This is a genomic window from Sulfurimonas sp. RIFOXYD2_FULL_34_21 (genome assembly GCF_001830805.1).
Classification (GTDB): Bacteria; Campylobacterota; Campylobacteria; order Campylobacterales; family Sulfurimonadaceae; genus Sulfurimonas.
The window spans coordinates 115344-173014 of sequence record NZ_MICH01000011.1 but is presented as its reverse complement, the minus strand read 5'-3'; the positions used below and the strand labels follow the sequence as shown (position 1 = coordinate 173014).

General features: G+C 35.6%; 55 protein-coding genes and 1 tRNA gene (2 of these 56 cut by a window edge). 24 read left to right on the top strand and 32 right to left on the bottom strand.

The window, feature by feature from the left end; all coding sequences use genetic code 11:
• The 4 genes in view from A2530_RS08455 to A2530_RS08440 are tightly spaced (at most 11 nt apart) and all read right to left on the bottom strand, a layout consistent with a single transcriptional unit that may run on beyond the window.
• On the bottom strand, positions 1-263 hold the 5' end (the start) of the coding sequence (locus tag A2530_RS08455; RefSeq protein ID WP_294883171.1) for a hypothetical protein. The gene continues 265 nt to the left of window position 1, outside the view; only the first 263 of its 528 coding nucleotides appear in the window; the start codon lies at positions 261-263; its stop codon lies off the left edge, out of view.
• Positions 260-712, bottom strand: coding sequence for a GNAT family N-acetyltransferase (locus A2530_RS08450; protein ID WP_294883173.1), 453 nt, complete (start codon positions 710-712; stop codon positions 260-262). The genes A2530_RS08455 and A2530_RS08450 overlap by 4 nt, the downstream gene beginning before the upstream one ends.
• A gap of 4 nt (positions 713-716) precedes the next feature.
• Positions 717-1553 (bottom strand): methylated-DNA--[protein]-cysteine S-methyltransferase, encoded by an 837-nt coding sequence (locus tag A2530_RS08445; RefSeq protein ID WP_294883175.1) that lies wholly within the window; start codon positions 1551-1553, stop codon positions 717-719.
• Between the two features lie 11 nt (positions 1554-1564).
• Positions 1565-2827: a serine hydroxymethyltransferase gene (locus A2530_RS08440; protein ID WP_294883176.1), complete on the bottom strand. Its 1263-nt coding sequence runs from the start codon at positions 2825-2827 to the stop codon at positions 1565-1567.
• Between the two features lie 201 nt (positions 2828-3028).
• Here A2530_RS08440 and A2530_RS08435 point away from each other — a divergent pair, with 201 nt between their 5' ends.
• Entirely contained in the window at positions 3029-4033 is a 1005-nt protein-coding gene (locus A2530_RS08435) for a hypothetical protein (RefSeq protein WP_294883178.1), read from the top strand.
• A 10-nt stretch (positions 4034-4043) separates the two neighbouring features.
• Here the strand turns inward: A2530_RS08435 and A2530_RS08430 are convergent, their stop codons facing one another.
• Entirely contained in the window at positions 4044-6842 is a 2799-nt protein-coding gene (locus A2530_RS08430; RefSeq protein ID WP_294883180.1) for an SUV3 C-terminal domain-containing protein, read from the bottom strand.
• Between the two features lie 148 nt (positions 6843-6990).
• Here A2530_RS08430 and A2530_RS08425 point away from each other — a divergent pair, with 148 nt between their 5' ends.
• A complete protein-coding gene (locus A2530_RS08425) occupies positions 6991-7824 on the top strand; it encodes an ATP-binding protein (RefSeq protein WP_294883182.1) in 834 nt (277 codons plus the stop codon).
• On the opposite strand, the gene A2530_RS08420 is transcribed toward A2530_RS08425, so the two are convergent.
• On the bottom strand, positions 7821-8117 hold the full coding sequence (locus tag A2530_RS08420) for an STAS-like domain-containing protein (RefSeq protein WP_294883184.1): 297 nt from the start codon (positions 8115-8117) through the stop codon (positions 7821-7823). The two genes, A2530_RS08425 and A2530_RS08420, sit on opposite strands and share 4 nt — an antisense overlap.
• Positions 8118-8512: 395 nt before the next feature.
• On the opposite strand from A2530_RS08420, the gene A2530_RS08415 reads away from it, so the two are divergent.
• Entirely contained in the window at positions 8513-8647 is a 135-nt protein-coding gene (locus tag A2530_RS08415) for a hypothetical protein (RefSeq protein ID WP_294883187.1), read from the top strand.
• Between the two features lie 43 nt (positions 8648-8690).
• Here the strand turns inward: A2530_RS08415 and A2530_RS08410 are convergent, their stop codons facing one another.
• Positions 8691-9554 (bottom strand): hypothetical protein, encoded by an 864-nt coding sequence (locus A2530_RS08410; RefSeq protein ID WP_294883189.1) that lies wholly within the window; start codon positions 9552-9554, stop codon positions 8691-8693.
• A 145-nt stretch (positions 9555-9699) separates the two neighbouring features.
• Between A2530_RS08410 and pta the strand changes: the two genes are divergently transcribed.
• The 12 genes from pta to A2530_RS08350 all read left to right on the top strand — a co-directional run bounded on the left by pta (position 9700) and on the right by A2530_RS08350 (position 23109).
• Positions 9700-11781, top strand: a complete 2082-nt coding sequence (gene pta, locus A2530_RS08405; RefSeq protein WP_294883191.1) for a phosphate acetyltransferase — start codon at positions 9700-9702, stop codon at positions 11779-11781.
• A complete protein-coding gene (locus A2530_RS08400) occupies positions 11781-12947 on the top strand; it encodes an acetate/propionate family kinase (protein ID WP_294883193.1) in 1167 nt (388 codons plus the stop codon). Before pta ends, A2530_RS08400 begins: the two co-directional genes overlap by 1 nt.
• 49 nt (positions 12948-12996) lie before the next feature.
• On the top strand, positions 12997-15375 hold the full coding sequence (gene ppsA, locus A2530_RS08395) for a pyruvate, water dikinase (protein WP_294883195.1): 2379 nt from the start codon (positions 12997-12999) through the stop codon (positions 15373-15375).
• Positions 15376-15396: 21 nt separating this feature from the next.
• Entirely contained in the window at positions 15397-15663 is a 267-nt protein-coding gene (locus A2530_RS08390; protein WP_294883198.1) for a hypothetical protein, read from the top strand.
• 135 nt (positions 15664-15798) lie between these two features.
• Positions 15799-17076 (top strand): hypothetical protein, encoded by a 1278-nt coding sequence (locus tag A2530_RS08385; protein WP_294883200.1) that lies wholly within the window; start codon positions 15799-15801, stop codon positions 17074-17076.
• Between the two features lie 108 nt (positions 17077-17184).
• Positions 17185-18063, top strand: coding sequence for a zinc ABC transporter substrate-binding protein (locus A2530_RS08380; protein ID WP_294883202.1), 879 nt, complete (start codon positions 17185-17187; stop codon positions 18061-18063).
• On the top strand, positions 18060-18803 hold the full coding sequence (locus A2530_RS08375; protein WP_294883204.1) for a metal ABC transporter permease: 744 nt from the start codon (positions 18060-18062) through the stop codon (positions 18801-18803). The genes A2530_RS08380 and A2530_RS08375 overlap by 4 nt, the downstream gene beginning before the upstream one ends.
• A gap of 84 nt (positions 18804-18887) precedes the next feature.
• On the top strand, positions 18888-20810 hold the full coding sequence (locus A2530_RS08370) for a DUF1538 domain-containing protein (protein WP_294883207.1): 1923 nt from the start codon (positions 18888-18890) through the stop codon (positions 20808-20810).
• Positions 20811-20856: 46 nt separating this feature from the next.
• The gene (locus tag A2530_RS08365) at positions 20857-21168 is read left to right on the top strand and encodes a hypothetical protein (RefSeq protein WP_294883210.1); all 312 of its coding nucleotides are present in this window, start codon (positions 20857-20859) and stop codon (positions 21166-21168) included.
• Positions 21161-21505 carry a DUF309 domain-containing protein gene (locus tag A2530_RS08360; RefSeq protein WP_294883212.1) on the top strand — a complete coding sequence of 115 codons (345 nt, stop codon included), beginning with the start codon at positions 21161-21163 and terminating at the stop codon, positions 21503-21505. Before A2530_RS08365 ends, A2530_RS08360 begins: the two co-directional genes overlap by 8 nt.
• Positions 21502-22254, top strand: coding sequence for a DUF481 domain-containing protein (locus A2530_RS08355; RefSeq protein ID WP_294883215.1), 753 nt, complete (start codon positions 21502-21504; stop codon positions 22252-22254). Before A2530_RS08360 ends, A2530_RS08355 begins: the two co-directional genes overlap by 4 nt.
• A 39-nt stretch (positions 22255-22293) precedes the next feature.
• Entirely contained in the window at positions 22294-23109 is an 816-nt protein-coding gene (locus tag A2530_RS08350; RefSeq protein ID WP_294883218.1) for a mechanosensitive ion channel domain-containing protein, read from the top strand.
• Here A2530_RS08350 and A2530_RS08345 read toward each other — a convergent pair.
• On the bottom strand, positions 23104-24213 hold the full coding sequence (locus A2530_RS08345) for an MFS transporter (RefSeq protein ID WP_294883221.1): 1110 nt from the start codon (positions 24211-24213) through the stop codon (positions 23104-23106). The two genes, A2530_RS08350 and A2530_RS08345, sit on opposite strands and share 6 nt — an antisense overlap.
• A gap of 96 nt (positions 24214-24309) precedes the next feature.
• Between A2530_RS08345 and A2530_RS08340 the strand changes: the two genes are divergently transcribed.
• The 6 genes from A2530_RS08340 to A2530_RS08315 all read left to right on the top strand — a co-directional run bounded on the left by A2530_RS08340 (position 24310) and on the right by A2530_RS08315 (position 31493).
• Entirely contained in the window at positions 24310-24798 is a 489-nt protein-coding gene (locus A2530_RS08340; protein ID WP_294883223.1) for a PAS domain-containing protein, read from the top strand.
• Positions 24767-26089, top strand: coding sequence for a methyl-accepting chemotaxis protein (locus tag A2530_RS08335; RefSeq protein ID WP_294883226.1), 1323 nt, complete (start codon positions 24767-24769; stop codon positions 26087-26089). The genes A2530_RS08340 and A2530_RS08335 overlap by 32 nt, the downstream gene beginning before the upstream one ends.
• A 156-nt stretch (positions 26090-26245) precedes the next feature.
• On the top strand, positions 26246-27748 hold the full coding sequence (locus tag A2530_RS08330) for a DUF4080 domain-containing protein (RefSeq protein ID WP_294883228.1): 1503 nt from the start codon (positions 26246-26248) through the stop codon (positions 27746-27748).
• 29 nt (positions 27749-27777) lie between these two features.
• Positions 27778-28398 carry a transglutaminase-like cysteine peptidase gene (locus A2530_RS08325; protein WP_294883230.1) on the top strand — a complete coding sequence of 207 codons (621 nt, stop codon included), beginning with the start codon at positions 27778-27780 and terminating at the stop codon, positions 28396-28398.
• Positions 28395-30320 (top strand): LapD/MoxY N-terminal periplasmic domain-containing protein, encoded by a 1926-nt coding sequence (locus A2530_RS08320; protein ID WP_294883232.1) that lies wholly within the window; start codon positions 28395-28397, stop codon positions 30318-30320. Before A2530_RS08325 ends, A2530_RS08320 begins: the two co-directional genes overlap by 4 nt.
• Positions 30321-30377: 57 nt before the next feature.
• On the top strand, positions 30378-31493 hold the full coding sequence (locus A2530_RS08315; RefSeq protein WP_294883235.1) for a methyl-accepting chemotaxis protein: 1116 nt from the start codon (positions 30378-30380) through the stop codon (positions 31491-31493).
• A 9-nt stretch (positions 31494-31502) separates the two neighbouring features.
• On the opposite strand, the gene A2530_RS08310 is transcribed toward A2530_RS08315, so the two are convergent.
• The 14 genes from A2530_RS08310 to A2530_RS08245 form a co-directional block, all read right to left on the bottom strand.
• Positions 31503-31961 carry a hypothetical protein gene (locus tag A2530_RS08310; RefSeq protein WP_294883237.1) on the bottom strand — a complete coding sequence of 153 codons (459 nt, stop codon included), beginning with the start codon at positions 31959-31961 and terminating at the stop codon, positions 31503-31505.
• A gap of 126 nt (positions 31962-32087) precedes the next feature.
• A tRNA-Ser gene (locus tag A2530_RS08305) sits at positions 32088-32176 on the bottom strand.
• A 56-nt stretch (positions 32177-32232) separates the two neighbouring features.
• Positions 32233-32898: a DNA-binding protein gene (locus A2530_RS08300; RefSeq protein ID WP_294883239.1), complete on the bottom strand. Its 666-nt coding sequence runs from the start codon at positions 32896-32898 to the stop codon at positions 32233-32235.
• 11 nt (positions 32899-32909) lie between these two features.
• Positions 32910-33407, bottom strand: coding sequence for a YajQ family cyclic di-GMP-binding protein (locus A2530_RS08295; RefSeq protein WP_294883241.1), 498 nt, complete (start codon positions 33405-33407; stop codon positions 32910-32912).
• Between the two features lie 63 nt (positions 33408-33470).
• The gene (locus A2530_RS08290) at positions 33471-34154 is read right to left on the bottom strand and encodes a 2Fe-2S iron-sulfur cluster-binding protein (protein ID WP_294883244.1); all 684 of its coding nucleotides are present in this window, start codon (positions 34152-34154) and stop codon (positions 33471-33473) included.
• The gene (locus tag A2530_RS08285; protein ID WP_294883246.1) at positions 34144-35751 is read right to left on the bottom strand and encodes an FAD-binding protein; all 1608 of its coding nucleotides are present in this window, start codon (positions 35749-35751) and stop codon (positions 34144-34146) included. Before A2530_RS08285 ends, A2530_RS08290 begins: the two co-directional genes overlap by 11 nt.
• Positions 35744-38338 (bottom strand): ABC transporter substrate-binding protein, encoded by a 2595-nt coding sequence (locus tag A2530_RS08280; RefSeq protein WP_294883248.1) that lies wholly within the window; start codon positions 38336-38338, stop codon positions 35744-35746. The genes A2530_RS08285 and A2530_RS08280 overlap by 8 nt, the downstream gene beginning before the upstream one ends.
• Positions 38339-38358: 20 nt before the next feature.
• The gene (locus A2530_RS08275; RefSeq protein WP_294883250.1) at positions 38359-38715 is read right to left on the bottom strand and encodes a DedA family protein; all 357 of its coding nucleotides are present in this window, start codon (positions 38713-38715) and stop codon (positions 38359-38361) included.
• Positions 38716-38768: 53 nt separating this feature from the next.
• Entirely contained in the window at positions 38769-39695 is a 927-nt protein-coding gene (locus A2530_RS08270; RefSeq protein ID WP_294883252.1) for a D-2-hydroxyacid dehydrogenase, read from the bottom strand.
• 15 nt (positions 39696-39710) lie between these two features.
• Complete coding sequence (gene purT, locus A2530_RS08265; RefSeq protein WP_294883254.1) at positions 39711-40874, bottom strand: formate-dependent phosphoribosylglycinamide formyltransferase; 1164 nt, start codon at positions 40872-40874, stop codon at positions 39711-39713.
• A gap of 52 nt (positions 40875-40926) precedes the next feature.
• Positions 40927-43095: a flagellar hook protein FlgE gene (gene flgE / locus A2530_RS08260; protein WP_294883256.1), complete on the bottom strand. Its 2169-nt coding sequence runs from the start codon at positions 43093-43095 to the stop codon at positions 40927-40929.
• A gap of 198 nt (positions 43096-43293) precedes the next feature.
• Complete coding sequence (locus tag A2530_RS08255; protein ID WP_294883258.1) at positions 43294-44550, bottom strand: flagellar hook protein FlgE; 1257 nt, start codon at positions 44548-44550, stop codon at positions 43294-43296.
• Positions 44551-44561: 11 nt separating this feature from the next.
• Positions 44562-45227 carry a FlgD immunoglobulin-like domain containing protein gene (locus A2530_RS08250; RefSeq protein ID WP_294883260.1) on the bottom strand — a complete coding sequence of 222 codons (666 nt, stop codon included), beginning with the start codon at positions 45225-45227 and terminating at the stop codon, positions 44562-44564.
• A gap of 10 nt (positions 45228-45237) precedes the next feature.
• Entirely contained in the window at positions 45238-46728 is a 1491-nt protein-coding gene (locus A2530_RS08245) for a flagellar hook-length control protein FliK (RefSeq protein WP_294883262.1), read from the bottom strand.
• Positions 46729-46815: 87 nt separating this feature from the next.
• Between A2530_RS08245 and A2530_RS08240 the strand changes: the two genes are divergently transcribed.
• A complete protein-coding gene (locus A2530_RS08240) occupies positions 46816-47067 on the top strand; it encodes a hypothetical protein (protein WP_294883264.1) in 252 nt (83 codons plus the stop codon).
• On the opposite strand, the gene A2530_RS08235 is transcribed toward A2530_RS08240, so the two are convergent.
• The 3 genes from A2530_RS08235 to A2530_RS08225 are packed head-to-tail and all read right to left on the bottom strand — an operon-like array spanning position 47054 to position 49831.
• Entirely contained in the window at positions 47054-47470 is a 417-nt protein-coding gene (locus tag A2530_RS08235) for a hypothetical protein (RefSeq protein WP_294883266.1), read from the bottom strand. The genes A2530_RS08240 and A2530_RS08235 overlap by 14 nt on opposite strands.
• Before the next feature lie 59 nt (positions 47471-47529).
• Entirely contained in the window at positions 47530-48507 is a 978-nt protein-coding gene (locus A2530_RS08230; protein ID WP_294883267.1) for an argininosuccinate synthase domain-containing protein, read from the bottom strand.
• A 43-nt stretch (positions 48508-48550) separates the two neighbouring features.
• Positions 48551-49831: a DEAD/DEAH box helicase gene (locus A2530_RS08225; RefSeq protein ID WP_294883269.1), complete on the bottom strand. Its 1281-nt coding sequence runs from the start codon at positions 49829-49831 to the stop codon at positions 48551-48553.
• Positions 49832-49928: 97 nt separating this feature from the next.
• Between A2530_RS08225 and A2530_RS08220 the strand changes: the two genes are divergently transcribed.
• Positions 49929-50831 (top strand): hypothetical protein, encoded by a 903-nt coding sequence (locus tag A2530_RS08220; RefSeq protein WP_294883271.1) that lies wholly within the window; start codon positions 49929-49931, stop codon positions 50829-50831.
• A 10-nt stretch (positions 50832-50841) separates the two neighbouring features.
• Here the strand turns inward: A2530_RS08220 and dnaG are convergent, their stop codons facing one another.
• The 4 genes from dnaG to A2530_RS08200 form a co-directional block, all read right to left on the bottom strand.
• On the bottom strand, positions 50842-52494 hold the full coding sequence (gene dnaG, locus A2530_RS08215) for a DNA primase (protein ID WP_294883273.1): 1653 nt from the start codon (positions 52492-52494) through the stop codon (positions 50842-50844).
• A gap of 112 nt (positions 52495-52606) precedes the next feature.
• Positions 52607-52735 carry a hypothetical protein gene (locus A2530_RS08210; RefSeq protein WP_294883275.1) on the bottom strand — a complete coding sequence of 43 codons (129 nt, stop codon included), beginning with the start codon at positions 52733-52735 and terminating at the stop codon, positions 52607-52609.
• A 140-nt stretch (positions 52736-52875) separates the two neighbouring features.
• Positions 52876-53202, bottom strand: coding sequence for a nitrogen fixation protein NifQ (locus tag A2530_RS08205; RefSeq protein ID WP_294883277.1), 327 nt, complete (start codon positions 53200-53202; stop codon positions 52876-52878).
• A 75-nt stretch (positions 53203-53277) separates the two neighbouring features.
• Positions 53278-53826 (bottom strand): redoxin family protein, encoded by a 549-nt coding sequence (locus tag A2530_RS08200; protein WP_294883279.1) that lies wholly within the window; start codon positions 53824-53826, stop codon positions 53278-53280.
• Positions 53827-53962: 136 nt separating this feature from the next.
• Here A2530_RS08200 and A2530_RS08195 point away from each other — a divergent pair, with 136 nt between their 5' ends.
• On the top strand, positions 53963-55588 hold the full coding sequence (locus A2530_RS08195; protein ID WP_294883281.1) for a sigma 54-interacting transcriptional regulator: 1626 nt from the start codon (positions 53963-53965) through the stop codon (positions 55586-55588).
• 38 nt (positions 55589-55626) lie between these two features.
• Here A2530_RS08195 and nifT read toward each other — a convergent pair whose 3' ends face one another.
• The 3 genes in view from nifT to A2530_RS08180 are tightly spaced (each overlapping or abutting the next) and all read right to left on the bottom strand, a layout consistent with a single transcriptional unit that may run on beyond the window.
• The gene (nifT, locus tag A2530_RS08190) at positions 55627-55848 is read right to left on the bottom strand and encodes a putative nitrogen fixation protein NifT (protein WP_294883283.1); all 222 of its coding nucleotides are present in this window, start codon (positions 55846-55848) and stop codon (positions 55627-55629) included.
• Positions 55848-57512: an L-aspartate oxidase gene (locus A2530_RS08185; protein ID WP_294883285.1), complete on the bottom strand. Its 1665-nt coding sequence runs from the start codon at positions 57510-57512 to the stop codon at positions 55848-55850. The genes nifT and A2530_RS08185 overlap by 1 nt, the downstream gene beginning before the upstream one ends.
• Positions 57502-57671, bottom strand: the end of a protein-coding gene (locus A2530_RS08180) for an aldo/keto reductase (RefSeq protein WP_294883287.1). Its footprint extends 955 nt past the window's final position; the window shows 170 of its 1125 coding nt (coding positions 956-1125); the start codon falls outside the window, past its right edge; it ends in the stop codon at positions 57502-57504. Before A2530_RS08180 ends, A2530_RS08185 begins: the two co-directional genes overlap by 11 nt.

The window sequence follows — 57671 nt, the reverse complement described above, 5'->3', positions numbered from 1 at the left end:
TCTTCTGGGTTCATCTCCACGCTTAGTATAAGGTCGCTTAGCTCTATGTCATGCTCTTTTAAAAACTCTTTTTGTTTTTGCACGTCACCCTTTAGACTCTCCTCGCCGAACACCTCAGGAAGCAGTCTCCAAAAGAAGTTCTTTGCCCTGCCGTAGAAGAACTCGGCATCGTTACATGTAACATCGGGATTGAACGTTCCAATGATAAGTATCTTTTTGCCTTGTAGCGGAAACAGGTCTAAAAATTTGTGTTTGAGTATCATTTGTCCATGACTTTTCTAAAGGGCATCATAGTTGATTTTACAAAACCATATTTTTCATAAAACTCATGGGCTTTGAAGTTGTCGCTATCGCTTAAGAGTGTAACACGCATACACCCTTTTGCTTTTATGCACTTTAACGCAAACTCCATCAGCGTTGAGCCGATATCCTGCCCTCTATGTCGCTCATCTACAATCATATCTTCCAAAATGGCTACTTTTGCTCCCAAAGCCGTTGATACGGTATATAAAATATTGACCATTGCGACTATTTTGTCGCCTTTTTGAGCAACGAAAATCTCTCCTATGTTCTCATCCGAGATGATTTTTCTTAAACCTCTCTCTTGCACCGCCTCATCGGGTATAAATTCCGCTTCTTGCGTAAAAAGTTTATTTAAAAGTCTGCCTAACTCTTTTACATCTTCCATCTTTGCGACTCTGCAAGTTATCATAAAATCACTCCTTGTTTTGAATCGATTCACAAGCGATGAGTATCTTTTTTCTCTCTATGCCCCATCTATAGCCGCTCATGGCTCCGCTTTTTGCGATGACTCTGTGGCATGGGATAAGATAGCCTATGTGATTTTTGCCAATGGCGGAGGCGACTGCTCTGGCGGCTTTTGGTTTTTCGAGGTAGTTTGCTATATCTTGGTAAGTGGCAACTACGCCGTTTGGAAGGTTTAAGAGTGCTTTCCAAACATTTACTTGAAGATTTGTTCCCTTTACAAAAAGAGAGTATTTTTTGTTTTTTATAAAGATATTTTCTAAGTATTCACGTGCCGCTTTTTCATCAAAATGTAGATTTGCATTTTCCCAGAGTTCGTTAAATCTTTTAAAAATCTCATTTTTATTCTCATCTATAAAGCCCAGATAACAAACTCCCTTATCAGTAAAACCGATAAGTGCCTCACCAAAAGGAGTCTGCCCATAACCGTAAGTTATAAGAACATCTTTTCCTTTTTCTCTCCACTCTTTAGGAGTTACACCTATTAGATTTACGAAAAGTTCATGAAGTCTGCTGCTGCTTGAGAGCCCTATATCCAAACTGCTATCAAGAATCGATTTGGACTCTTTTATATGCTCTTTTGCATAGTTTAGAGTAACGGAGTGCAAAAACTGTTTTGGCGTAACTCCCACATACTCTTTGAAAACTCTTATAAAATGAAATTTACTCATACCGATATTTTTAGCAATCTCATCGATTGACGGATGCTCTTTGAAATTTTCATCAATGTACTTGATGGCTTTTTCAATCTGTTTGTAGTTATCGTGCAGGAGTGAAATTTCATCCATTTTTAGCTCTTTTAAAAAGTTGATTTGTTATAAATCACAAAGCCCTTTGCTAACTCTTCTAACTCTTTGTTTATTTTTACATGTAGCTCTGTATCGTTTATATTATCCAAAACATCGCAGATTTTGTTTGCGATAAGTTCAAACTCTGCTTCTTTCATACCTCTAGCCGTTAATGCCGGGCTTCCTATGCGGATACCGCTTGTTATAAAAGGGCTTCTTGTGTCGTTTGGAACACCGTTTTTATTTACCGTGATTCCCGCTCTCTCTAGCGCTGCATCTGCATCTTTACCTGAGAAATCTTTGTCTAAAAACGACACTAACACTAAATGGTTATCCGTTCCGCCTGAGACCAAATCATAGCCTCTTTTTGTTAAAACAACTTCAAGCACTTTTGCATTTGCCTTTACTTGTTTTGCATACTCTCTCCATGATGGGTCTAATATCTCTTTAAACGCAACAGCTTTTGCCGCGATGACATGTACAAGCGGACCACCTTGAATACCCGGGAAAATAGCAGAATTTATCTTCTTTGCTATCTCTTCATCATCTGTCATTATCATACCGCCTCTTGGACCTCTTAGAGTCTTATGAGTAGTTGTTGTTACTACATGAGCGTGAGGAAATGGACTCATATGCTCGTTCGCTGCAACTAAACCAGCCACATGAGCGATATCTGCAAAAAGAAAAGCTCCAACAGCATCAGCAATTTCACGGAATTTTTTAAAGTCTATCTCTCTAGCATAAGCACTAGCCCCACAAACGATAATCTTTGGCTGAACCGCTTTTGCGATTTCTAAGATTTTATCATAGTCCATTCTTCCGTCTGCCTCAACACCATAAGTAAAACTTGAGTAGTTTTGCCCTGAAAAGCTAGGTTTGCTACCATGTGTCAAGTGTCCGCCATGACTTAAATCCATACCTAAGAGTTTGTCACCTGCTTTTAGAAGTGCCGCATATACCGCAGCGTTTGCCTGACTTCCTGAGTGTGGTTGAACATTTGCAAACTTACAACCAAATATCTCACAAGCTCTATCAATCGCCAACTGCTCAACAGCATCGGCATACTCACATCCGCCGTAATATCTCTTATATGGATAACCCTCGGCGTATTTGTTAGTAAAAACCGAACCCATAGCTTCCATAACTGCTGGACTTGTAAAGTTTTCACTGGCAATCATCTCTAAGTGGCTAGTCTGCCTCTTTAACTCGCCTTCTATGATAGAAAATACCTCATTGTCCGCTTGCTCTAAGTTTTTATTAGATATAAAACTCATTTTAGTACCTCCACTATTATTTTATTTTTAAAATAATATCTCATGCAAAGATATTTAACAATCCAAAAATTGCTATCTTTAAACTAATAATTTATTTAATAGTATCTCCCCAACCCATTTAACAATCATGTTAACTAATAGCATATTTTTTCGGAACCGTTTTTGCTTGTTATTTATCATTGAAACTACAAAGGAGCATTTATGGAAACTTCTACTGCTTATCAAAGCTACTTAAGCGTAATGCAAAACTACCAAACAACTCAAGGGCGTAAGGATTATCAAGCTCCTTTTGCCGAGAGCTTTGAGTTAATTTATGCAAAAGCCGAGGAGCAGGATATAAATCTATCAAACGCCAAAAACTTTTTGGAGTCACTTTCTCAGAGTGAACTAAGAACACTTCAAAAATATTCAGGTCTTGCAGATTCTATCAACGTAAATTCGCTCTCTGCCGAAGGTGCATACAATCTGCTGATGCACGACAATGAGCAGTATGATTTTAACGACAACGGCACTGCGGAAGTGGGAATCGGCAAACACTTTTTAGCCGTACCTAAAAATATGCCAGCAGACGTTCAAGAAGCGTATGTTTCCGCCGTGAACTCTCTTAGCGATAAAGACAAGCTTATGGCTATGACGCTGACATTTGATTCTGCACATCTTGACGCGGTTATAAACAACAAGCCTTATACCCCTACAAATATGGACTACGATTACTTGAAGAGCAGAGTCGATAACATGTTAAATCCAAAAAACGGAGGATATACATCTGTTGAAGCAAAAGAGAGCATAACTGCATTTTGGAACGCTTTTGATGCCGCTTATACGGGAGACAAAACTCAAAGTTCAAATAAGTCTGATGAAGAAAATAGCAGCGTTGCAAAATTTTTAGAAGATTTGCTTACAAAAGGAGCCGCAAAATTTTTGTCCGACATGAACCAAGAGAAAATAGACAAAATGCTAGAGGAGTACAAACAAAAGCTAATAGAAGAGATGGGCGATTCTCCTGAGGCTATGGAAAAAATCGCAAAAATGTTAGAGGATTTCAAGAAAAAGCTAATAGAAGATATGAAAGAGAAGATGGAAGATGAGCTAAAAAACAGTAAAAATGTCAGCTCGGTAAAAATCGACACTTTTATAATGACTATGCTAAACAATACAAAAAATGAGAAAAACTCTTCACCGCTTAAAGAGTTGCTAAAAACATAAGCAACTCTAACTACTGTTTTCTATACCCGCCTTTTCTGATACCGCGTCCCGCATAATTCTTTTTAAAACAAGACTGGCAAATACCGTAGGGCGAGTTTGTCGGCAGAGGTGCGGAACACATTCTGCATCTTGTAGCTAGCTGACTTTGTTGAAGCGAATTCTCTATAAACTTATTTAAAACTCCTCTTGAAGCCCTTGCTCTGTTTGCATCGATAAAATAGTCGCTAAATCTGTAACTAAGCCACAAATAGAGCGAAATCTCTTTTACCATATCCTCCGCACGCAGAAGCTCGTCGGTAGTCTGCGCATAGCTTCCATGTAGCGGCGGAGTCATGTATGGAATTGGCATCTTTTTTTCTAGTGCCGATAGATAACTCTCATAAGCCGCAACAATATATGGCGATTTTAGCGTAAGCGGTGCACATGCGAGATGATATTTAGTAGCAATATCCAAATCATATTGGTCAACCAACAAAGAAGCTTCTAACATGTCCTCAAGATTTGTTGCCACAAAAGGACCGTCAAACTCCATATTTTTAACAAAAAACTTTAAAATCTCATGCAGTGACTTCTCTTCAAGAATATTACCGACAAGCTTTATATGGTCAAGATTTGCCATTACTTTAAACGGCATAGTTATTGTTTTTGCTTCTTTATGAAAATTCTTTTTTACTATCTTTAAAACATCGCCGCTCAAAGCTCCGACATATCCTTTTTCATGAAGCCCGTATCTTCCGGCACGTCCTGAAATCTGATGAACTTCGCTAGGCAGAAGTTCTCTATCGTTTACTCCGTCAAACTTCTCTGCTTTTGAAAACAGTATAGTTTTTATTGGAAGATTCATCCCCATTGCGATAGCGTCCGTTGCTATTAAAAGCTGCGTCTCTCCCACACGAAACCGTCTAGCCTCTTCTCGCCTGACTTCGGGAGAGAGATTTCCGTAAACAACGCTGATACTGAAGTATTTTGAAAAATTCTGCTTTAGTTTTAGGACATCTTTTCTGCTAAAAGCGATTATCGCCGTACTCTCCTCTACATCTTTTTCATGTACGGGAGATTCCAGAAGCGTTAGCGGATTTTTCCTCTCAAACTCGATTATCTCAAGCTCTTCGCCGAGATACTTTGCAAGTGCAACTATCGCCTCTTTTGAGTTTGGCGAACCCGTCATTACAATCTCTTTTGCAGGTGCGCCGATTATAGCATTTGCCCATGCCCAACCGCGGTCGCGGTCGTCTATCATCTGTACCTCATCTATAACACAGACATCGACATCCACGTCAAAATTTACCATCTCGATAGTCGAGCTTATGTGCGTTGCATCCTCGTCTAGTATCTGCTCTTCGCCCGTTATCAAAGATGCGTCAATACCGCTTTCTCGTAAATCTTCATACCCTTCCAAAGCCAAAAGTCTAAGCGGTGCTAAATAGTAACCCGTGTCGGCAGTTTTTAGTTTTTGCATAGCCTGATATGTTTTACCGCTGTTTGTAGGTCCTATGTGAAGAGTGAGCTTTCTTCTCATGTCACGTGCAAGAGGAAAAAGGTTTTTAAAGTCTCTAATAGTACCTGCTAGAAGCTCATATCTCTGCTTTTTGGCTATCTCGTCATGAATACTGTGAACAAACCGCTTGACGCACTTTCTTGCAACTTTTGCAGATATATGCAGTGATGTCGGCAAAAGTTCAAATAACACTCCGTAAACCTTTAGGTACAACGCCTCGTCACTTAAATGAAGCAGTGTTGCATACGAGCCGCACTCATCTACAAGCAGTTTCAAGTCGAGTAAAAACTGCTCTTCATGCTCTTTTTTTGATTCAGTTATAACTTCGCTAAAATCAAGCTCGTTAGCCTTCCATATATCATGTAACAGCGAGTTAAGCTCTACATGTAACTCCAGTGTATAGTTTTGGGTTCTGTTTATATAGGGAAACTCAAACTTCTCTTCCAAGCTTATTACAAGCTCCTCCTCGTGAAGCTCGATTTCAACATCTTTAAGTACGCTCTTTACAATCCTGCTTATAACTTCCTCTTTGATAAAAGGGTATAAAACCTTTGTCTTTGGCGGCGAAGCACGGAGTGCATTTACAATCTCTTTTTGGGTTAAGTAAGGATGAGGGTCTGTCAAATCTTTTATAAACTTCTCTATCTCTTTTTGTTTTTTTGCTACGACTCTCTCTTTTTCTTCGTATATCTCTTTTATAAGCGTCTCTTCATCGCTGTTTTGAAGATAGTCATACTCATATATTTTTGTATTTAGCGTTAGTATCTTGTGAAAACTCTGTCCGTAAAGAACATAGTGAAGCGATGCGTTAAACTCCAAAGAGTCGTCTATGTCAAAGATTCCCTCAACTCTCTTTTGAATACGCTCTTTTTTTAGAGCATAGCGAATATGGTTGAGTTTGGACTCCATCTTCTCAATGGTAATTTTTTTACTTCTAACGTCTGCGAATGCTTTATGAAGCAGCGTCGCTTCTTCATGGCTTACATGTAACTCGTCGATAAGAGTATTTATCTTATCTTCTCTGTCTAAATTCGGCTCTTTTGGAGTCGTTGACTTATATATCTTGCCCTCATTTGCAAAAAAGTGCAGTATATCTGAGCGAAATCCGCTATCCGCCTCACTCCACAACATTCTTGCCATCTTTATAAGCATATCTCTACTCTGGTCGATATCGTATATGCCAAGCGTCGTAAAAAGCTCACTAAGTGTCTGAGAGCTTACTCTCTCGATGCCGACGTCAAACGGGTCGTCATCAAAATATTTTCTAATTTTTTGGTTTATTTTGCTATTTTTTTTGTTTTTCTTTGCCATGCAAAATTGTAGCTAAATATGATTTACATATCTGTATTTTAATTTGCACTGATTTTAGCTAAAATAGTTGTTTTCAATATAAACAAAATATAATATAATTCAAAAATATAAGTTTACTATTGTTTTAAACACTAAGGAGAATTTATAAATGAAAAATATATACATGTCAAATATTGAAGATTATCTCTACATGTTTAATTCTAAAAATGATAATTTTAGTGCTATTAACTGGGTGGAGCCTATTTTTATCACAATGATTAGAGCTTATCAGAATGATGAACAAATCAATATTTTTACAGACTCAGACTATTTAAAAAATATGATTGAAAAAGATTACAAGTTTAATAAAACATACAGCCCTATTGAAAAAGTACAAAATAGAAACGGTCTTGACAAAATATCAACCCACTTGACAGAAATAATGCTTAAAAACTTTACTGAACTGTCCCCTGCCGATACAAGAGATTTAAAAAACTATCTGCAATATCTCTTTATAGAACTTATGAACAATGTGGCAGACCACGCTCACTCTAGCGTTGGCGGATACGTAATGGCTCAATACTATCCTAGAAATAAAAAAATACAATTTGCAGTAGCAGACAGAGGTATTGGTTTTCTCAGTAATTTAAAATTAAAATTTTATATAAACACTGAAGAAGAAGCAATTATTAAAGCTTTGGAAAAAGGAGTCACCGCAACCAAGCAAACAATGTATGGACATGAGAAAAACGCAGGTTTTGGCTTATATGCGATGTTTGAAATCTTAAAAATGACGGGAGGAAGATTTGTAATAATTTCAAATAACACTTTAATAAGATACCAAAATGACTCTTTCCAATCTAAAAAACTAGAGAATCCGTGGAATGGCGCTGTAGTAGCATTTGAATTTGACGAAGCAAACATAAACTATGATATGGATTACTTTAAAAGAAATTTTTTATGGAGTGAAATTATAAATGACGAAGATGAGGACTATTTTTAAGCAGACCTCTCTTTAGAGTATTTTATAACAAAATTTATAGTATCTTTTATACCTTGTGTTTCATTAACTAGTCTTACTTTACCTCTAATATACTCAATACCAAAAGCCCTAATAAAAATCCCAAAAAACTCATCTATAAAAGATTGTGTAACCTGCTCAATCCCTACAAAATCAAGTGTTACACTATTGCCTTTATCAAGCTCTTTTTTCATAAGCTTTCTTATAGTTTCTCCGGCACCTCTTGAGCCTACAAACTCAAAACCACCGGTTTCTTTTTTTATATTGATTACCATATGGTGCCTCCTTTTTAAAATACGAAAGTTTATCCAAACTTTTTAAATATCCATAAATCTAAAATAATTTTATTCTTCAGATTACTTACTTTAATATACTTTGTTACTTCCAAAACACAAGCCTTAAAAGCCTATTGTATCGCAAGTTCTCTTATTTTTTATATTTTGTTACTTCCATTTTACTGGATATACTACTTCCTTTTTTACACTTTATTTGAACTTATTTTAGCCGACATAGTTACTTTTAATTTATATGAAACTATAAAAAAACTTAAACCAAAACTTAAACAAAGTATCTACATGTAAATACATAAAAGAGTTAAAAGTTAAATCGGATAAAATTTCTCCGATTTAAAAATACTAGAGCGTAATTCGTTCTTACCAAAGGATATAACATGAAAAAAATGATTTTATTAATCGCATTGACATTAGGTGCTCTTCAAGCAGACAATATCGTAACTTACGACACAAACGCAGGTAACGATTCTCAAATTAGCAAACCTAACCACCCGAGTCAAGAACTTTACTAGTCTTGATTTTAACTTCATCCGTTTCATCGGATGAAGCTCTTCCCTATTTTTCTTTACTCTTTTTTGTCATATAAATCAGCACCGAAAGTGATATTATAAACGTTGATGTTCCTATCATCAGATAGAGTGCATTTATCATCTTGTCATAGTTTTCTATCGCAATTTTAAAGACTACCATAAGCGTCTCTATAGAGAGTGCAATGAGTATAGTTACCAAAAATTTAGTAAGTGTTTTTATCTCAATTTTGGAATCTTTTATATAACTTTTAAAATAAACTTCCTGCTCAAGTATTGTTTTTGACAAGTCAAATATAGCAAGTCCCAAAGTTGCGGCAATTATCGGTTTAAAGATGGTATCTATGCTTAGTTTTGATGCCAAAAAGTTTGAAAGAAAGTCGCTTCCCGCGTAAAATATTGCAACACCCGATAAAAACATCATAAAATAACCTGCAAACATATAAAAAGCTTTAACTACATTGCTGAAAATCTTATCTTTTTCTATGAGTCCTAGTCTCTCTAAGAGCATTTCAAGTCTTAAATCCATAAAGACGATATTTTGTCCCTCTTTTTTTGAAACTGTTATGCAAAGATTTGATGTTGCCGAACTTTGATAAGGCTGCGCAAAAGCAAAGTCGTTATCTTTTATCTCAAGTCTCTCAAGCAGATAAGTTCTGTCTTTATCCTTCTCGCTCTCATCTACTTTGTATTTATAAATATTTGCAGACGTCTGCTCTTTTGTAATGCTGTTTACCACATAAACTAGTTCCAAAGACGGAAAAGTATTAAAAAGTAGCTTAAAGTTATTTTCACTGTGATTACAAAGCGGTGCTAGATTTTCTATACTCTCCTCTATAAACACCTCTATTTTTTCTTTATGTTGGTTATAAATCTCTATATATTCTCTCATTAGAAACCTCCATTTTTTATCTTCTATTATTATATTACATTCTAGTCGTCGTTACTTTACATGTCATGATTAAATAAGTATCAATACAGCCGCTTTTAACAAAAAACATCATAATATTTAGCATATCACTTTTTTAGGCGGATTTATGAAAATAAAGTCACTATATATATCTGGTGAGAAGAGAAATGTAGGCACTCTTTTTGTATCTTTTGGGATGATGGAGATACTAAAAAGAAATATTCACAGAGTCGCTTTTTTTCGCCCGATAATTTTTTCAAAAGATGTTTACGATAAAGATATTGACTTTATTTTAAAAAGATATAACCTAGATATGAAGTATGAAGATACTTACGGTTTTGATATAGATTATGTCGAAAGTATGATTGCATCAAAACAGCTAGACGAGCTAATTAATCAACTCATAGAGAAGTTTAAAAAACTTGAAAAGAGTTATGATTTCATTCTTTGTCAGGGAATAAGACGCTCATTTTTAAACTCTACCATAGGGTATGATTTAAACATGACAATAGCTCAAAACTTCGGTTCAGCTATCATAAACATCATAAATGCAAAAGATTTATCCATACATGAGATTTATGAAAATATATTGATAGAGAGTGAAAACATACGCACTCATGACTGCAGCCATTTTGCAACATTTGTAAATAGGTTAGATGATGAAAAACATCTTCAACTCAAAGAAAAACTAAAAAACAACAACACTGCAACTTACCTTTTAAAAGAGGTAAAAGAGCTTGATATTCCTACCATTGAAGATGTTATGGATGCACTTCATGCAAAACCTATCCTCTTTTTGCAAAAGGACAACACAAGAGTAGTAAGAGGTTTCAAGATAGCTACGCAAAGTGTTGAAAATTTTTTAGAACAGCTGCAAGAAGATGATATGGTTGTAGTTTCGCCGGATAGATCAGACATAATTTTAGCAATTATTTCAACATTTTATTCAAAAGAGTATCCAAAAATAAGCGGCATTGTCCTTACATCGGATATGCAAATCCATCCAAATATACAAAAAATTATTTCAGGATTAAAAAACTACAATGTACCTATTTTGTCTGTAAAAATCGATGCTTTTCAAACTGCAAAAAGCCTGCTTGACGTTTATTCAAGGCTCAGAGTAACAAGCGAGAGAAAAATTGCCCTTGCCCTTGGGCTATTTAACTCAAGCGCAGATATAAAAGCTATCGAAGCAAAAATAGAGACTCAAATGAGCGAAGTTATGACTCCGATGATGTTTGAATATAAACTTTTTGAAATGGCAAGACTCAACAAAAAAAGAGTTATCTTGCCTGAGGGAAGCGATGAGAGAATATTAAGAGCCGTTGAGATAATTCTGCGCCGTGACGCAGCGGATATCATAATTTTAGGCGATGAGGATGAGATACGAGAAAACATCCGAAAATTTGGACTTGACCTTAGCAAAGCACTCATAATAGACCATCTAAAATCAGAACTTTTAGAAGAGTTCACAAATACTTTTTACGAAATGAGAAAAGAAAAAGGACTCACGCTTCAAGGTGCAAAAGATGCAATGATACATGTAAACTATTTTGCGACTATGATGGTTTATACGGGTCATGCCGATGGTATGGTAAGCGGAGCCGTTCATGCAACGGCGGACACCATAAGACCTGCTCTGCAAATCATAAAAACGACACCTGACGTGCGCATAGTATCAAGTCTCTTTTTTATGTGTCTAAAAACTAAAGTTTTAGTTTACGGAGATTGCGCGCTAAATCAAGACCCAAATGCCGAAGAACTTGCCCAAATAGCTCTATCGTGTGCAAAAACTGCTCTTGCTTTTGGAATTGAGCCAAGAGTTGCAATGCTATCATACTCAACAGGCGAGAGCGGAAGCGGCAAAGATGTTGACAAAGTTAGAGAAGCTACAAAAATAGTAAAATCAATAAAGCCTGATTTAAACATAGAAGGACCTATTCAGTATGATGCGGCTATTGATAAAAAAGTAGCGTCCATAAAACTTCCAAACTCAAAAGTAGCAGGAGAAGCGAGTGTTTTTATATTTCCGGATTTAAACACGGGAAACAACACATACAAGGCAGTTCAACGCTCGACAAATGCCGTTGCGATAGGACCAATCTTACAAGGGTTAAAAAAACCCGTAAATGATTTAAGCCGCGGCTGTGGTGTAAGCGATATTGTAAATACTATTTTAATTACCGCAATTCAAGCAGGACAAAAATAGTGAAAATAGCTGTTATAAATTCAGGCAGTTCGTCTATAAAGTTTCAACTCTTTCTTATGCCAAGCGGCAAAGTTTTAGCACATGTTTTAGTTGAGAGGATAAATGAACAAAACTCGCAGGTAACATTTGAGTATGGAAATAACAAACATGTTATAACAGAAGTTATCGCAACACATTACGAAGGGTTGAAAAAGATAAATACTCTACTAAAAGAGTACGGCATTGTCAAGCATTTTTCATCACTTGATGCGATTGTTCACAGAGTCGTTCACGGCGGAGAATATTTTAAGCAGGCAACACTAATAGATGATGAAGTTATAAAAAAGATAAAAGAGCTTATCCCGCTTGCACCGCTTCACAACACGGCAAACTTAGAAGGTATTTTAATCAGCCGACAAAAAGCACCAAATGTGCCTCAAATCGCAGTTTTTGATACCGCATTTCATAGCACGTTGCCAAAAGAGGCTTACATGTACGCTCTGCCATATGAGCTTTATGAAAAACATAAAATAAGAAGATACGGTTTTCACGGAATTTCTCACTCATTTGTTATGAAAGAGTGTGCCAAAGAGATAGGCAAAAGTGCAGAAGAGTTAAACTTAATAACACTTCATCTAGGGGCAGGCTCTAGTGCATGTGCAATTAAAAACGGAAAAAGCATCGATACCTCTATGGGATTTACTCCGCTTGAAGGGCTTATGATGGGAAGCAGAAGCGGAGATATCGACCCTGCTATAACTCTTTATCTTCAAAGAGAACTTGGGCTTCGCGTGGATGAAGTTGATACTCTTTTGAACAAACATTCCGGTTTATTGGGAATATGCGGAGATATTGATTTAAGAGAGATAGAGATGAGAGATGATGAACTCTCAAAGATAGCGATAGAGATGATGACGCGAAGAGTCAAGAAATATATCGGCTCATATATTGCTCTGCTTGGCAGGGTTGATGCGATAGTTTTTACTGCAGGAATCGGAGAAAACTCTCCTACAATTAGAACAAAAATATTAGACAATTTAGAGGTTTTCGGGATTGAACTTGATAAAGCGAAAAATGCGTGCAACTCTACACTTATCTCAAAAAAATCAAGCAGAATAAAACTGTTTGTTATAAAAACAGATGAAGAGCTAGAGATGGCTAGCCAAAGCAAAAAGATACTCAAATAGTTATAGATTTATGATAATATATAGATAACTTACATGTAAAGGTTTAGTCGTGAGGTATATACGATTTTTTAATGAGCTTAACATAAATGACATTCCGAGTGTCGGCGGAAAAAATGCTTCGCTTGGAGAGATGTACCAAAAACTTACTCCAAAAGGTGTAAATATCCCAAACGGTTTTGCAACAACTAGCGATGCTTATTGGCTACTTTTAGAAGAAAACGGTATAAAAGAGAAAATAGCGTCTATTTTGGATGATTTGGATATAACCAACACAAATAATCTGCAAGAACGTGGGCTAAAGGTACGTAACCTTATCCTAAACTCACACCTTCCAAAAGCCCTTGTTGATGAGCTTACTCAGGCATATAAAATTCTCTCAAACGAGTATGATTCGCAAAATATCGACGTAGCGGTTCGCTCCTCTGGAACGGCGGAAGATTTGCCTGATGCCTCTTTTGCAGGACAACAAGAGACTTTTTTAAATGTCGGCACTGTTGAAGAGTTACTTGATACGGTACTTAAATGTTTTGCTTCACTCTTTACCGACCGTGCGATAAGCTATCGTACCAGTCGCAACTTTGAGCATTTTAAAGTTGCACTTTCCGTCGGTGTGCAAAAAATGGTACGAAGCGATATCTCTTCAAGCGGAATAATGTTTACGATAGATACCGAAAGCGGCTCAGAGAATCTCATACTCATAAACTCTATCTGGGGACTTGGCGAGAATGTAGTAAGCGGACGCGTAAATGCGGATGAGTTTTTTGTATTTAAACCTACTCTCAAAAGAGGGATAAATACTATTTTAAAACGCTCTTTGGGGAGCAAAAAAGAGAAGATGCTCTATGATGAAAAGTCGCGTACTCTAAATATAGCAACGACCTCACAGGAGCAAAACAGCTTTTCAATAAACGACGAGGAAGTTATAGAACTGGCAAAACAAGCGCTAATAATAGAAGAACATTACAAAAGACCTATGGATATAGAGTGGGCAAAAGACGGTTATGACGGTAATTTATATATAGTTCAAGCAAGACCTGAAACCGTAAAAAGCAGACAAAATCAAGATACGATAATAGAGCAGTACTATCTTGAAACGCCAAAAGATACAAAAGTTTTAACATCGGGACGCGCAGTAGGCGAAAAGATAGGCAGCGGAAAAGTGACTCTCATAAACGACACCTCTGAATTTGGTCGTTTTAGTGAGGGCGACATTTTAGTAGCAGATGCTACAAATCCCGACTGGGAGCCGATTATGAAAAAAGCTTCTGCAGTTATTACAAATCGCGGAAGCCGTACATGTCATGCGGCAATAGTTGCTCGTGAAATAGGTGTACCCGCAGTGGTTGGGTGCAGTGATGCTACGAAGGTTTTAAAAGATGGGCAAGTTGTTACAGTTAGCTGTGCTCAGGGAAATGAGGGATATATATATGAAGGCAAAATTGAGTACTTTGTAAAAACTCTGGATATGAGTAAATTAAAACCTACCAAAACAAAACTTTACGTAAACGTAGGCAATCCCGCAGAGGCTTTTAGGTTTGCAAAAATGCCAAATGACGGTGTAGGACTTGCTCGAATGGAGTTTATTATGAGTCACTCTATAAACGCGCATCCGATGGCACTTGTTGACATGTATAAAGGAAAAAGCGTAAAAGAGGAGAATAAAATCCTCTCGTTTATGACTACACAAACTGATGCCAAAGAGTTCTTTTTACAAAAAATAAGCGAAGGCGTAGGTACGATTGCAGCTGCTTTTTATCCTAAACCCGTGATAATCAGAACAAGTGATTTTAAAAGCAATGAATACCGAAATATGACAGGTGGGCTTGATTATGAGGCAGTTGAAGAAAATCCCATGATAGGCTTTAGAGGGGCTAGCCGCTACTATGACAAGAGCTACAAAGAGGCATTTGAGTGGGAGTGTGAAGCACTAAAGAGAGTTCGCGAGGAGATGGGACTCGAGAATATAAAAATAATGATTCCATTTGTACGCACACCTAGCGAGGGCAAAAAAGTAATAGAGATTATGAATACATGTGGATTGATTCAAGGCAAAAAAGGACTTGAAATTTATGCCATGTGCGAGATACCTGCAAATGTTATTTTAGCCGACAAATTTTTAGAGATATTTGACGGCTACTCAATCGGTTCAAACGACTTGACACAGCTTACTCTTGGAGTTGATAGAGACAGCGAAAAGATAGCTCACATTTTTGACGAAAGAAACGAAGCAGTAAAACGAATGTTAAAAATGGCGATAAAAGCGAGCAAAACAAAAGGCAAATATATAGGCATCTGCGGACAAGCACCATCCGACTATCCTGAGATAACTGAATTTTTAGTAGAAAATAAAATTGATTCAATCTCACTAAATCCCGATTCGCTTCTAAAAATGCATCAAGTAGTCACTGATTTGGAGGAGAAAAAATAAAAATATGATAAAATTGCGTCCATGAAATTAAATGTACTTCTATCGATACTCTTTGCTATTGTTACTAGCTTTGCGGCTGTTCATGAAGTAAAGCATATAACACATGACGACTCTTCGACATGTTTGGTATGTACGGTAAATAACAATTTAGTCTCTGCAGATGCTATAACTTTTGCGTCAGATGTTGAAGTCTTTCACTTTGAAAAAATCTCTCAAAACAATCCGGTTTCATACATACATGTAAGAACTTACTCAAATCAAAACCGCGCTCCTCCGAAAATATCCTAAAAAATAAACAATTATTACTATTGTCAAAACTATAAATTATACATGTAGGTATTTTTTTGATAAAGCCTCTTTTTAAAAGATGCAGTATCATCAAAAAAACAAAAATTATAAAAATAAATTTTAGGATAAAAAATTATGAAAAAAATATTACTCTCAAGCGCGCTATGTGCAACTTTGGTTTACGGCGATGCAGCAACTCTACTACCTGTTGAAAAAAGAACTTTCGATCAATCAAAATATATTCCGGATATTTCGGCTATTTTAGACTTTTCTTATGTAAATAACAGTGTAGGAGATGATGAGATAGGTCATTTGGAACTTCCGGGCGTTGTTCACGGTCTCTTGGGAGAACATACTCACGGGGATTCAAATCATGCGACATATAACTCAAAGCAGGGTTTTAACCTAAACTATGCAGAACTTGTACTATCTAGCAGCGTTGACCCGCTTTTTAATATGGATGCCGTATTTCATTTTAGCGAAAACGGCGTAGAGATAGAAGAGGCTTACTTTACGACTACCGCTCTTGGCAACGGACTAAGGGGTCGAGGCGGGAAGATTAACTCAAACTTCGGTTACTTAAATGCTCAACACCACCACTACTGGGATTTTGGGGACATGCCTCTTGTTTATGAAGCATTTTTAGGTATGCACGGTATTAATGAGCTTGGCGCTCAACTTCAATGGACGGCTCCGACACCTTTTTATCTTATGGCAGGTTTTGAGGTGCTTCAAGGGGAAAATGAACAAATGTTCGGCAATGCTACCGTGGGTGATGTTGAAAACCCAATAGCAAAAGGCACAAATGCACCTTCGCTTTATGTAGGCTATGTAAAATCATCGTTTGATATAGGCGATACTACGGTTTTTGGAGGTCTCTCTTATGCACAAGGGGATTCAAGGATAGATCACAGTGAAGATGAAACACCTCATGTATTTGGAGGAGAGAGTAAGCTTTACGGAGCTGACTTAGTTATTCTTCACGCTCTTGATTCATACAGCTCAATTAAATGGCAAAGTGAGTACTTAAGCAGGGATATGGATGGAATTCAGTATAACTTAGACCCTAGCGACACTACATCAGTGCTGTCAAATCCAAATATAAATAAAAAACAGAGCGGTCTATACTCTCAACTTGTATATACGCATGACAAAAACTGGAAAATGGGTATAAGGTATGATACAATCTTTAAAAATGATGTAACTTCAAACGGTGTAGATACTAATAAGCCTGATGATTTTAAAAAGTACTCTGCAATGATAGAGTATCACACAAGCGAATTTGCACGTTTTAGAGTTCAATACAATCGCAATGAAGCGATGTACAATGAAGACGGAAACAGAGTTGATGTAAACACTCTTATGCTTCAGGCAAATATAGCTATAGGCGCACATGCCGCTCATAGTTTTTAAAAAGTATAATTTAGTCATTACGAGCCAAACAAAGCAATCCACTATAGACTGCCACGGCTTTTTAAGCCTCGCAGTTACGATTGTCAATAGAAAAAATTGGAGTATATTTTGAAAAAAATATTATCACTTATAACACTTTTACCGCTAACACTCTTAGCCCATCTAAATATTGCTGTTAGTTACCCTTACATAGGTGCTTTAAGTAAAACAATAGGCGGCGATCACATAGAAACAACCGTTCTTGCAAAAGGTAATTGGGACCCGCATTTTATAATTCCGCGTCCCTCGTTAATAGCAAAAGTAAGAAATGCTGATGCTCTTATAATGAATGGGGGTCAGCTTGAAATAGGTTGGCTTCCTCCGCTTTTAAACCGCGCTTCAAATCCAAAAACTGCGCCGAATGCAAAAACATTTTTAAATCTCTCTCACCATGTAGAGCTTATAAATAAGCCATCAAGCGTTGATAGAAAAGACGGCGATATACATCCGGACGGAAATCCACACTTTCATCTAAATCCTCAGAATATTGCTCTTCTTGCAAAAACAATTAAAGAGTTTTTAATCTCAATCGATGGTGAACATAGTGATGTTTATGAGAAAAATTATGCAGAGTTTTTTGAGATGTGGAGTAAAAAGATGATTGAGTGGAATGAAAAAATGGCTGATAAAAAAGGTCTTAAAGTTATACAGTTTCATGATAATCTTGCATACTTTAATAATGCTTATGGACTTGTAAATATCGGCACTATAGAACCTCTTCCGGGAATTCCGCCATCTTCCAAACACACTATTGAGACTATTGAATTAATAGAAAAAGAGCACCCTTGTTGTATTTTACATGATGTCTATCACTCTACTAAAACGGCTGAATTTATATCCGATAAAACAGAAATAAAAGTTATTCTTATGCCTCATGATATAGAAGCACTAGAGGATATTAAAAACCTCGCCTCTCTTTTTGATTATCTTACAAGTACTATAAAATGATAGATATTTTACTTGTTCCCATAGCTCTTGTTATCATACTTGTTATGCTTCACTCATACTTCGGTATGGAAATACTAAAACGCGGAATTATCTTTACGGATTTGGCTATTGCTCAGTTTGCGGCACTCGGTTCTTCTGTTAGTCTTGGCTACTTCCATGAAGAACACTTCTATATATTAACTCTTAGTTTTGCTCTTTTAAGTGCCTTTCTAATTGCTTTTGCATCTACTAGAAAGCTTCATTTAGAGGCTTTTATAGGGATACTTTACGTACTCGGTGCTAGTGGGATTATGATGGTGTTATCCCACTCTGCCGAAGGGATGGAGCATTTTAAATCACTGCTTGCTAGCGATATACTTTTTACACCCCCTAATGAAGTTTTTAAAAGTGCGATTATCTACTCTTTTATAGCTTTGGCTCTTTACTTTTTATACCCTAAACTTAGAGGATTTTTTAAAGAGCTTCTCTTTTTCTCGCTTCTTGCCATAACCGTTACCTCATCAGTCTCACTTGCAGGTGTCTTTGTAGTCTTTGTGCTTTTAATAGCACCGCCGTTTGTAGCTCTGTCTTTAAACTTTAAAAAACCTTTACTAGGGAGTTTCTTTTTTGGATGGTTTTTTAGCATAAGTGCAATTGTAATATCATACTATTATGATTTGCCGACCGGATATAGCATAGTCTTTTTAGGAGCTTTTTTAACAGCCATTTTGGTTTTAATAACATCAAAAAGAGAAACTTAAAAAAATATAAGTTATAAATCTATACTCTTAATTTAAGCTTAGTGTCTGTAAAATCCGAACTATTAAATATCGGAGTTGTTATTCATGCTAAACCTAACATCATTTATAAAGCTTTTAAAAGAGTCATTTAGAGATTTACTTCCTATTATTCTTGTGATAATGTTTTTCCAATTAGTTATCATTCAAAGCGTACCTGATAACTGGTTTAGTACAACCATAGGTTTAGCAATTGTAGGCGTTGGTCTTGCTGTTTTTCTTTTAGGTCTTGAAGTTGGAATCTTTCCCGTCGGAGAAGGTCTTGCAGGTGAATTTGCCCATAAAGGCTCTACTATATGGATACTAATCTTTGCTTTTATGATTGGTTTTGGTACAACAGTAGCCGAACCTGCGCTTGTTGTTATCGCAGATAAATCAGCCGCTATTAGCTGCGGAAGAATTGATGCTACGGTTCTTAGAATGGTTGTTGCATTTTCTGTCGGATTTGCGATAGTTTTAGGTGTTTGGAGGATTATAAAAGGTCATCCTATCCACTACTATATTATTGCCGGATATATTATGGTTGTAGCAGCTACTGCATTTGCACCAAAAGAGATAGTCGGTCTTGCTTATGACTTAGGGGGTGTTACGACTTCAACAGTAACAGTTCCTTTGGTTGCTGCGCTTGGTATAGGCTTAGCCTCTACGATTAAAGGACGGAATCCCGTACTGGATGGTTTTGGTCTAATTGCATTTGCCTCACTTACTCCTATGATTTTTGTACAATTTTATGGGATATATGTTTATCAGTTCGTTGAAGCCGCACAAACTATACTTCCAGTGGCTGAAGCATGTACGACACCGGCATCATTTAACTTTGACATCTTAAGCATATTAAAGGGCTTTTTAAGTGTCATAGGGGATGTTGCACCTATTCTTTTAGTTATTCTATTTTTTCAATATATTATTTTGAAAAAGCCGATTGAGAACTTAAAAGATGTTCTTATAGGTTTTGGACTAGTAATCATCGGTCTTGATGCATTTATAATCGGCTTGGAGATGGGACTTTTCTCACTCGGTGAGACTATGGCACTTGAACTTACTCAAAACGATAGCAATGTTATAATCTACTCATTTGCATTTGCTATCGGTTTTTCAACCACAATGGCAGAACCATCACTTACTGCAATTGCAAAAAAAGCAAAAGAAATTAGTGACGGCAAGATAAACGATTTTGTACTGCGTCTATTTGTTGCTCTTGGAGTAGCTGTCGGTATATCTCTTGGAGCATTTCGTATTGTAAACGGCGGTGAAATTGTTTACTATATTATTGCGGGTTATATGTTTGTTATTGTTCTTACATTTATAGCGCCAAAATATATTATTCCTATTGCCTATGACAGCGGCGGAGTTACTACATCAACCGTAACCGTTCCGCTAGTAGCTGCTCTTGGTCTTGGTCTTGCGACAAATATTGCTGGACGTGATCCTCTTATAGACGGATTCGGTCTTATAGCTTTTGCCTCTTTGTTTCCTATGCTAACGGTAATGTCATACGGTGTAATTACGGAAAAAATGGGTATTAAAGGAGAGCAAGAACTTGAAGAGTTGCACCTTGAAGAGCTTCGTCACGCTCTTGAAGATGCAAACAATATGGGTCTCTCAACCGTTAATGTACAAGGTACTACTAAACGTCACTCATACAAAATGGCATTTTCTGCCGTACATGTAATAGTCCCTCACGAACAAGAAGAACAAGCACTGATAGCTGCAAAAGATGCAGGAGCCAGGGGTGTTACTATTATGCCTGCACACGGTATGGGTCTAGCTAAAATAGACAATTTTTATGCTCGTCTTCAAAATGATTCAACAGACTCAAATCTTATGTTTATAACTCCGAGCAAAAATGTAGATAAAATTATTCACGCAATAATGCATGAGTTGGATATTACCGGAGAGGGAGCCGGCATAGCGTACTCGTATCCGATATCGCATTTAAAAGGCTTGACTCTAAAAATGAGTGATTTATAAAAAAGTCTTTTAAATAGAATATAATTGTAAAAAATGAGGAGATATTATGAATTTTCCTAAAGAATGGACTCAAGAAGAGTTTTTAAAAAACAAAAAAATACTTGAAGCTCAAAATGTAAAGGTTCTGCTCATTGACACTATTTTATCTTCAATCGACTATATTGATACGGTTATATACAACCCTTTTGAACTAAGCAAAGAGCCAAATGGAAGCGTATTTGTCTTTTACTGCGACAGCGGAAAATCAACGCTAAACAGGCTTAATGAGTACAGAAAAAAATTTCCTAACCATCACTGCATTTCCCTAAAGGGTGGACGAAGCTACTGGAGAAAAAACATGACGGTTTTTGATGATTAAGACAGAAAAACAGTTTGAAAAATTTATAAACAACCTACATAATCAAAATTTTTACGATGCGCATGAAGATTTGGAAGTTATCTGGTTTGAGAGAAGATTTGAGCAAAATGATGAAGTAAATCTTTTAAAAGGTTTTATAAATGCTTCTGTTAGCTTTGAACTACATAAAAGAGGCAAAGAAGAAGCTTCAGATAAAGTCTGGAAAAACTATCTGAAATATAGAGATTTGATACACTTCATCAACTCCTCACATGTAGAAAAATATAGTGCAATTATAAAAAAAATAGATGAGGTAAAAAATAGTTTTAAGGATATGAAGGTAGAATTACACGCATGAAAACATTACTATTAACAACACTCATAACAACACAGTCACTTTTTGCATTAGTTTCCATTGCTCCCGTTGAGATAGGGAAAAAACCCGGTTTTTCAAACAGCATAGAGGGTGCGCTTGAAACAACAAGAGGAAATACCGAAAAAGACAGCTATAAAGTCTCGGCAAGAACAACCTATGACAACAACATCGACTACATAGCGTGGGCAGAGGCATCAGGAGCTTATTCAAAATCTAACGGAAAAGAAGATACGAATAAACTGTTTGCTCATACAAGATATATGCACTCTATAACAGACAAAACCTTTATGGGCGAAATCTTTATACAACTTCAAAATGATGAGTTTAAAAGAATTAACAACAGAATATTAGGCGGCGGCGGCGTAAGACTAGAGCTGTTTAATCTGCTTCAAAGAGGTAAAGGGTACTTTGGTATCGGCGGCTTTTATGAAAATATAAATTATGCCAACTCTACAATAAACCCTTCAGAAAACAATTTAAGAGTAAACTCATATTTTGCTTATGCAATTGACCTTAGCAAAACATCTTCGGTTGCTTATGCACTCTATTATCAACCAAAAGCAAGTGATTTCAGCGATACTATCCAATCTCATGAACTTGAACTTAAACTAGGCGTATATAGAGACCTCTTTTTAAAATTTAGCATATCTTATGATAAAGACAACAGACCTCCGGTAGGCGCACAAGATTATGATTTAATTCAAAATACCTCTTTTGTTTACAGCTTTTAATTTTATTGCTTTTTAACTTTATATTTTAAAGGGGTAGAAATGGATTTAACAAAATATTCTGATTTTGTTTTTGCCTATTTGAGCGAATACGGCTTAAAAATCATTGCTGCGGTTGTTATACTTTTTATCGGCAAATCAGCCGTTAAAAAACTTACAGCTTTAATTAAAACGGTAATGATAAAAGCAAAAATAGACCTTACTTTAGTTGAATTTTTAGAAAATGTTATCTATTTCGCACTTTTAATTGTTGTAGTTTTAGCTTCCTTAAATGCTTTAGGTATAAACACGACATCATTTTTAGCAGTTTTTGGTGCCGCTTCTTTAGCTATCGGGCTAGCACTTAAAGATTCACTCTCAAACATAGGTGCCGCCGTACTAATAATAATTTTTCGCCCCTTTAAAGTTGGAGATTTTATAGATGCAGCAGGAGCTTCTGGAATAGTTGAGGATATAAATCTATTTTCTACGGTTATTGCTACCGGCGACAACAAGGTTACCATTGTTCCAAACTCTTCGATAATAAGCGGCAACGTAACAAACTATTCAAACAAAACAACCCGTCGTGTTAGTCACGTTTTTGGCATAGGCTACAACGATGATTTAAAACTTGCAAAAGAGACTCTTTTGCAAATTATGCATGATGATGAGAGAGTTCTAAAAGAACCTGCTCCTTTTGTAGCAGTCGGCGAATTAGGCAGCAGCAGCGTTAACCTTGTTTTTCGTGCATGGGTAAAAACGGAAGATTACTGGAACGTACACTTTGACATGTTAGAGAGAGTAAAACTTACGTTTGATGAAAAAGGCATCTCTATCCCTTATCCTCAAATGGATGTACATGTAAATAAAGAGTCATAAAAAAAGATTTTTTTTGTGCCCTCCCCAAAGATACAAAAACCAAGCTGCTATAAGTGCGATGAAAGTCGCGCTTAAAAATAGATATTTTGGATATAGTTCATACACATATCCTGCTACTATCGCACCCGCAAATGCCCCAAATCCATAGGTTATTCCGGAAAAAAACTGCTGTGCCAATGATTTATGCTTGTACAGATAATACAAATAGCTAATTGCCGCGGAGTGAAAAAGGGCAAAACTAAGAGCGTGAAGTGCTTGTGAGAAGAACAAAACCGATATATTCTGCGGATATAAAAATAGCAAAAACCAACGAAAAGCTGTTACTAAAGTAGTTATTTGAAGAATTAAAAGAAGATTTTTACGAAGCAAAGAGCCTTGAAAATAGAGCATAAATATCTCAACAATAACCCCAAAACTCCAAAGATATATTGTCATATCCAAACTAATCCCATGGTCGGTTTCGTAAATCGTAAAGAAGTTATAAAATGAACCGAAACTTACCTGCATAAGCGTAAGCCCTACCCACAATTTCCAATCGGCAACTATATCTATATCGTTAATCGTATCTTCATGTTTATCTAAAAGTGTGTCTGCTTTTCTAGCTATTATAAATGCCGCTATAGATGTTGTAAATGTTAAGACAAGAAGATATGCAAGAGCAATATTTGCCGAGCTTAAAAATTTTACTAATACAAGTGCAACAAGTATAAATCCTACTGAACCAAAAAGTCTGATTTTACCGTATCTCTCTTTTTTGAGATGTTTTAAAGAGATAAGCTCTATGTATGGAAGCACAAGACTAAGTCCTACACCCAAAAATATATTTGAAAATAGAAGTTTATAAAAATTATCCAATGAAAAATAAAAAGAAACAGAGCTTAAACACATTATCAAAAGTGCAACATTAAAGCTTGTTACGTTAATTTTAAGCCCTTTTATAAAAGCAAAAGGAACTATAAAACGAACCAAAGGAGCAGCTGCAAATATGATGCCTATATCGCTTGCTGCGTACCCTGACATGGATAAAACTTTCGGTAAAAATATTATATAAACACCGATAATTGAGAAGTAAAAAAAGTAAAATATAGCTAATAGTAATGACATTTGGGATTATAACCTATTATTGTGACAAAATTGTGCTATAATTTTTTTAACTTAAATAAACATAACAAATAAAAATTAAATGGAGGGGCTGTTAGAATGTTAAAAGAGATGAAAGAAGATGACTTTATAGTATCAAAAACCGACCTAAAAGGTCGTATAACTTACTGTAATCAAATTTTTATGGAGATGGCTGAGTACAGCGAAGATGAGCTGCTTGGAAAACCGCATAGTATAATCAGGCATCCGGATATGCCAAAGGCAGTTTTTAGATATTTATGGGATGTTATACCGAAAAAGCAAGAAGTTTTTGCCTATGTTGTAAACAAAACAAAAAATGGTAACGATTACTGGGTATATGCAAACATAACTGCAACGCTAGATGTAAAAGGCAACATAGTTGACTACTACTCGGTTAGAAGAAAACCAAATCCAAAAGCTATTGAAGTTATCATACCTGTATATAAAAAGATGATTGAAGTCGAAAAAAAAGAGGGTGTTGACGCATCATTTAAAATTTTAACAGACATATTAAAAGAAAAAGGAGCAAGTTACGATGAGCTTATTATCTCTCTTCAAAACCAATAAAAATAAACAAAAACATGAGCAAATGCATGACTTAGTCATTAAAGTACTAAAAGATGCTGCCGATGGAAAATTAAGCGGAAGAATTACAAATATACCAAACGACAATTCAAAAGAATCTGCATTTGCATGGACCATTAACGATGTTCTTGATCAGCTTGAAGCTTTTATGAGAGATGTTGAAACATCTATAGAGAGTGCTTCAGTTGGCAAAACATACAGAACAACAAACCCTGCTGGACTGCATGGAATATTTCGCACGACTTCTGAAAAATTAAAACTGGCAATTTCATCAATCTCTATGGGATATGAAACTAAAATAAAAAGCGCTCTATCCGATAAACTAAGCCAACTGGGTGGAGGGATAGGCACAGGTTTGGAAGTGATACAAAAAGATATTGTAGCATCTCAAAACGGTTCTGATGAAATTTCACAAGTTGCCTATAAAACTGCGGATTTATCGGCAAAAAGTCTTAATAGCGTTATGGAAATCAGTGAAAAACTAAACGTGCTTGTCAGTACTATCTCTACATCTAATGAAACTATTATCAATCTTGAGCAGAGATCAAGAGATATATCAAACGTGGTAGGTCTCATCAAAGATATTGCAGACCAAACAAATCTACTTGCACTCAATGCGGCTATTGAAGCGGCACGTGCCGGTGAGCACGGCAGAGGGTTCGCGGTTGTCGCAGATGAGGTTAGAAAACTAGCAGAGCGCACACAAAAAGCTACGCAAGAGATAGAGATAAATATATCCACTCTTCAACAAGAGACAAACGATATGAGAAGCAATTCCGACAATATCTCCGATATCGCTTATGAGTCTAATGATGTAATTCACGAGTTCCAAAAAACATTTGAAGAGCTAAACTCTTATGCAAATAGATCATCCGAAGTCTCATCAAGGATAAATAATAAACTGTTTACCACATTGGTAAAGGTTGACCATATTATTTTCAAATCAACTGCTTACTCAGCAGTTTTAAATGCTAATGCAAATAAAAATTTTGTGGATCATAAAAACTGCCGGATGGGCAAATGGTATCTCGGCATAGGAGAAGAGAAGTTCGGTCATACCAAGGTATTCAAAGAGATAGACGCAGTACACGCTAAAGTACACGACTCCGTTCTTAAAAATCAACTATTTATAAAAGACAACAGTGTCTTAAAGTTAGATCATCCAACGAAAGTCTATGAAAACTTTGTTGAGATGGAGAATGCGTCGAATGTGTTATTTGGCAAATTGGACGAAATGGTTGAAGAGGGAAGCAGAATTAATAATAAAAAGTAACTATTTACTTATTATTAACTTATAATAAATATAATTTTATATCTCGATTATGTTCAACCCCTTTCATAGTTTGAGATATTAAATACTACCTATAAATTATTTTAGTTATCCTGCCCATTCTCCTTGTGGCGTGGATAATTATGCTAAACTTTCATCATGAAAAAAATTATCCTAACAACTCTTAACTCAAGATATACCCATACCTCTATCGCGCTTAGATATCTATATGCAAACTTATCACAACTGCAAGATGATGCAATAATATTAGAATTTAGCATAAACGATGCCGTACAATCAATTGCACAAAAAATACTTGTTCATAATCCAAAAATAATAGGTATAGGTGTATATATCTGGAATGTTTCAGAGGTACGTGAACTTATACATGTAATAAAAAAAGTATCCCCCGATACAAGAATCGTCTTAGGCGGACCGGAAGTTTCCCATGAACCTTTTCGCGTAAATCTTGATAGTGCCGATTTTATTATTCAAGGCGAAGGAGATTTTGCTTTTTATGAACTTTGCAAAGATATTTTAGGTGATAATGAGCCAAAAGAAAAAATTATAAAAATGGGTATGCCCTCTTTAAAAAATCTAAAACTTCCATATAAATTTTACACGGATGAAGATATAAAAAATCGCTATATCTATGTAGAAGCTTCAAGAGGATGCCCGTTTGAGTGTGAATTTTGCCTATCTTCTATGGACGAAAAAGTAAGATCGTTTAATCTTGATGAGCTTTTAGAGGAGTTTGAGCTTCTTTGGCAAAGAGGCGCTAGAGCATTCAAGTTTATAGACAGAACTTTTAACCTAAATATAAAAACCGCAAATAGACTTTTGGACTTTTTTTTAGAAAAAACTCCTCCATACTTTGCCCATTTTGAAGTAGTTCCAGATCATTTTCCAGATTCGATAAAAGAGAAAATCAGCAAATTCCCGGATGGGGCTTTACAACTTGAGATAGGCATTCAAACCCTAAATCCTATAATTGCAGATAATATCTCAAGACCGCTAAAGCTTGATAAAATAAAAGAGAATATAAAGTTTTTGGAGCACGAAACAAAAGCCCATATACATCTTGATTTGATAGTTGGACTTCCGGGAGAATCGCTAGAGAGTTTTGGGAAAAACCTAGACGAACTTGTAAGCCTAAGTGGTTGTGAAATACAAATAGGAATCCTAAAAAAATTATCCGGTACATTCATAAATCGTCATGACATAGAACACGGCATGATTTACAGCGATATACCGCCTTATGATATCTTGCAAAACTCACAACTCTCTTTTAGCGACATAGGCATTATGAAAAGATTTTCAAGATTTTGGGATTTGACATACAATAGCGGTAATTTTAAACGAAGTATAGAACTAATTTGGCAAGACGGAAGCGTATTTGAAAATTTTTATGATTTTAGTATCTGGATTTATACTCAAACGGACTCTACATGGCAGATTTCACTTCAAAGATTAGGAGAACTTCTCTTTACTTATCTTTGTGAAGTTAAAATGATAGATGCAGAGCTTGTAGCAAAATATATGCTAGAAGATATGATGAAACTTCAAGGGCGAACAGTACCGATTTATCTAAGACCATACGCCGATAATTTTGAAAAAAAGAGCAAAAACGGGACGTCGGGCTTCAATAAAAGACAGCACTAATATTGTAAATATTTGGATATAATCACTCCATGCTTAGGTTAAAAACACTTATATTATTGCTACTGTTTTTTGCAAAGATAATATTTGCAAATGAACCTTATATAGATAGAGCGTTGCTTGATGAAATCGGTAACAAGTATAATGTATTTGCAAAAAAAAGATTTTTTTTCCTTCAGGAGGCTCTTGATAGCGTTAAAAATAAGAGTGATTTAGAAAAACTAGAAGCGGTAAACAGTTTTTTTAATGATGTCAGATACGGAAGTGACATGAAGGTTTACGGCAAAAAAGATTACTGGGCAACACCATGGGAATTTTTAGGCAATGATATGGGAGATTGTGAAGACTACGTTATAAGCAAATATTTTGCTCTTAAGTATCTTGGTGTTGATTATAAAAAGCTATATTTTACTTATGTTCGCTCTACAAACTTCAAAGAACCGCACATGGTTCTAACTTACTTTGAAACGCCTAGAAGCGAACCACTGATTTTAGACAACAATAACCACAAAATATTTCCCGCATCACAAAGAAAAGATTTGACTCCAATCTATAATTTCAACGGGGATGTACTTAACAAAATAGGCACAAGCGGAAAATCTCACCAAAAATGGGATGAGCTAAAACTCAACATGCAAAGGAAAAAAATATGACGCTTTTTAAACAGATAGCTCTTATGCTATCACTATTTTTATTCATAATATTAACGACGGTTTTAATATTAAATTTTCAAAGTGCAAACAAGGGTGCTCAAGAGAGGCTGTATGATGATGCCAAAAATACGGCAACTTCACTCTCTCTTTCGCTTGGAAGTGCAAACGGTGAACTCTCAATGATGTCAACTATGATAAATGCAAATTTTGACAGCGGAAATTACCGCAATATTACCCTTCTTGATGTTGAGAACAATACTCTTTATGAGAGAAAAAACGAAAGCGATATAAAAGTTGTCCCTACTTGGTTCAGAGAGCTTGTAAACTTAAAAGCGCCTGTCGCCTATGCAAATGTTTCTAACGGTTGGAATCAAGTTGGAATACTACATGTTCAAAGTGATGCAACCTATGCGTATAAACAGCTTTATGTCATTCTTATAGATTTACTAATCTCTTTTATGGTTATTGCACTCATTAGCCTTATCATACTTAGCTTGTTGCTGCACACTATTTTAATACCTTTAAAAGAGGTTCAAAGACAAGCTGCGGCAGTTATTAGAAACGAGTTTATTACGCAAAATAAAATTCCATATACTAAAGAGTTTAAAGACGTAGTTTTGGGAATGAACAACATGGTTTCAAAAGTAAAAGCTATGTTTGATAAAGGAAACGAAGAGTTAAAAGCTCAAAAAGAGTTAGAGTACATTGACCAAAATACACAACTTAGAAATCGTAAATATTTTATAGACAAACTTCCTGCATACTTAAAAGTTGATGCTTCTAGCGAAGGCGGTGTAAATTTATTAATAGCTATTAGCGGAATTATCGAAGCAAACGAAAAGATAGGTCATAAAAGCGTAGATAACCTCTTTTTAGATATTGCAAATATTTTTAGACAAAGCACCAAAGATATCAAAGATTCAATTATTGCAAGAATGAACGGAACTGAGTTCTCCATGCTTTTGCCAGATTGCACGAACGACAACGCGATGACGTTAGCAAAAAATATACAAAACTCTTGTAAAGAGGCTATTGATGAAGCAGGTCTTGATTCGGACGAAACATTTATATCGGTAGGTCTTTATGAGTATAATCATAAAAACAGCATTGCCGAACTCTTCTCACGCTCCGACAATGCACTTGCTCAAGCAAAATTCAATCATGAAAGAATTCACTTAGAAAAAGCAGAAAATGCCGTTGAAGTAATGGGCAAAGAGGCTTGGAAAACAATCATAAATGAAGCGATAGAAAATAACAAATTTAGTTTTGTATCTTGGAATGTTATAGATACAAAATCTAAAAAACTTGCACATAATGTTCTTAGCATAAATCTTAATATTGACAAAAACACCTCTTACAGTTATGCTCAATTTATGGCTCCTGCTATTCAATTAAAACTAAGTAACGATATTTATAAAAAAATTATTCCTATGCTATTTAAAAATTCACATGTAGCGCTAAAAAGCGGCTTGATTTACTCTCTTAGATTACCGCAGGAGTATCTGGAAAATGCAGCAACATATCATGATTTGAGTGAACTACTACGTATTTATGCGTCAACCCTACCTTTTAGATTAATTATAGAGTTGCCTGATAAACTTGTTCACCAAAACTCAAGAAATATCAAAGACTACATAGAATTATTTAAAAAATACAGTATTGAAATCGGTATATTCGAGTTTATAGGCGAAGGCGATGACTACCAATACTTACAGGATTTAAGACCTATTTATATAAAAGGCGAGAGTAATTACTTTTTGACTCAAAATACTCAGTCATTATCTGCACTAAGACTTATTACAGATACGGTAGGTATCTCGCTTATAGCAGTAGGCGTTATGAATATAGAGACGTTAGAGAAATTAAAAAATAAAGATATTCATACTGTTCAAGGATATGTAACAGAAATAACTCAAATTTAAATATCTTTTAATTACATTAAAGGTAACATTAACAATATTTAATAAAAGGGGTAGTTGGTGTTCTTTAATAAAAATGAGAAGCTTGTACGTGATTTACATGTAAAAGATAAAGAGATAGATGAGTTAAAGAAAGAGCTTGAAGAAGCAAATCTAACAATCTCAAGTCTTGAAAAAAAAGTAGAGCATGTTAATAATAACCAAATTATGAATGAGCTTATAAAGTCGTTAACGGGAAATTTGACAGATGCATGTTCAAACGACATGTCTCTTCTTCAAATCGGTTTAACAGACAATCTTAAAGCATTGGAAGATATAGATAAAAGAAGCGGATTAAATAGCGATAGTGCGCAAGATGCATTAGTAGATGTAGATGCTCTTATGCAGACAATGGGTTCTCTTTTAGAACACATCACAAGCACTTATGAACAGGTAAGTACACTAAACACAAATGTTGAAAGCATATCAAGCGTTATTAACCTTATCAAGGATATAAGCGACCAGACAAATCTTCTTGCTCTAAATGCGGCTATTGAAGCGGCTCGTGCGGGAGAACACGGCAGAGGATTTGCAGTTGTTGCAGACGAGGTTAGAAAACTTGCAGAACGCACTCAAAAAGCTACAAGCGAAGTAGAAATAACAGTCCAAAGCCTAAAACAAAATACGCAAGAAGTACATGAACACTCTAGATCTATGGAAGAGTTATCAACAAATTCAAATTCACAAATAGACTCTTTACAAGAAAAAATGAACGAACTAAAAGAGAGTTCGGTAGCAATTCTTCGAGAAAACCAAGATGTTACAAACTCTATATTTATGGTTCTAGTTAAACTTGACCATCTTTTATTTAAGTCAAACGGGTATAAAGTAGTATTTAAAGGACAATCAGATATTACTTTTGCGACTGATACAGAGTGTCGTTTAGGAAAATGGTACGCACAAGGTATCGGCAGAGAAAAATTTAGCAAAACATCAAGTTTCTCATCTCTTGAAGCACCGCACAGAGATGTACATGTTAACATTAAAAAAGCTGTTGATTGTGTTGCAAGAGGTACATGTACCGAGGAAGCGAAAAATGTTATGACATACTTTAGTGATGCTGAAAAAGCAAGTCAAAAAGTTATACAAATATTAGACGCTATGCTAAGAGAAGAAAAAAACAGCAGACATCACTAGTTTTTTAGACTAAACTTTTCTTGAGTTTAGTCCTTTTACTATCGCATCACCTATCTCTTGTTTATATTGGGGATTTGCTCTTCCTAATTCTCTGTCAAAGCCTAGTATCAAATCCTTGTTTGTATTTGGATGTCTGCATATTTTATAAATTATATCCATGTAAATATCAAAATCTGCATGCGACTTTACACCAAACTTCTTCTCTATTTTGCCGTGATGTTTTATAATCAAATTAATTGCTTGAGCTAATTTGTCCTCATCCGATTCTTTATCTTTTAAGATTTCAATAAGAGCGTCTAAATCTGTATTTAGTACAGAATCATCTTTTGCACTCTTTACTTCCACCTCAAGGGGTGCTTCCTTTTTGGATTTAACTTTTTTATTGGGATTTAAAAATAACATAAACACCAACACTGCCAAAAGTGCAATTAGTCCCACAATTGATTTGATAATTAAGTCTGCTTCCATGATTAGCGCTTTTTTTATTATATATTACAATAAATTTAGACAAGTAACCTGACAAATTAATACAAAAATGACACAAAATTTTTTAGGTGTCTTGAAAATAGCTATTTTTGGGGTTTAAAAGAGGTGTGGTGGACAGTGAGGGATTCGAACCCTCGGTAGAGTTAACTACGGCCGCGTTCCAGGCGACTGGATTAAACCAACTCTCCCAACTGTCCATGTGGAGATGCAATTCTAGCTTTAAAAGACTTAATTAGCTATTTAAAATCTCCTATTATATAGAAAAATCACTATAATCATATTTTTGCAAATCTATATAATATTTTTTACCTATCATAACGATTCTGGAGTCATGCTTTGACTGCTCTTTAAACTTCTCTTTTATTTTTAGTATCTTTTTCTTTGAGAAATCTTTACTTTTTAAATATTTATTTAAAGAGATTAGTCTGCGGCTCTCAAACGGCTCTTCTTCTATCTCTTGCTCTTCAATTTCAGCTTCAAATAGTTCTTCTTCAACTTGCAATTCATTTTGTGGAGTGTTTAGCATAAATTTTGAAGAGATAGCACTCAATATATTTTTTAACTGTTCATCTTTTTCTTTATATATCTGCTCAATTTTTATTCTCTCTTCAACTAGCATCTTCTCTTTTTGGTCTCTTAAACTTCTGGTTTCACTCTCAAGAGTTTCTACTTTTTGCTGAAGCTTGACATTTTGCTCCTCAAGAAATTTATAATATCTGTCGTCTGCATGATGTGTTTGTGCTTTTATATTTGTTTTTTTTGCCGTCACCATTTGAGAGCTATCATTAACATCAACTATAACAAGCTTTACACCATCTTCAACAATACTCTGCAATGAGCCTCTTCTTATCCTGTTATGAATCGCCTCTTTTGATACACCCAACTGCTCTGCAGCATCAGAAATAGTAAGCTTTGTCATGTAAATAGCCTTTATCTCATATTTTCAAAAACTAAAGGAGCTTCCCACTCCATTGAGCGAATCGTAGAGATAACCTTTTGTAAATCATCTATTTTTCCACCTTTTACTCTAATTGAGTCACCCTCTATCTGCGCGGTTACTTTTAGTTTTAGGTTTTTAATCTCTGCCGTTATCTTTTTTGCCTCTTTTGAATCGATATAATCAACAATTTTAAACGTAACTTTTCTGTTGTTTCCACTTGAGTTTTCCGTTTTTAGCTCTTCTAAAACTTTTGAGCTGAGATTTTGTTTCAAAAGTTTTGTTATAACAATATCTTTTAAAGCATCAAGTTTATTATCGCTGGATGCTATTAAGACCAATTGCTTATCCTTTTCTTTATAATCAACTTCGTAAGTAGTCCCTTTAAAATCATAACGATTTGCAACCTCTTTATCAACAAGATTTATTGCATTTTTAAAACTTTGCATATCAATTTTTGCACTTATATCAAATGAATACTCTTTTGCCATAGCCGACACTCCATATTTAAAACTAACTGTTTTGATTATATAACAAACAAAATCTAAAATAACTTAAAAGCTTAATCCACCGCCGAAATTGATAAAATTCGGATCCATATAACCCTGCATTGAACTCTTTGCTCTTAGTTTTTCTATATCTGCTTTACTTGAAATTCCCTGCGGACAAACAAGTGTACACTCATTGCAAAGTGTACAGTCCCATACTCCGTTTGTCTGAATCGTATCAATTTTATTTTTTTGATTTTGTTCTCGTTTATCACTAACATATCTCCAGATTCTAGTTAGCGAGAACGGTCCTAAGAATTCGCTATTAACGCTATAAACGGGACATGCACTATAACAAGAGCCGCATAAAATACAGTCGCTTTGAAGCTCATTTAATTTTTCGTCTATCTGTGAAAGTAAAATATTTTCTACCTCTATACTCTGCCATGCCTTTGCTTTTGCATTAAAACCATAAGCTTTATCCATATCTACAACCAAATCACGAATAACGGGAGCATTATTTAACGGCTCAATCAAATCTCCCTCTTTTACATGATATGAACATGCCAAAACTTCTCTCCCGTTTACCCGCATAGCACAACTGCCGCATACACTGCTTCTGCATCCGCTGCTGTATGTCAAAGATGAGTCAATCGTAGTTTTTATCTCATTTAAAACTTCCAAAAGAGTTCTATTTTGTATCTCAACATCATACTCTATAATACTCTCTCGTTTTATATTAATCTTCATAACTAACCGTCCCATTATTATCTATAACCGTGTGAAACATAAATTTATTATCTGAATTTGGAAAATCAACTCTAAAATGAGCACCCCTACTCTCATCTCGATTTATTGCAGAGATTAAAATAAGCTCACTTATCTCTAACATATTTTTAAACTCCAAAAACTCTATCAAGTTTGTGTTATACTCTTTTGTTTTATCTCCTACTCCCATTTTTGAGAGATTACGTTTCATCTTTTTTACTTCATCTAAAACACTTTGCAACTCAGTTTTATCTCTTTTAATTCCTACATGTTTATAAAACAGTTCGCCTAATTTTGCTTGATTTTCATAAAAATTCATCTCGTTTGTATAATTCATTATAATTGTAATATTTTTTTCAAAAATGGTTTTTTGTTCTGTTATATCTACTTCTTTATCAAAATTTTTAGCATATATTGCAGCATTTTCTCCGGCTTGTTTACCAAACACGACTAACTCCAAAAGAGAATTTCCACCTAGTCTGTTTGCTCCATGAATCTTGTGGTTTGCACACTCTCCGACTGCGAAAAGCCCATTTATACATGTAGAAGAGTTTTCATCGACTTCAATGCCGCCCATCGTGTAATGTGCGGCAGGTTTAATCGGTATCAAATCAGACAAAACGTCTATATTTTCATATAGCTTTGCCAATTTTGCCTCTTGAGGCAGCTCGTTTTCTATAAACTCTGCTCCTAAATGACGAATATCAAGATAGATATCCTCGCCTTTTTTTATCTCATCATATATAGCTTGAGAGACCTCATCGCGAGGCGCCAACTCATTTGTGAAGCGTTCTAATTTAGAGTTTACAAGATAACCTCCTGCGCCTCTTGCACTCTCAGATATAAGAATAGAGGAGTTTTTAAGTGCAGTCGGATGAAACTGTATAAATTCCATATCACTTACTCTTGCTCCTGCTCTTAGCGCGGCCGCAATTCCGTCTCCGGTTTGAGCAGTTGAGTTTGTTGAATATTTGTGAAAAATTCTACTGTATCCGCCGGTAGCTACAATAACACTTGGGGATTTATAAATCTCTATTTCACCGCTTCTTTTATTTAGCACGCTTACACCGCACACATAACTTTTGTTATCGTTATCTTTGTTTGTTATAAATTCTAGCAAATATCTCTCATTTAAAATTTCTATTTTTGCTTCCAAACATCTGTCATAAAGTGTATGAAGAATTTTAAGTCCCGTATAGTCTTGTGCGTAACATGCGCGAGCGGCGTATGCGCCACCTAGTTTTCTTTGTGCAATTTTTGACTCTTTTGTTCTGCTAAAAGGAACTCCGATGCTATCAAGCCACTTAACTGCTTTTGGTGCCTCATTGCACATATATCTTACACTTTTTTCATCTGCTAACGCATTTGCTGATTTGAGAGTATTTTGTACATGTATCTCTATGCTGTCCCCATTTTCCTGCGATAAAACTGCATTTATACCACCTTGAGCCATACATGTTTGGCTTCTTGTAGGATACTCTTTTGTTATAATGATTACTTTTGCACCGCTCTTATAAGCATTCAAAGCAGCTACAAGAGCCGCTCCCCCTGCTCCTACAACTATTACACTATTATTCATTCTCTTCCTTATGTACACATATCTCTATTATAAATTTTGCGCCGTCTTTAATATTTTGGGCATATATTTTACCGTTACGGTGCTGCTCAATAATATTTTTTGACATGTTAAGACCAAGTCCCGTACCGTTTTTATCAAGTTTTGTAGAGAAGTAAGGGTCAAAAATTTTATCTATTATATCTTCGGCTATACCTCCGGCATTATCGCTTATCTCCATTACGGCAACATCACCTCTGTCATAGCTTTTAATAACTATTTGTGCATCTTTTACACTATATTGTCTAAACTGCTCTTTTGCATTATTTATTATATTGAGTACAACTTGAATATACTCGTTTTTATACAACATGACTCTATTTTTTGAACCTAACTCTAAACATAAATCTATATTTTCAGATGACAAACTATCTTCAAGAAGTCCATAAGCCTGTGATATAGGACTGTTTAAACTTGTCTCTTCCTTAAGCTTGTTTGGCTTATGAAAATTGCTAAAATCTGAAACGATGCTGCTTAAATTCTGAGTATTTAAAGCAATTTTGTTTAACTTCTCATTTAAAAACTCTAAAAAATCATCTCTTTGTTTTTTATTGCATAAATCATACTCTTCAAGTTCTATTGCCATCACCATAGATATATGCAGTGCTGAAATTGCACTAAGAGGCTGTTTCCACTGATGCGCTATCATGCTGACAATCTCTCCCATTTGAACCAACCTAGATTTATGAAGCAGATATGTATCTTTTTTTTGCATTTCACTGACTGCAGAAGAGACCTTTGATTCAAGTGTTTTATTTAACTCTAGCAGTTCATCTTTTAACCTCTCCAATTCAATATTTTTTCTATTTAAAAGATTTTGCTTATAAAAAACTATGAAAAATATAAATATTATAAAAATAATAACCTCTTTTAAATACCCAAAATTTACATTTTTGACATAGTTTATCGATGCCCATTCGCTGAAAAAATTGTTAATGTCCGAGTGCTTAATACTTTTTGAGAGTTTTTCAAAAATTTCAAATAACATGTAGTTATCGTCACTAACACCAAAAGATATGCCTACCTTATCATCAAATTGCCCAGATATTTTTAAATTTTTGTTTTGTATATTTTTAAAAACGTAAGCAGTTGTTATTAGATTATCTATATAACCGTAATATTTTCCCTCTTCAACACCCTTAAATCCATCTTTTAACGACTCCACATAGTTTAATTTAATATTAGGGTATCTTCTTTTTAAATCTAATGTGAAAGCATTTTTTTCAATGACGGCAAGCTCTTTATCTAAAATATTCTCGATATCAAGTATATAGTGTTCTTGTGTATTTGTAACTATAACCAACGGTTCATAGTGATAGGGAGTCGTATATTTAACTCCATTTTCTTTTTGCGAATTATTTGCAATCGGAAGCAAATCACACTTTTTATCTATAACTGCTTGAAGTGACTCTTCCCATGTTTTTGTATATACAAGTTTATATGGAATTTTTACGCTCTCTTTTGCTAAATTTAAAATATTGGAGCCTATACCGATAAATTTACCCTCTTCAATAGCACTTATAGGAAGTGAAGATGGAGCAACGCATACATGTATTTCTCCTTTTTGCCTTAAATATCTCTCCTCTTCGTCGCTTAAGAGCCTCTCTTTGATACTAAATATGGCTCTATCTAAATTAACATCTGATTCTACCAATCCCATAACTCTATATATATCTAAAATTCTCTCTACTTTGTTTTTTTCGATACTTCCAAGCGGTATATTATTTACGTAAGAGAGTTTTTTAAGTTCAAGTGCTTCAAACATCAAAGCATCTCTTGACTTCTTTGAAGAGTTGTATTTTTTATAAATGATATCAACAGTCTCTTCTATATTATCAAAAGCATACTCCCAACCTCTTAACGATGCCCTTTTAAAAGCATCACTTCTCTGAGGATATTTTGTCGCTTCTTCTTGTGACGTGAAAAGGATATCGCCGTAAAAATCAAATCCTCTATCTTTTGGAGAAAAAAGCTTAAACTCCACACCTTTTTTATTTAATAAATATGGCTCATTTGAGATATAACCGGTATATAAGTCTATATTTTTACTTATCAAATCTTCAATATTAAACGTATGACTTTTAAATTCTATGCTCTTTTTGTCAGTATTGGTCGAGTTTATCATTGCATAAACAGATACTGCCTCAACTGCATCCTGTGTTATCATAACCTTTTTACCTGCAAAATCCTTTACATCTTTTATACCTGATGATTGCAGTGCAATTAAAGTAATGGGCGATGATTGAAAAATTGCACTTAAGAGACAAATATCTTTACCTTTTGCATAGTACCAGATTAGGCTTGAGCGCCCAATGCCGTAAGTTGTTTTTCCTCTTAATACATCAGAGACAACGTCGGTCTCATATTTAAACTTTTTTATATCTACGTCAAAACCCTCTTCTTTGTAAAAGCCTTTCTCTTTGGCTATATAATAACCGGCAAACTGAAACTGATCTAACCACTGAAGCTGCAAAGAGACCTTCTGTATAGGTTGATTTTGTGAAGCAGAAAGAGAGATAAACAGAGATAAAATAATAAATAGATACTTCATAGATTCACGCTCCTGCTAAATTATATCATAAGGGTCAAAATGTAGTATCTTGCAACCCTTAAACTTCCGGCAATTATAACAAACCAAACAAACTCAAGTCTAACAATACCTGCAACTAATGTTAGCGGATCACCTATTATGGGTAGCCATGAAAGTACGAGTGCATAGTAACCGTATAGATGTCCGTAATCGTAAGCCTTTGTTCCTATTTTTGATGATAAAAGTTTTGTTTTTGTTTTTTCATAAAGCAGGTAACCTAAAAAGTAGTTCAATATAACGGCAAGCACATTACCCAATGAGGCAAAAATAAGCGCATTAGAGTTTGGCATACCGTTAGCTAAAACTGCGAGAAAAGCGACTTCTGAACTAAAAGGCAAAACGGTAGCCGCTAAAAAAGAGGATAAAAAAAGAGCAAATTCAGTAATAGTAGCTACTTTTGAAAAGATTTTATATTTTCAATAACAGAAGCAATAAGTCTATCTCTCGCTTCTACGCTTGCCCAAGCAATATGAGGAGTTATGTAGAGTCTATCCCTATTTTTTACATGTAAAAAAGGATGGTTTTCTTCCATAGGCTCTTTTGTTAAAACATCAAGAGCAAAGTAGATACTCTTCTCGTCAATTATTCGTGCAATAGCCCTCTCATTGATGATACCGCCGCGTCCAATATTTAAAATAACTGCATTTTCTTTACATATTAACAGTTGTTCATAGTCCAAAAGATTGTCTGTTTTTTCATTTAAAGGTGCGTGAATAGAGATGATATCACAAGTTTTTAGAAGTTCTTCCAGCTCTACATGTATAAAATCTTTTGAGCTATTTTTACCGCTTGTAGAGTAGTAGCATATCTCTATTCCAAACGCTTTTGCTATATTTGCAACACCGCGACCTATAGCGCCTAAACCTATAACTCCCCATCTTTTGCCTTTTATCTCAAAAAACGGTTTTGAAATATCGGTAAAGATTTTACTTCTTGAGTATGAGCCATCTTTAACATACTCATCATAATACTTTGAGTGTCCTATAAGATAAAAGAGCATTGAAAACGTATGCTGTATTACTGAGTCTGTAGAGTAACCTGCTACATTTTTTACCTCTATACCTCTTCTTTTTGCGGCGTCCAAATCAACATTATTCATACCTGTTGCGGCAACACAGATAAGTTTTAATGTTGGTGTATTTAACATGTGAGTTTCTGATATAACAACTTTGTTAGTAACAATAACATCGCAATGCATTATTCTTTCTTGTGTCTCATTAGGAGAAGTTGTTTGAAAAACTTTAACATCCCCAAGTTTAAAAAACCTGCTTAAATCCGATTCGCCGAATGTTAAAGCGTCAAGTAAAACAATTTTCATGCCTGTCTTTTCTCTTTAAATGTCTTTAATTTTTGTTATTAATTCTCTTGATTTTGACAGTGCTTTTTGTACTTCATCAAAAACAAGTGCAACAGCAAGTCTTCTGCCTTTATGAGCTTCTGGCTTACCAAAAACTCTAACAAAACTATTATCACTAAATAGACTATCATCCACATCAATAACAGGAGCATAGTTGTGAGCCTCTGATTTAAATGCCGCAGATGCACCGGAACCATAAAACGTAAAGCCTAAAGGAAGTCCTAAAACTGCTCTTAAATGAAGTGCAAACTCGCTTTGAGACTGTGTTATAAGCGTAACCATTCCCGTATCATGCGGACGAGGAGAAACTTCTGAGAAATAAACTTCATCACCCTTTACAAAAAGCTCTACTCCAAAAATACCTCTGCCACCTAGACCATCCGTAATTTTCTTAGCTATCTCTTGTGAACGCTCTTTTGCTAGCTCGCTCATCTGCATCGGCTGCCATGAAAAAACATAATCGCCGTCTCTTTGCTCATGACCTATAGGTTCACAAAAAACAGTCTCTTTGCCGTTTCTAGCCGTAAGCATCGTTATCTCATAATCAAAATCAATAAATGCTTCAACTATAAGTTCGCTTGCATCGCCTCTTGCCTCTTTAGCCATCTCCCAGGATGCAGGAATATCATCAATGCTTCTTGCCACACTTTGACCATGCCCAGACGAGCTCATAACAGGTTTTATAACACATGGGAATCCCATACGTTTTGCCGCTTCCTTTAAACCCTCTTGTGTCGTTACAAACTCATAAGGTCCTGTTTTAAGCCCTAACGCTTCTGCGGCAAATGTACGAATATTTTTTCTATTCATAGTTTTACTAACAGCATCAGCATTTGGAATAACGTTATACCCATTTTTCTCAGCCTCAAAAAGTGCATCTATACTGATTGCCTCTATCTCTGGTAAAATATAATCAGGTTTTTCACGGTAAATAATTTCTAAAACTGCATCTTTATTTTGCATATTTACGACGTATGAGCGGTGTGCTACATGATGAGCGGGTGCATTTTCATATCTATCAACTGCTACAACCTCAAGACCGAGCCTTTGAGCCTCTATTGCGACCTCACGACCTAGTTCGCCTGAGCCTAGTAACATGATTTTTTTTGAATTTGATTTTAGCGGAGCGGAGAATTGCATAAAAATTCCTTCTTTTTTATTGAAGGAATTATATCCAAATCGGATTAAAACCTTATTGTTTTAATCCTATTAGAGTTTGAAGAAGCTGATCGGAAGTGGTAATTGTTTTACCGTTTGCCTGATAACCTCTTTGAATAATTATAAGTTGTGTTAATGAGCGTGACAAGTCAACATTTGATGCTTCAAGCGCAGATGACTGCATAAATCCGCGCCCTGCCGTTGCCGCTGTTCCGATTATCGGGTCACCTGAGTTGGCAGTTTGTGTATAAACATTCCCGCCTTCGGTTGATAGACCCTCATTATTTGTAAATTTTGCCATACCGATTTGTGCCAAACCAAAAGAACGACCGTTTGAAAATGAACCGATTAAAGTACCGCTTTGATCTATCCTGATACCTACTAAATCCCCGCCCGTATAACCGTCTTGAGAGATTCCCGATGTTGATGAAACAGAATCAAAACTTGTCATACCGTCAAATCCGTTTGCAGTTCCTAAGTTGATAGCGACTTGTTGGTTTGAAGCAGAACCGTTATTTGCGGTAAATGAGACGTTTGGAGGGTTAAAAGTCGCTAATGAACCGTCATTGTTAAATCTTATAGAACCGGTTTTTTCATTAGTGGGAGCAACAGTATCAATTGTTGCAGGTTCAGGAACACTTATTTTCATATTCCATGTACTACCTGTAGATGAGTCAACAGCTACTTTTCTATATTCAGTTCTAAGAGTATGTTTTGAACCCAACGAATCGTAAATATCTATACTAGCGGAGTGCGTTGCTGCATTAAAACTTTGTGAAAATGCTTTTCCGGTAGTTCCTGAAGGCAGTGTTGAACTTAACGCTTCCATGTTTCTTGTAAACTTTGCATTTTCCGTTATTCCACCACCGACGACACTATCAGCAGTCATACCCGTAATTGCTAAACTGATATCATAATCATCAGTTGCTCCACCTGGATTGGTAATCTCAAATTTTCCCTGAGCGTTAATAATAATTGAAATATTATTGTCTGTTGTTAAAACATCCGCACTTCCATCCGCATCGACTGATTTAGCCTCAATTTCCATTGCATAACGCAAATCTGCTATTGTTTTAAATTTTTTATCCGCTCCCGCTACTGTTGTAGCTCCTGTTGGGTCATACTGATATCTATATGCGGTAGTTACAGAATCTAGCACTGCCAAACCACTGTTCACATTGCCTACTGCACTTATTCTAATGTTGTGAGATGCTGCACCGTTAGAATTTGTATTTGTTAAATCAATTTCATTATTAGTTGCATCGTATGTAGCTACAATCCCTGTTGTAGATGTCTGTGCGTTTATTGCAGACAGAAATCTTGCTGCATTATCGGCAACCGTATTTCCTGCCAATCCGCCTGTTGTAGTTATCTGCTTGGTAGTACCGTCATCAAGAGTGAATGTTATATCAAGCTCAACAGCACCGGCAACGACATTACCGCTTCCTGTTGTTGTAGAATTTTGAAATGATGCCCAAATTCCTTGACCGGTTTGAAGACTAAATGCTTCTCCGCTATCATTGAACATTACACCTAAATCACCTGAATCAATCGGGTTTCCGTTTGCATCTTTAGCATCTCCGTATCCTACATTTGCAACACTATACGGAGCACCGGACTCAACGGAATAAGCAGGCGAAAAAGTTTTTACCAGTGGACCTGAATTTAGGTTTGCTTTTATAACCACATTTTGCGTAGGACTAGCAGGAGTAGTTAGTCCCGGAGGTATATTTATATTTGTAATAGGTGCTGTTGCATCTACAAAACCGGTAGTTCTATCTCTTAACCATCCTTGAACTATAAAACCGTTGTTATCTACAAAATTTCCGCCTGCATCAAATTTAAAGTCGCCTGAACGTGTATATTTGTAAGTATTACCGCCATCGGGAGAGATTATAAAAAATCCATCACCTTGAATAGCAACGTCGGTATTTTTATCCGAATTTTCAACTGAGCCTTGAGAAAATATACGAGTCATTGAACTAACAGTAGAACCAAGTCCGACTTGAACCGGATTTTTACCGCCGAGTTCTCCTTGCGGAGCAGTAGCAATTGCCTTTGTTTGAGCAAGAAGATCTGAAAAGTTGGCACGAGAATATTTAAAACCTATTGTATTAACATTTGCAATATTGTTTGACTCTACATCCATCGCAACTTGATGAGACTGTAGTCCGGATACTCCGGAAAAAAGTGACTTTAACATATTAAATCCTTATCATAAATTTAAAACGCCCTCGGAGCAAAGCCCCGTTAGGTTATACTAGCCGATTGGCACAAAATAAGAGAGTCATTTTTTACCTTCAAAAATATCTCTTAATCAATTTGCCTCAAACAAGGCAAAAAAATTCTTAACATAGTAAGAATTATCAGCATTTAGTGTTCCAACTTAATTTCTTCTACCCTATCTATGCATACTCAATGCTTTTTGTATCATCTCATCAGCTGTTTTAATACATTTTGAGTTAGCATCATACGCTCTTTGCATTATTATAATCTCTGTTAATCCAACTTCCATTTTTACATTAGAACCTTCAAGCAGAAAGTTTGATATTTCGGTACCGATAATATTTTTACCGTTTTCATCCTGAAAAAATATAGGCTTACCGCTATTTGTAGATTCACTAAATCTAGACCCGTTTACCCTATCAAGCCCTCTGTCATTTTGAAAATGATATACTGCTATTGCACCTACTGAACTCTGCATTCCGTTAGAAAATGTTGCTACGATTTCTGCATTTTTATTTATATCATATCCGAGCAGTTCTCCCGCCTGAATCCCATTTGAAGAACTTGATGCTGCAAATTCTCCTTTTATGGATGTTATACCGCTAAATCCGGTACTTAAATCAACCTCTACGCTAGAGCCGTTATTATCTATTGTAGGCAGTGTACTTGAAACTAATGCACCGGCATAATCAAATTCTACGACTCCACTTTTCGTATCATATATCGTTTCTCCGTCTAAGCTCTCGGCAGTAGCTACAACATTCCATTGACTTCCCGGCAAAACTTGTGGGTCAACTTTACTAAACTCAAGTCTTATACTATTATTATTGCTTTGCGGATCAACGGCTTTTGCACTCATAACCCTTATTTCATCATCAACACCTAAATTTCCGTAAAACTTTACCTTAGTTGTAGGTTGAACAGGAAACTCTAAACTCTTTGGCATTTGAAGCATTTGTTGAGTGCTAGCTTCACCTAACTCTACCTCTGATAACTGCTCTGTCAATATGCCGTCTTTTATATTCGCTCCGATTGTTCCTAGCACATAATAACCATCGGCAGTTACTAAGTCTCTATTTTTGTCAAACATAAAACTTCCATCACGCGTATATAACGGCTTACCTTCACCTTGAATACCAAACCAGCCATCACCCATAATAGCCAAATCAGTACTTCTCTCACTTAACTCTAAAACACCGACACCCTCATCCATAACGACACCATTAAGTCTAGCACCTACTCCGACGCTGCTATTTATACTTGATTTATTTGAATCGGTGTTTAAAGCCTCTTCAAAAAGTGATGAGAACTCTGCACTATAGCCGCGAAATCCGGTAGTATTTATATTTGCCAAATTATCGGAAATTACATCTATACCGTACTGATGTGTTTTAATCCCGTTTATTCCGGTATAAAAAGCTTGAGTCATCATAATAGAATCCTTTAGTAAACTTCTTTAATATTCTCTAGTGCAACATAGCTTGAACCTACTTTAACATAAGTTTTACCGCTATCAAATTTAACAGATTCGATAGGATATGCGCCTACTCTAGTCTTTAGTGTATCGCCGTTTGGATTTGTGTATGAAGCAGTTGAGTAATATATTCCGCTAGTAACGCTGCTACCGCTTTGATTTGTACCGTCCCACGTAAACTGATATACCCCTTTTGGATTTGTACCTACATCCAATGTTTTTATAACATTTCCGTTAACATCCATTATCTCAACGCTTCCATGATCTATTTCATCAGGAAAGTAGATTTCAAAAGTAGTATCGGTTCCCTCATCAAGAACTATTGCATTACTACCTATATCTGCCGTTTTACCTATTGCAGATACCGTAGAAAACTGTTGAGAATTTCCAAGTGCAGCCGTTAATGATTCTAGAGCCTTATTAGTATTTTCGGAAGACTCTAAAGTTGCAAGTTGCGATGTTTGACTCAGAATTTTCTCACTGTCCATAGGCTCGGTCGGGTCTTGATTTTGAAGCTCAACCAAAAGAAGTTTCATAAAATCATCTTTTCCTAAAACCGTCTTGTCTTCAGTTGCGGTCGAAGTCGCATACTCTGCGTTTGTAGCAGCATTTAAGCCTGTTGATGTGATTGCCATTTTGTATCCTTTATATGTACTTTGGAACTATTATTTCTAAAGAGCTTAAAATCTCTTCTTTGCTTTGTTCATTTTCAAAGTAGTTATACTCTTCGTTAGCTCGGCGCTCATTTTGTCTTTGCTGGTGCTGTGCGTTACTGTTTGAGTCACTATTTTGCGAACCGTTACTAAAATTTAATGTAGCATTATTTATTCCACTGTTATTTAACTGTGTTTTCAATTCATTTGAATTCATTGAAAGCATATTTATTGCTGAATTGTTTGAGCTGATATTTACATGTAGATTTTTACCTCTTTGAACAACCGTCAAATCAACTTCACCCAAATTTTGCGGATTTAACTGTACCTTTACCCTTGTAAAAGGAGATTTATACTCTTCAATAGCATTTTTAATATCCGATGAGAGATATTTAATCATCTGCTTTGCTTCATTTAGTTTAAGCTCAAAACTATCTGCCTTATGAACACCTGACATCTCTGTTTTACCTGTTGAGGGGTTTTGTTCATTTACAAATGACTCACCTTGCAAAAGTTTCTCTAATGTTTTTGTGTTCTCTTGAGTTGCACTAGGTGCTATTACTTTAGCAGTAGCAACCGAAAAATCTGCAGTTAGCGAAGAGTTGTTTGCACTTGATTTTTCACCGCGAAGAAGAAGTTTTAATGTTTCATCCGCTTTTTCTTTTGGTGTTTTTTCTTCTGTTTTATGCAAATTGTTTATTTTGGCTTGAACTATCTGCTGTGTAGTCGTATGCTCAGATGAAGTTTGTGCTCTAAAAAGAGGTGTTGTTTTTATCTCTTGTTGAAGCTGTATCGTTTTCTCGCTATTTTTTTTATCATCTGATGAGAGTGCTTCAGCGTTTTGTACATTATTAGCAGCTATATTTTTTTGTTTATCATCACTAGGTGACGTCTTTATTTTTTTATCTTGAGTCATATCTTTTGAAAAAAGCTCTTCTTTTATTAGAACTTTTTTATCTTCTTTAGCATCTGTTTTATTAGTCTGAACTTTTACCTCTTCAACGGTAATTTTAGTCACATCAATACCGAGTTTTTTAGCAGCTTCAGCCAAGCCTTTAAGAGTTTTTGGAAGCTCTTTTATCTCTGATTTCTTATACTCATCACTGTTTAGAATTTTTTCTTTAAGATAATTTTTTGCATCGCTAACTAGTGCTTTTAGCTCTTGACTGCTCAAAGAAGCTGTAAGTTTTGGATTTAACTCTAGTGGCTCTTGGCTACTTTTTTTAGATACTTTGTCCTCGTTTTTTAAAAGAGATGACAATATTTCTGTTTTTGAGCTAGTTTTTGGTGTTTTGATACTTTTTTCTTCACTACCGAGCGATAGTATCAAAGAGCCGTTTTGAATGACTTTGCCATCTTTTTTTTCACTGACTCCCTTTAGTAACTCTGAAAATGATAAAGAGCCTTTCTCATTTTTAGGCGATAAAGCAAGAGGCGATGATGAAGATGAAGTTTTACTATTTTGATTATCCAATAAAATCATTATCTGCTCCTTTTTACAAAGATTTTATAAGATATAGCACAAATTATTCCACTATTAAATTTATTAAAAAACTACCGATATAGGTGCATGATTAAATTATTGCTTCTATCATTAGCTATTTTCTTTATTTCTCAAGGTTCAGCTGAGTCTTTATCTAAAAAAAATATGGATACTTCGGTTTATAATACTAAGAAAAATGAGATAAATAGACAAGCATCGGAAAATAAAAAAATTAAATGCAGATATGTTTGCGATAAAAAAGTGTATAAAGAGCAGAAAATATCAGAGGCAATAGAGTTTTATAAAAACTCAAAAGATTATAAGTTTAGTAGGGATTAAAGCTATTTAAACAAGTTAAATCATTTTTATATTTTGCACCTGCTAGATTTTTTAACTCTTCTATAAGTGCTTCTGATTTCTCTCCGTCTATCGGATAACTTACAACGCAGGAGTTTAAATCTTTTGCAAAAAATTCGCTAAACATATTTTTTACGATAGCGGCACCGTATTTGTCGGTATATGGGAGTATGAAAAAATAGTCCGATTTGCTATTAGAAATAGAGTCTGAATTTCTTAGTATCTGCTCAAGCGAACTATTGATATCCGTCTGTTTAACTTTTGAAAAATCACAATATAACAAAGTAAAACTCTCTGCACGGTTCTCATCAAGTCTTTGAACCAAACCTATACTCAAATCAAGAAGTTGTTTAAAATTGTCAAATGTAAAATGTACTCCGGCCATACTCTGCCTCAAATTTTAAAATTTTACAAAGTATATCCAAATAAAAATAAAATAAATATCTACATGACAGTGTAAGGTTTTATCTCATCTCTTGAAATAAAAGGTGTTGCTTCTATCTCATCTTCTTTATAAGATACTTTATAACTAACACCATCTTTTGTTTTACAATATGTTAGAATTATTTTTGCAGCAAGCTCTTTATCAGCTTGTGTTGCACTCTTGCTAAGTAGAGAGTGCGGAGCCGGCAAATCAATAGCTTTTAAGTGATAGTATTTTTCATTATTTATATTTTGCAGATGCTTATTCTCTTCCTGATTTCTTCCAACTACAAGTTTTGCACCATCAGGTAGTCGCAGATGACGACCAAATTTCATGATAGGAATATCCTTAACTTCAAACGTATCATATTTTATAAAATCAAACATTTTTTTGGCAAAATTCTCATCAGTTAAAAGGCACCCTCCACCCGGGCTTTCAAAATTCTCTAAACCTATCTCTTTTACAAGCTCTAGCTGTCTGTCTCTGCTTCTTCCCGTAATTCCTTCGAGTTTTTCTCTATCTACCCACCCTTCTATTTCAGCTATTGTCGGAACCAAAGCTTTTGCGGAGAGAGGACGAAGAAGCAGACCTTCACAGTTGCTCTCGTTTAAAACTGTTTGAAGAGCATCTTTATTTTGACTCATTGGGCGTTGCCCCATAACTTCACCACTGATTAGAAATGAAGCGCCTTCTGCTTCCATTATACGCTTAGCAACTGCAAACATTTTAGCATGACAATCTATACATGGATTGAAATTTTTACCGTAACCGTGTTTTGGGTCAAAGAGTACATCTTGTAAAAATTCGCTCTCTATATCTATTATCTTAAGCTCTGCTCCGACTTGATTGCACATACTTTGCATATGCTCAAGTCTATCTTTCGTACTTCCAAAGCCCGTATTAATATTTACCGCCAAAACCTCTATGCCTTGGTCTATTATAAGCTTCATCGCCAAAGTTGAGTCTAATCCACCGCTAAAAAGTGCGATTGCTTTCATCTTTTTCCCTTGTTATGTAATAATTAAATTACAGAATTATACACTACTTATTCCCTCTTGTACCAGAGTGGCTTCGTGATGATTTTTTTGGCGCATTTGTAGCAGGTCTGTTTTGAGCTCTACTTCTTGAATTACTACCTTTCGCACCTCTGCCTCCGCCTTGATTTATAGGTTCTGCTTTTATAGAAGGGTCAGGTTTAAAACCTTTTAGCCAAATTTTTGGGATATCATTTTTGATTAGTTTTTCTATATTTGCCAAATACTCATGCTCATCTATACAAACTAACGATATTGCTTCGCCTACATTACCGGCACGACCCGTTCGCCCTATCCTATGAACGTAATCCTCAGGAACATTTGGAAGTTCGTAATTTACTACATGTGGAAGCTGGTCTATATCAATACCGCGTGCCGCAATATCTGTTGCAACCAAAACTCTTATTTCACCGTTTTTAAAGTCAGCCAAAGCTTTTGTTCTTGCATTTTGACTCTTGTTTCCATGAATTGCAGCAGCAGTTATGCCGTCTTTTTCAAGCTGTCCAAAGAGGCGATTTGCCCCATGTTTTGTTCTTGTAAACACGAGTACTTGTTTCCATTTACCTTCATTTATCAAATGTGTTAAAAGCTCTCTTTTACGAACGCTATCAACAGGATAAACTGTCTGTTTTACGCTCTCTGCGGCAGTGTTGCGGCGTGCGACTTCTATAAGAACCGGCGAGTTTAACAATCTATCGGATAATTTTTTAATCTCATCTGAATATGTAGCCGAGAATAGCAGATTTTGTCTTTGTGAAGGTAGTATTGCCAAGATTTTTTTAATATCGTTTATAAAACCCATATCAAGCATTCTATCGGCTTCATCAAGTATAAGAAATTCAACGCTTTTTAAATCTATGCTTTTTTGGGAAATATGGTCTAAAAGACGCCCCGGAGTTGCAATAACAATATCAACACCTTTGCGAAGCTGTACTAACTGCGGATTTATTTTCACTCCGCCAAATATAATTGCAGATTTGAATGGAAGATGTTTTCCATAAAGCTCTACACTCTCTCCGACTTGAGCCGCCAACTCCCTTGTGGGCGTTAGTATAAGCGCTCTCACGCTGTGCTTTGTTTTTGATGGTTTTGCTCTGCTTAGAAGCTCAAGAAGCGGAAGAGTAAAACCGGCAGTTTTACCTGTTCCTGTTTGCGCACCTGCTAAAATATCTCTTTTGCTTAGTATAACCGGTATCGCCTCTTTTTGAATAGGGGTAGGCTCGTCATACCCTTGATCTTTAATAGCTTTTAATATAGGAGCTGATAAACCTAGTGAGTTAAATGACATTCATTTCCTGAGTTGTAATATTTATACATAATAGCATAATTTATGGTAATGTCGGATATAATTTGCACTAAATTTAAATACTCTCTTAGGACTTCCTATGTCAAGCAACCAAATAACCTTAAAACACGGTAAGCATCGTGTTCATCCATGTCCTAACGATAAAAAATTATCACTTCTTAATTTATTGATAACCCAAAACAACTCTTTGAAAACTATTGTTGTATCTTCAAATAATATTGAAGCTATAAAAGAGGCTATAACTGCAGAAAATGTTACGGTTTTAAGTGATAGTGAGCTAATAGAGTTGCCTGAACTTACATGTGAATTGCTTATTAGCTACGATTTACCTTCTGATGCAGATATCTACATGTCAAGATTGGCAAAAACTACAGATAGTGCAACTATTTTACTTGATATTAATGAGCAAAAAGAGCTATATCCCATAGAAACACTTCTTAAAAGAGTAATAAAACAAGAAATAATCAAAGGTTTTGAGTATGAAGAGAAGCAGACTATTGTAATAGCACAACAAAAGCCAAAAAGAGAGTACGCTTTTAAGACGGATGCAAAAGAAAAATCAGAGCGTAAACCATTTGAGAAACCAAAATATGACAAGCCTAAAAGAGACGGTGAAAAATCAGAGCGCAAACCATTTGAGAAACCAAAATACGACAAACCTAAAAGAGACGGTGAAAAATCAGAGCGTAAACCATTTGACAAACCAAAATACGACAAGCCTAAAAGAGACGGTGAAAAATCAGAGCGTAAACCATTTGACAAACCAAAATACGACAAGCCTAAAAGAGACGGTGAAAATAGTAAAAAACCTAATAAATTTTTAGGTAAAGACGAAAACGGCAAAGCCATATTTGCTAGTAAAAGCGGAGAGAGAAATCATCGCTATGACGGAAAACCAAAAGATACATATGAAGCACCAAAAAAAGTTGGAAGAAAAATATCTATAAAAGAGCGTAAACCAAAAGAGACACCTGAGTCATAAAGAGCAATGTTTAGCTCTTAAAAGTTACAAGCTCTCCTTTTTTTAACTGCGAGATTTTTCCTCTATATCTACGAATATGAAAGGCCTTTTGCTCAAAAGAGATATCTGTCTGCAAATTTATTTTTTTGTATTCTCTCTCGTAATGCTTCATTAAAAATGCTATAAGTTCAGCCTTTAGAGCCTCTTCATTTTCAAGTGAAAGTATCTTTTCATCTACTGATATTGCCATAAGCCGCGGCTCGTCAAACTTTCCCTTTAATGCCAAAGCAAACTCAAGTGAATGAAACTGCAAAAGCGAAGGATCAAGCACATCTAAAATTTGATTTGTAAACTCTGGATGTTCTAAAACCGTTTTTATTAAACTAAGCTCCCACATATCTCTATGACGGCTACTATCAATAACAGTTTTATTTTGGTTAGTGTTCGCTTGGTTAGCCAATCTTACAAATGAAGGATTAATTCCCAATCGTTGTGCCAAATATGTTTTATATTTATCCTGAAGCATTGGGGAGAGAGTTTTAAGATATCCGATAGCCTCTTGCATACAAGCTTCTTTAGCCTTAGGGTCTAAAAGATTGTAAAGCGATAAAATCTCGTCTAAAACAAACTCTATAAACGCTTGAGGAGTTCTAAACATAGTTGATAGTTCCTCAACTTCACCATTTTTTACCATATCCGCAGGGTCTAAACCCTCTTTGAAAATAACAACGCCGCCGTTAAATCCGCTTGCACTTAAAAGTTTTGATGCTTTTAAAGCAGCCGCGCGTCCTGCCTTGTCTCCGTCATATGCCATTATAACTTTTGGCTCGCCTTTACGTAATAGCGGCAAATGCTCTGTAGTAAGCGCCGTTCCCAAAGTAGCAACCGCATTTGTAAAACCTGCTTGATGAAGCATTATAACATCAAGATAACCCTCTGTTATAACTATCTGTTTTGTTTTATGAATACTCTGTTTTGCATGATGGTAGGCATATAAAAGACGCGATTTATTAAAAAAAGGCGTTTCGGGCGAATTTACGTACTTTGCCTGATGTCCGCTTATGGTTCTCCCGCCAAACCCGACAATAGAGCCGTTAGCCGAATGAATAGGAAATGTTATACGCTCTATAAATCTTGCAAAATTCCTTCCGCCTTCATACCCTATAACTCCCATCTCAACCGCTTCGCTCATACTGAAAAGTTCAGATTTTATAAAATTAATCGTTGCATTTGAATCAGGTGCATATCCGATACCGAATTTTTCTACACTGCTCTCATAAATACCGCGCTCTTTTATGTAAGAGATTGCCTGAGGATTTTTAGTAAAAAGGTATTGATACCGCTCATTAATTTTTTCCATAAGATTTGAACGAGGTTTGCTGTTTTTTTTGTCGCTGTACGAGAGAGAGAAATTATATGTGGATGCAAGCTTTTCCAGTGCTTCTGGATAAGTTAATTTTTCATGTTCAATAACAAATTTTATACTGTCACCGCCTACCCCGCATCCAAAACAGTGATATATCTGTTTTGCCGGACTTACTACAAATGAAGCGGTTTTTTCGCCATGAAAAGGACATGGCGCTTTATAGTTTGCACCGGCTTTTTTAAGCTCAATGTACGAACCAATAACATCAACAATATCAATGCGCGCTTTGAGGGCTTCAATAGAATCTTGAGTAATCATAAATAGATTATACAAAAATGTTAGTTAAAGAGAGTTTGGGATTTTTTAAATAGTTGTCACTAAGACAGGAACGGTAATACCTGTCTTAGAAGGAGAAATAGTTTTTTAGATATTAGTAAATATCTGTGCTTGGGTGATTAGGTTTACTAATCGGTGTTTGTACATCTTTAATGTCATAGTGTACAATGTTGTCAGCTTGGATGGCACCTAATATTAACATTATAGTTAAAATTATTTTCATTTTGTATTCCTTGGTAAGAACGCATTACGCTCTAAATTTTTAAATCGGAGAAATTTTATCCGATTTAAAAATTTTAGTTATTGATTTGTGTCAATTTGTAATAAAAAAGTAGTATATTTTTACTACAACATCATAAATATTCATATATTTACGCTTATACAGCTAAAGCATGAAATATTATCGCTGCAGTTTTTACATGCAGGAGCTATTTTACCTATCTCGTCGTATATAAATTTTTTCCATAACTTATCCTTTGGTTTATCTTGTGCTAAAGTCGGAAAATTTCTTTGCATAAATCTACCCATCTCTGTTCTGCTTTTAAGCCCCAAATCACTATATAAATGTCCCATCGCCAATGATTTATATGCTACCCAAGGAGCTAAAACATCATGTGCAAGAGAGTTTACAGAATGCTTTTGGAGCAAATCACAAACCTCTTTTTCTACTATTTTTAAATCCATTTTCATGATAAATCTCCATCTCAACTGTTTTTAAATAACAAAATTGTCATATTTTGTCCTATTGTGTTGCAAATAAAACTATTAAACACTCATCCAGTTTTCATGTGTATGACCCTTTTTCTCTTCGCTCAAAATTTTATGAACTGCTTTTATACAAGCATCATAATCAACTTCATCAACTATTTCTCCGACTAGCTCTTTGTATGCTACTTTGCCATCACTATCAATTAAATACACTGCTCTAGCAAGACGATTTTTAAGTTTGCCTTCTTTGATTAAGAGACCGTATTTTTTTGCAAAATTCAAATCAGCATCTATTACAAGCTCTGCGCTGTCGATATTCTCGTTTTTTACATACTCTTTTACAAATTCGATATCATCGGTTGTTACCATAATCGTCTCTAGTTTTTTAAACTGCTCTACAAGCTTGTTAAATTTTTTAGCCCCAAGCGAGCATACCTCTGTTTTAAGAGAAGGTATAGAAACAATAAGCTGTAGATTTTGAGCTATCATTCCGATTACATTTTTACTGCCGTCTAACTTTGTAATTCGTGCAGCAGGTGCTTCACGACCTACATCTATCTCTTTTCCCTCAAGCCTAGTTAGCACTCCATTTACAGTTATATTCATATATAATCCATTTTTTCTAATATATTAAAAAGCTATATGCATAACCTGTTCTAATATAAAAGATTACTCTATTGACTATTTTTTATACAATTAACTGCCTACTTAAATAGTATAATTTGAAAAAAGAGTAGTTTTCATGTCAAAAAAAATTCATACCCCAGAAGATGAAGATTGTCAAACATGTACTCTAAAATTTGCCTACGATGAGATTAATATACTCTATGAGATAGCAGTAATGCTCACAAATACGGTAGATACGAAAGAGTGCATAGAAAAAGCGATGATGATGCTTAAGCGAAAATCATATCTTGAGAGATGTGCGCTGTTCCTTATTAATGATGATGGCGAGTACTTAGAACTTTTTGCTTCTATAAATATAACACCTGCTCAACAAAAAATGGCAAGATATAAAATAGGCGAAGGAGCAACCGGTCTTGCCGCAAAAAGCGCAGAACCCATCGTAATAGAAAATATTCATAACAATATTAACTACTTAAATAAAATTGGCACTGCAAATACAAAATCTATATCTTATGTTGCTACCCCGATTATTCAAGACAGCGGAGTGATAGGCGTCTTATCCGCTAACATTGATGAGTCAAGTATAATAGATTTTGACAATATTGTTCACATGCTTACAATAGTGGGTTCACTCTTTGGCGGCAATATATCTATGCAAAAGAGATTTGCGCAGGAAAAAGAGAGTTTGGTAGAGCTAAAAACATACTATAAAGACCAAGCGCTTAGCGAGTACAGGTTTGAAAATATAATCGGTAAAAGCTCTAAAATGAAACAGATATTTAACATGTTAGAGACCGTTTCGCCATCTGATGCCACCATTTTAGTAAGAGGCGAAACAGGTACGGGTAAAGAGCTAATCGCTACGGCGGTACACAATCTAAGCAGACGTAAAAATGCTCCCTTCATAAAACTAAACTGCGCGGCAATAAGTGAGACCCTGCTTGAGAGTGAGCTTTTTGGGCATGAAAAAGGTGCTTTTACAGATGCTAGGGAGACTAGAAAAGGAAGATTTGAGTTAGCTGACGGAGGAACGCTGTTTTTGGATGAAATAGGCGATATAACACCCGCTCTTCAAGTAAAACTTCTTAGAATCCTTCAAGAGCAGGAGTTTGAACGTGTCGGCGGTACTAAAACAATTAAAACAAACGTTAGGTTAGTAGCTGCGACAAACAGAAATTTAGAAAAAATGGTCAAAAGCGGCGAATTTAGAGAGGATTTGTTTTACCGCTTAAATGTCATTCCAATCAATCTGCCGCCGCTTCGCGAAAGGTATGAAGACGTCAAACTTTTGATTGAGCACTATCTTCATAACTTTACAAAAGAACATAGAAAAGAGATGTCTTTTTCTAAACAAGCACTTGAGGTTTTGCTTGACTATCCATGGCCGGGAAATATTCGTGAACTTCAAAACACAATGGAGAGAATAGTTTTAATATGCCCAAACGGAGTTATCAATCCAGAGATGTTAAATCACGTACTCCCTTTTAACTATCAAAAAATGCACATGAGCATGGAGAGTGAAAAAACAGTCATACTGCAAGAGAATCTGCCTGCTCAAAATATAGAGGAAATAGCGATACCGCAGACTATGACTAAAAATAGAATTTTAGAGATTGAAAAAGAGTCGATTATTAAAGCATTGGTTGATAACCGCGGCATAAAAACAAAAGCAGCGGCACAACTTGGGATGAGTACCAGACAGATTACATATAAAATCAAAAAATATAATATAGAATTTTAAGATTTAATACTTTGGAAACCCAAATAAAATAGTCTATTTTAACTATCTCCTCTTGATATTATTTTAGCGTTTACCTCATTTGGAAGTTTTTTTACATGTGGCTCTATATACCATATATCGCCGTTGGTCAAATTAATATTTCCGCCCCATTTTTCCTCGCTATCAAACTCTAACGACTCTATAATCTCTTCCATATCTTTTTTAGCTACGTAAAATAGCACCTTACCCTCATCATTTTCTCTTAACATAACTTTTGCCATTACAAACTCCTTGTTTTAAATAATTTACTTAAATAGTGCCATAAACCATTACGAGCGCTATTTTTAAAACTTACTTTGAAATTACTTTCATTCATCTGCTCTATATATGATTCACTGCCAAAATTCTTATCATCCTTTTGGGGATAATCATCTCTGTAGTGAACGCCTCTGCTCTCCTTTCTGCCTAACGCACTAAGTACCATTGCTTCGGCAATTAAAAGTGCATTTTTAAACTCTATAATCGAAGCTAGTTCCACATTGTCATGTAAATCTTTGTTTACACAATGCAGTCCGTATTGCTGCTGCATCAGATAATGTACATACTCTAATGCAGACGATAATGAATCTTCACTTCTAAACACTCCTGCATTTTTAAATAAAAAGCCGCCGAGATTTTTTCTCATGGCATTTATATTAAAGAGACCCTCTTCGCTTAGTATCAAATCTACTTTGCGGGACTCTTTTTCAACATACGCATAATCAATCGGCAAAAAATCTCTTCTAAGTGCTACATGTGCTGCCTCTTTTCCTGCAAGTCTGCCAAAATAAGCACCCTCTAAAAGTGAATTTCCCCCTAATCTGTTAGCACCGTGCACACCGGTAACGGCGCACTCTCCACATGCAAAAACATAAGGCATATCGGTGGAAGTATCGCCTCTTGTCCATATCCCTCCTATACTGTAGTGTGCCGATGGCGTTATAGCTAACAGCTCTTTTGTTATATCTACTCCGGCACTGCTAAGTGCCGTTTTTTTAGCAGAGGGAAGTTTTTCGTCTATAACTTTTTCGCCAAAATGACGTAAATCCAAATATACTTTATGACCCTCACTCATATGCTTAACAATGGCACGAGACAATCTATCACGTGTTTGAAGCTCATCGGTAAAACGCTCCCCCTCTTCATCGATAATATATCCGCCTTCTCCACGCGCCGCTTCGCTTATAAGTGAACCGCTATTAACTAATGTTGTGGGATGAAACTGTACAAACTCCATGTTACTAAGCCGCATATTTGCACGAAGCGCGGCGGCTATAACATCGCCTGAACTCTCCTGAGAGTTTGTGGTATGAGAGCGAAAAATTCCTGCATAGCCGCCGCCTGCTAAAACCAATGATTTACATGCAAAAGCTATAACTTGTGAATTACGGCGGCGAAGAACTGTTATGCCTGATAATTTGCCTTTATACTTTGTAATATTTAAAAACTTATGATTTGAAAGAATATCTACGCCTTCTTTTCTGCATTTTAAAAACAGAGTTTGAACTATTGAAGCGCCTGTTCTATCGGCAATATAACATGTACGATTTGCACTTGCTCCGCCAAATGGACGCTGTTTTATATTGCCGTTATCGTCTGAGTCAAAACCGACACCCATTGCTTTTAATTCGTCTATTATATTTGGAGCTTCTGCGCACATACTCTGTATATTAGCCTTGTGAGACAAACCGTCAGAACCGCTAATGGTATCGTTTACATGTCTGTCTATAGAGTCATAAGCGGACAAATCGATAACAGCATTAATGCCCCCTGATGCTACGGATGAGTTTGAACGAAAAGGATTGCCTTTAGTAATTACCGCAACTTTTAAGCCGCTTCGCTTAGCGTATAACGCTGCATAAAGTCCTGAAATACCGCTTCCTATTACTATTACATCATATAACATTGTTTTCTCCGTACAGTTTAGATATTGTCTCTTTATCTGCTTTAGGCAGATAAGCAAGCAATAAATTATCTTCTACATGTTGTGGGTCAATCGCTCCAAAAAGCGAACTGACTACGCTACTGCTTCTTGCAAACTGCAAAGCGGTTATAACATCATTAA

Bases quoted from the DNA above. Each gene is read 5' to 3' on its own strand.
- A2530_RS08245 (WP_294883262.1), bottom strand. From the start codon at position 46,728: ATGATTTTATTGGATAATCAAAATAGTAAAACTTCATCTTCATCATCG.
- A2530_RS08445 (WP_294883175.1), bottom strand. From the start codon at position 1,553: ATGGATGAAATTTCACTCCTGCACGATAACTACAAACAGATTGAAAAA.
- pta (WP_294883191.1), top strand. From the start codon at position 9,700: ATGAAAATAAAGTCACTATATATATCTGGTGAGAAGAGAAATGTAGGC.
- A2530_RS08425 (WP_294883182.1), top strand. From the start codon at position 6,991: ATGAAAAATATATACATGTCAAATATTGAAGATTATCTCTACATGTTT.
- nifT (WP_294883283.1), bottom strand. From the start codon at position 55,848: ATGGCAAAAGTTATGTTAAGAGAAAATGATGAGGGTAAGGTGCTATTT.
- flgE (WP_294883256.1), bottom strand. From the start codon at position 43,095: ATGTTAAAGTCACTTTTTTCCGGAGTATCCGGACTACAGTCTCATCAA.
- A2530_RS08270 (WP_294883252.1), bottom strand. From the start codon at position 39,695: ATGAAAATTGTTTTACTTGACGCTTTAACATTCGGCGAATCGGATTTA.
- A2530_RS08310 (WP_294883237.1), bottom strand. From the start codon at position 31,961: ATGGAAGCAGACTTAATTATCAAATCAATTGTGGGACTAATTGCACTT.
- A2530_RS08440 (WP_294883176.1), bottom strand. From the start codon at position 2,827: ATGAGTTTTATATCTAATAAAAACTTAGAGCAAGCGGACAATGAGGTA.
- A2530_RS08195 (WP_294883281.1), top strand. From the start codon at position 53,963: ATGTCAAAAAAAATTCATACCCCAGAAGATGAAGATTGTCAAACATGT.
- A2530_RS08230 (WP_294883267.1), bottom strand. From the start codon at position 48,507: ATGAAAGCAATCGCACTTTTTAGCGGTGGATTAGACTCAACTTTGGCG.
- A2530_RS08225 (WP_294883269.1), bottom strand. From the start codon at position 49,831: ATGTCATTTAACTCACTAGGTTTATCAGCTCCTATATTAAAAGCTATT.
- A2530_RS08200 (WP_294883279.1), bottom strand. From the start codon at position 53,826: ATGAATATAACTGTAAATGGAGTGCTAACTAGGCTTGAGGGAAAAGAG.
- A2530_RS08430 (WP_294883180.1), bottom strand. From the start codon at position 6,842: ATGGCAAAGAAAAACAAAAAAAATAGCAAAATAAACCAAAAAATTAGA.
- A2530_RS08420 (WP_294883184.1), bottom strand. From the start codon at position 8,117: ATGGTAATCAATATAAAAAAAGAAACCGGTGGTTTTGAGTTTGTAGGC.
- A2530_RS08360 (WP_294883212.1), top strand. From the start codon at position 21,161: ATGATTAAGACAGAAAAACAGTTTGAAAAATTTATAAACAACCTACAT.
- A2530_RS08285 (WP_294883246.1), bottom strand. From the start codon at position 35,751: ATGAATAATAGTGTAATAGTTGTAGGAGCAGGGGGAGCGGCTCTTGTA.
- A2530_RS08435 (WP_294883178.1), top strand. From the start codon at position 3,029: ATGGAAACTTCTACTGCTTATCAAAGCTACTTAAGCGTAATGCAAAAC.
- dnaG (WP_294883273.1), bottom strand. From the start codon at position 52,494: ATGATTACTCAAGATTCTATTGAAGCCCTCAAAGCGCGCATTGATATT.
- A2530_RS08365 (WP_294883210.1), top strand. From the start codon at position 20,857: ATGAATTTTCCTAAAGAATGGACTCAAGAAGAGTTTTTAAAAAACAAA.
- A2530_RS08210 (WP_294883275.1), bottom strand. From the start codon at position 52,735: ATGAAAATAATTTTAACTATAATGTTAATATTAGGTGCCATCCAAGCT.
- A2530_RS08415 (WP_294883187.1), top strand. From the start codon at position 8,513: ATGAAAAAAATGATTTTATTAATCGCATTGACATTAGGTGCTCTTCAA.
- A2530_RS08240 (WP_294883264.1), top strand. From the start codon at position 46,816: ATGATTAAATTATTGCTTCTATCATTAGCTATTTTCTTTATTTCTCAA.
- A2530_RS08370 (WP_294883207.1), top strand. From the start codon at position 18,888: ATGCTAAACCTAACATCATTTATAAAGCTTTTAAAAGAGTCATTTAGA.
- A2530_RS08235 (WP_294883266.1), bottom strand. From the start codon at position 47,470: ATGGCCGGAGTACATTTTACATTTGACAATTTTAAACAACTTCTTGAT.
- A2530_RS08300 (WP_294883239.1), bottom strand. From the start codon at position 32,898: ATGACAAAGCTTACTATTTCTGATGCTGCAGAGCAGTTGGGTGTATCA.
- A2530_RS08205 (WP_294883277.1), bottom strand. From the start codon at position 53,202: ATGAAAATGGATTTAAAAATAGTAGAAAAAGAGGTTTGTGATTTGCTC.
- A2530_RS08280 (WP_294883248.1), bottom strand. From the start codon at position 38,338: ATGAAGTATCTATTTATTATTTTATCTCTGTTTATCTCTCTTTCTGCT.
- A2530_RS08185 (WP_294883285.1), bottom strand. From the start codon at position 57,512: ATGTTATATGATGTAATAGTAATAGGAAGCGGTATTTCAGGACTTTAT.
- purT (WP_294883254.1), bottom strand. From the start codon at position 40,874: ATGCAATTCTCCGCTCCGCTAAAATCAAATTCAAAAAAAATCATGTTA.
- A2530_RS08290 (WP_294883244.1), bottom strand. From the start codon at position 34,154: ATGAAGATTAATATAAAACGAGAGAGTATTATAGAGTATGATGTTGAG.
- A2530_RS08390 (WP_294883198.1), top strand. From the start codon at position 15,397: ATGAAATTAAATGTACTTCTATCGATACTCTTTGCTATTGTTACTAGC.
- A2530_RS08335 (WP_294883226.1), top strand. From the start codon at position 24,767: ATGAGCTTATTATCTCTCTTCAAAACCAATAAAAATAAACAAAAACAT.
- A2530_RS08450 (WP_294883173.1), bottom strand. From the start codon at position 712: ATGATAACTTGCAGAGTCGCAAAGATGGAAGATGTAAAAGAGTTAGGC.
- A2530_RS08375 (WP_294883204.1), top strand. From the start codon at position 18,060: ATGATAGATATTTTACTTGTTCCCATAGCTCTTGTTATCATACTTGTT.
- A2530_RS08330 (WP_294883228.1), top strand. From the start codon at position 26,246: ATGAAAAAAATTATCCTAACAACTCTTAACTCAAGATATACCCATACC.
- A2530_RS08220 (WP_294883271.1), top strand. From the start codon at position 49,929: ATGTCAAGCAACCAAATAACCTTAAAACACGGTAAGCATCGTGTTCAT.
- A2530_RS08320 (WP_294883232.1), top strand. From the start codon at position 28,395: ATGACGCTTTTTAAACAGATAGCTCTTATGCTATCACTATTTTTATTC.
- A2530_RS08250 (WP_294883260.1), bottom strand. From the start codon at position 45,227: ATGGCAATCACATCAACAGGCTTAAATGCTGCTACAAACGCAGAGTAT.
- A2530_RS08255 (WP_294883258.1), bottom strand. From the start codon at position 44,550: ATGATGACTCAAGCTTTTTATACCGGAATAAACGGGATTAAAACACAT.
- A2530_RS08355 (WP_294883215.1), top strand. From the start codon at position 21,502: ATGAAAACATTACTATTAACAACACTCATAACAACACAGTCACTTTTT.
- A2530_RS08325 (WP_294883230.1), top strand. From the start codon at position 27,778: ATGCTTAGGTTAAAAACACTTATATTATTGCTACTGTTTTTTGCAAAG.
- A2530_RS08295 (WP_294883241.1), bottom strand. From the start codon at position 33,407: ATGGCAAAAGAGTATTCATTTGATATAAGTGCAAAAATTGATATGCAA.
- A2530_RS08385 (WP_294883200.1), top strand. From the start codon at position 15,799: ATGAAAAAAATATTACTCTCAAGCGCGCTATGTGCAACTTTGGTTTAC.
- A2530_RS08340 (WP_294883223.1), top strand. From the start codon at position 24,310: ATGTTAAAAGAGATGAAAGAAGATGACTTTATAGTATCAAAAACCGAC.
- A2530_RS08410 (WP_294883189.1), bottom strand. From the start codon at position 9,554: ATGAGAGAATATATAGAGATTTATAACCAACATAAAGAAAAAATAGAG.
- A2530_RS08345 (WP_294883221.1), bottom strand. From the start codon at position 24,213: ATGTCATTACTATTAGCTATATTTTACTTTTTTTACTTCTCAATTATC.
- A2530_RS08350 (WP_294883218.1), top strand. From the start codon at position 22,294: ATGGATTTAACAAAATATTCTGATTTTGTTTTTGCCTATTTGAGCGAA.